The 50,705-nt window shown below is 42.4% G+C and carries 49 protein-coding genes, 4 tRNA genes and 1 rRNA gene (2 of these 54 only partly in view); 34 read left to right on the top strand and 20 right to left on the bottom strand.

The window, feature by feature from the left end:
* From ACOOE0_RS11765 to ACOOE0_RS11755, 3 genes are all read right to left on the bottom strand, one after another.
* Nucleotides 1-72 (bottom strand) — tRNA-Ala (locus ACOOE0_RS11765); it reaches 2 nt to the left of the window's first position.
* A gap of 188 nt (nt 73-260) precedes the next feature.
* Nucleotides 261-334 (bottom strand) — tRNA-Ile (locus tag ACOOE0_RS11760).
* 105 nt (nt 335-439) lie between these two features.
* Nucleotides 440-1,965 (bottom strand): 16S ribosomal RNA (locus tag ACOOE0_RS11755).
* 436 nt (nt 1,966-2,401) lie between these two features.
* Here ACOOE0_RS11755 and thrS point away from each other — a divergent pair.
* From thrS to ACOOE0_RS11730, 5 genes are all read left to right on the top strand, one after another.
* Nucleotides 2,402-4,342 carry a threonine--tRNA ligase gene (thrS, locus tag ACOOE0_RS11750; protein WP_420399105.1) on the top strand — a complete coding sequence of 647 codons (1,941 nt, stop codon included), beginning with the start codon at nt 2,402-2,404 and terminating at the stop codon, nt 4,340-4,342.
* A gap of 90 nt (nt 4,343-4,432) precedes the next feature.
* Nucleotides 4,433-4,927 carry a translation initiation factor IF-3 gene (gene infC, locus ACOOE0_RS11745; protein ID WP_420402216.1) on the top strand — a complete coding sequence of 165 codons (495 nt, stop codon included), beginning with the start codon at nt 4,433-4,435 and terminating at the stop codon, nt 4,925-4,927.
* A gap of 49 nt (nt 4,928-4,976) precedes the next feature.
* Entirely contained in the window at nt 4,977-5,174 is a 198-nt protein-coding gene (gene rpmI / locus ACOOE0_RS11740) for a 50S ribosomal protein L35 (protein WP_046744547.1), read from the top strand.
* Nucleotides 5,175-5,322: 148 nt separating this feature from the next.
* Nucleotides 5,323-5,667: a 50S ribosomal protein L20 gene (gene rplT / locus ACOOE0_RS11735; RefSeq protein WP_420399104.1), complete on the top strand. Its 345-nt coding sequence runs from the start codon at nt 5,323-5,325 to the stop codon at nt 5,665-5,667.
* A gap of 69 nt (nt 5,668-5,736) precedes the next feature.
* Nucleotides 5,737-6,420: an SGNH/GDSL hydrolase family protein gene (locus ACOOE0_RS11730; RefSeq protein WP_420399103.1), complete on the top strand. Its 684-nt coding sequence runs from the start codon at nt 5,737-5,739 to the stop codon at nt 6,418-6,420.
* Here ACOOE0_RS11730 and ACOOE0_RS11725 read toward each other — a convergent pair.
* Nucleotides 6,401-6,823: a secondary thiamine-phosphate synthase enzyme YjbQ gene (locus ACOOE0_RS11725; protein WP_420399102.1), complete on the bottom strand. Its 423-nt coding sequence runs from the start codon at nt 6,821-6,823 to the stop codon at nt 6,401-6,403. The two genes, ACOOE0_RS11730 and ACOOE0_RS11725, sit on opposite strands and share 20 nt — an antisense overlap.
* A gap of 74 nt (nt 6,824-6,897) precedes the next feature.
* Here ACOOE0_RS11725 and ACOOE0_RS11720 point away from each other — a divergent pair, with 74 nt between their 5' ends.
* The 4 genes from ACOOE0_RS11720 (at nt 6,898) to ACOOE0_RS11705 (ending at nt 10,023) form a co-directional block, all read left to right on the top strand.
* A complete protein-coding gene (locus tag ACOOE0_RS11720; protein WP_420399101.1) occupies nt 6,898-7,689 on the top strand; it encodes an HAD family hydrolase in 792 nt (263 codons plus the stop codon).
* Complete coding sequence (locus tag ACOOE0_RS11715) at nt 7,686-8,189, top strand: cupin domain-containing protein (RefSeq protein ID WP_420399100.1); 504 nt, start codon at nt 7,686-7,688, stop codon at nt 8,187-8,189. Before ACOOE0_RS11720 ends, ACOOE0_RS11715 begins: the two co-directional genes overlap by 4 nt.
* Before the next feature lie 198 nt (nt 8,190-8,387).
* Nucleotides 8,388-9,299: an NAD-dependent epimerase/dehydratase family protein gene (locus tag ACOOE0_RS11710; protein ID WP_420399099.1), complete on the top strand. Its 912-nt coding sequence runs from the start codon at nt 8,388-8,390 to the stop codon at nt 9,297-9,299.
* Nucleotides 9,289-10,023, top strand: a complete 735-nt coding sequence (locus tag ACOOE0_RS11705) for a DUF4760 domain-containing protein (RefSeq protein WP_420399098.1) — start codon at nt 9,289-9,291, stop codon at nt 10,021-10,023. The genes ACOOE0_RS11710 and ACOOE0_RS11705 overlap by 11 nt, the downstream gene beginning before the upstream one ends.
* A 1-nt stretch (nt 10,024) precedes the next feature.
* Here the strand turns inward: ACOOE0_RS11705 and ACOOE0_RS11700 are convergent, their stop codons facing one another.
* From ACOOE0_RS11700 to tgt, 5 genes are all read right to left on the bottom strand, one after another.
* A complete protein-coding gene (locus tag ACOOE0_RS11700) occupies nt 10,025-11,329 on the bottom strand; it encodes an asparagine synthetase B (RefSeq protein WP_420399097.1) in 1,305 nt (434 codons plus the stop codon).
* The gene (gene dnaB / locus ACOOE0_RS11695; RefSeq protein ID WP_420399096.1) at nt 11,313-12,857 is read right to left on the bottom strand and encodes a replicative DNA helicase; all 1,545 of its coding nucleotides are present in this window, start codon (nt 12,855-12,857) and stop codon (nt 11,313-11,315) included. The genes ACOOE0_RS11700 and dnaB overlap by 17 nt, the downstream gene beginning before the upstream one ends.
* A gap of 167 nt (nt 12,858-13,024) precedes the next feature.
* Nucleotides 13,025-13,978 carry an acetyl-CoA carboxylase carboxyltransferase subunit alpha gene (locus ACOOE0_RS11690; protein ID WP_420399095.1) on the bottom strand — a complete coding sequence of 318 codons (954 nt, stop codon included), beginning with the start codon at nt 13,976-13,978 and terminating at the stop codon, nt 13,025-13,027.
* 107 nt (nt 13,979-14,085) lie between these two features.
* Nucleotides 14,086-15,168, bottom strand: a complete 1,083-nt coding sequence (locus tag ACOOE0_RS11685; protein ID WP_420399094.1) for an LptF/LptG family permease — start codon at nt 15,166-15,168, stop codon at nt 14,086-14,088.
* Entirely contained in the window at nt 15,168-16,298 is a 1,131-nt protein-coding gene (tgt, locus tag ACOOE0_RS11680; RefSeq protein ID WP_420399093.1) for a tRNA guanosine(34) transglycosylase Tgt, read from the bottom strand. Before tgt ends, ACOOE0_RS11685 begins: the two co-directional genes overlap by 1 nt.
* Nucleotides 16,299-16,454: 156 nt before the next feature.
* Between tgt and ACOOE0_RS11675 the strand changes: the two genes are divergently transcribed.
* The 3 genes from ACOOE0_RS11675 to ACOOE0_RS11665 are packed head-to-tail and all read left to right on the top strand — an operon-like array spanning nt 16,455 to nt 18,935.
* The gene (locus ACOOE0_RS11675; protein ID WP_420399092.1) at nt 16,455-17,300 is read left to right on the top strand and encodes a transketolase; all 846 of its coding nucleotides are present in this window, start codon (nt 16,455-16,457) and stop codon (nt 17,298-17,300) included.
* A 16-nt stretch (nt 17,301-17,316) separates the two neighbouring features.
* Nucleotides 17,317-18,270 carry a transketolase family protein gene (locus ACOOE0_RS11670; protein ID WP_420399091.1) on the top strand — a complete coding sequence of 318 codons (954 nt, stop codon included), beginning with the start codon at nt 17,317-17,319 and terminating at the stop codon, nt 18,268-18,270.
* Nucleotides 18,271-18,323: 53 nt separating this feature from the next.
* Nucleotides 18,324-18,935, top strand: a complete 612-nt coding sequence (locus tag ACOOE0_RS11665; RefSeq protein ID WP_420399090.1) for an outer membrane beta-barrel protein — start codon at nt 18,324-18,326, stop codon at nt 18,933-18,935.
* A 50-nt stretch (nt 18,936-18,985) separates the two neighbouring features.
* On the opposite strand, the gene ACOOE0_RS11660 is transcribed toward ACOOE0_RS11665, so the two are convergent.
* Nucleotides 18,986-19,984 carry an FKBP-type peptidyl-prolyl cis-trans isomerase gene (locus tag ACOOE0_RS11660; RefSeq protein WP_420399089.1) on the bottom strand — a complete coding sequence of 333 codons (999 nt, stop codon included), beginning with the start codon at nt 19,982-19,984 and terminating at the stop codon, nt 18,986-18,988.
* 78 nt (nt 19,985-20,062) lie between these two features.
* Here ACOOE0_RS11660 and ACOOE0_RS11655 point away from each other — a divergent pair, with 78 nt between their 5' ends.
* Both ACOOE0_RS11655 and ACOOE0_RS11650 read left to right on the top strand, forming a co-directional pair.
* Nucleotides 20,063-20,434 carry an RNA-binding S4 domain-containing protein gene (locus ACOOE0_RS11655; RefSeq protein ID WP_420399088.1) on the top strand — a complete coding sequence of 124 codons (372 nt, stop codon included), beginning with the start codon at nt 20,063-20,065 and terminating at the stop codon, nt 20,432-20,434.
* A 36-nt stretch (nt 20,435-20,470) separates the two neighbouring features.
* Complete coding sequence (locus ACOOE0_RS11650; RefSeq protein WP_420399087.1) at nt 20,471-20,968, top strand: phosphoribosyltransferase family protein; 498 nt, start codon at nt 20,471-20,473, stop codon at nt 20,966-20,968.
* Here the strand turns inward: ACOOE0_RS11650 and ACOOE0_RS11645 are convergent.
* The gene (locus ACOOE0_RS11645; RefSeq protein WP_420399086.1) at nt 20,960-21,475 is read right to left on the bottom strand and encodes a shikimate kinase; all 516 of its coding nucleotides are present in this window, start codon (nt 21,473-21,475) and stop codon (nt 20,960-20,962) included. The two genes, ACOOE0_RS11650 and ACOOE0_RS11645, sit on opposite strands and share 9 nt — an antisense overlap.
* A gap of 123 nt (nt 21,476-21,598) precedes the next feature.
* On the opposite strand from ACOOE0_RS11645, the gene ACOOE0_RS11640 reads away from it, so the two are divergent.
* The 5 genes from ACOOE0_RS11640 (at nt 21,599) to ACOOE0_RS11620 (ending at nt 25,321) form a co-directional block, all read left to right on the top strand.
* Nucleotides 21,599-21,671 (top strand) — tRNA-Lys (locus tag ACOOE0_RS11640).
* 272 nt (nt 21,672-21,943) lie between these two features.
* A complete protein-coding gene (locus ACOOE0_RS11635) occupies nt 21,944-22,717 on the top strand; it encodes an SDR family NAD(P)-dependent oxidoreductase (protein WP_420399085.1) in 774 nt (257 codons plus the stop codon).
* 86 nt (nt 22,718-22,803) lie between these two features.
* Nucleotides 22,804-23,592: an SDR family oxidoreductase gene (locus ACOOE0_RS11630; RefSeq protein WP_420399084.1), complete on the top strand. Its 789-nt coding sequence runs from the start codon at nt 22,804-22,806 to the stop codon at nt 23,590-23,592.
* 36 nt (nt 23,593-23,628) lie between these two features.
* Nucleotides 23,629-24,975: an L-fucose:H+ symporter permease gene (gene fucP / locus ACOOE0_RS11625; RefSeq protein ID WP_420399083.1), complete on the top strand. Its 1,347-nt coding sequence runs from the start codon at nt 23,629-23,631 to the stop codon at nt 24,973-24,975.
* 10 nt (nt 24,976-24,985) lie between these two features.
* The gene (locus tag ACOOE0_RS11620; protein WP_420399082.1) at nt 24,986-25,321 is read left to right on the top strand and encodes an L-rhamnose mutarotase; all 336 of its coding nucleotides are present in this window, start codon (nt 24,986-24,988) and stop codon (nt 25,319-25,321) included.
* A gap of 27 nt (nt 25,322-25,348) precedes the next feature.
* On the opposite strand, the gene ACOOE0_RS11615 is transcribed toward ACOOE0_RS11620, so the two are convergent.
* From ACOOE0_RS11615 to ACOOE0_RS11580, 8 genes are all read right to left on the bottom strand, one after another.
* Nucleotides 25,349-26,869: a sulfatase-like hydrolase/transferase gene (locus ACOOE0_RS11615; protein ID WP_420399081.1), complete on the bottom strand. Its 1,521-nt coding sequence runs from the start codon at nt 26,867-26,869 to the stop codon at nt 25,349-25,351.
* A 1-nt stretch (nt 26,870) separates the two neighbouring features.
* A complete protein-coding gene (locus ACOOE0_RS11610) occupies nt 26,871-28,379 on the bottom strand; it encodes a sulfatase (RefSeq protein WP_420399080.1) in 1,509 nt (502 codons plus the stop codon).
* A 234-nt stretch (nt 28,380-28,613) separates the two neighbouring features.
* On the bottom strand, nt 28,614-30,062 hold the full coding sequence (locus ACOOE0_RS11605; protein ID WP_420399079.1) for a sulfatase: 1,449 nt from the start codon (nt 30,060-30,062) through the stop codon (nt 28,614-28,616).
* Between the two features lie 64 nt (nt 30,063-30,126).
* Nucleotides 30,127-31,431, bottom strand: coding sequence for a sulfatase-like hydrolase/transferase (locus ACOOE0_RS11600; protein WP_420399078.1), 1,305 nt, complete (start codon nt 31,429-31,431; stop codon nt 30,127-30,129).
* 7 nt (nt 31,432-31,438) lie between these two features.
* Nucleotides 31,439-32,890, bottom strand: coding sequence for a sulfatase (locus ACOOE0_RS11595; RefSeq protein WP_420399077.1), 1,452 nt, complete (start codon nt 32,888-32,890; stop codon nt 31,439-31,441).
* Between the two features lie 30 nt (nt 32,891-32,920).
* Complete coding sequence (locus tag ACOOE0_RS11590) at nt 32,921-33,763, bottom strand: fumarylacetoacetate hydrolase family protein (protein ID WP_420399076.1); 843 nt, start codon at nt 33,761-33,763, stop codon at nt 32,921-32,923.
* 22 nt (nt 33,764-33,785) lie between these two features.
* On the bottom strand, nt 33,786-36,158 hold the full coding sequence (locus ACOOE0_RS11585) for a glycosyl hydrolase family 95 catalytic domain-containing protein (RefSeq protein ID WP_420399075.1): 2,373 nt from the start codon (nt 36,156-36,158) through the stop codon (nt 33,786-33,788).
* Nucleotides 36,159-36,468: 310 nt separating this feature from the next.
* Complete coding sequence (locus ACOOE0_RS11580) at nt 36,469-37,530, bottom strand: SMP-30/gluconolactonase/LRE family protein (protein ID WP_420399074.1); 1,062 nt, start codon at nt 37,528-37,530, stop codon at nt 36,469-36,471.
* Nucleotides 37,531-37,729: 199 nt separating this feature from the next.
* Here ACOOE0_RS11580 and ACOOE0_RS11575 point away from each other — a divergent pair, with 199 nt between their 5' ends.
* Nucleotides 37,730-38,917 (top strand): aldose epimerase family protein, encoded by a 1,188-nt coding sequence (locus ACOOE0_RS11575; RefSeq protein ID WP_420399073.1) that lies wholly within the window; start codon nt 37,730-37,732, stop codon nt 38,915-38,917.
* 31 nt (nt 38,918-38,948) lie between these two features.
* Here ACOOE0_RS11575 and ACOOE0_RS11570 read toward each other — a convergent pair whose 3' ends face one another.
* Nucleotides 38,949-39,380 (bottom strand): RrF2 family transcriptional regulator, encoded by a 432-nt coding sequence (locus ACOOE0_RS11570; RefSeq protein WP_420399072.1) that lies wholly within the window; start codon nt 39,378-39,380, stop codon nt 38,949-38,951.
* Between the two features lie 124 nt (nt 39,381-39,504).
* Between ACOOE0_RS11570 and ACOOE0_RS11565 the strand changes: the two genes are divergently transcribed.
* The 14 genes from ACOOE0_RS11565 to ACOOE0_RS11500 all read left to right on the top strand — a co-directional run.
* Nucleotides 39,505-40,008, top strand: coding sequence for a c-type cytochrome (locus ACOOE0_RS11565; protein WP_420399071.1), 504 nt, complete (start codon nt 39,505-39,507; stop codon nt 40,006-40,008).
* A gap of 8 nt (nt 40,009-40,016) precedes the next feature.
* Nucleotides 40,017-40,598 (top strand): fasciclin domain-containing protein, encoded by a 582-nt coding sequence (locus ACOOE0_RS11560; protein WP_420399070.1) that lies wholly within the window; start codon nt 40,017-40,019, stop codon nt 40,596-40,598.
* A gap of 31 nt (nt 40,599-40,629) precedes the next feature.
* Nucleotides 40,630-42,588, top strand: coding sequence for a Sec-dependent nitrous-oxide reductase (gene nosZ / locus ACOOE0_RS11555; RefSeq protein ID WP_420399069.1), 1,959 nt, complete (start codon nt 40,630-40,632; stop codon nt 42,586-42,588).
* A gap of 77 nt (nt 42,589-42,665) precedes the next feature.
* A complete protein-coding gene (locus ACOOE0_RS11550; RefSeq protein ID WP_420399068.1) occupies nt 42,666-43,268 on the top strand; it encodes a hypothetical protein in 603 nt (200 codons plus the stop codon).
* Nucleotide 43,269: 1 nt separating this feature from the next.
* Nucleotides 43,270-43,716 carry a nitrous oxide reductase accessory protein NosL gene (locus ACOOE0_RS11545; protein ID WP_420399067.1) on the top strand — a complete coding sequence of 149 codons (447 nt, stop codon included), beginning with the start codon at nt 43,270-43,272 and terminating at the stop codon, nt 43,714-43,716.
* Between the two features lie 8 nt (nt 43,717-43,724).
* Nucleotides 43,725-44,018, top strand: a complete 294-nt coding sequence (locus ACOOE0_RS11540) for a hypothetical protein (protein ID WP_420399066.1) — start codon at nt 43,725-43,727, stop codon at nt 44,016-44,018.
* Nucleotides 44,019-44,061: 43 nt separating this feature from the next.
* Complete coding sequence (locus ACOOE0_RS11535) at nt 44,062-45,264, top strand: nitrous oxide reductase family maturation protein NosD (RefSeq protein ID WP_420399065.1); 1,203 nt, start codon at nt 44,062-44,064, stop codon at nt 45,262-45,264.
* A complete protein-coding gene (locus ACOOE0_RS11530) occupies nt 45,261-45,971 on the top strand; it encodes an ABC transporter ATP-binding protein (protein WP_420399064.1) in 711 nt (236 codons plus the stop codon). Before ACOOE0_RS11535 ends, ACOOE0_RS11530 begins: the two co-directional genes overlap by 4 nt.
* Nucleotides 45,964-46,746, top strand: coding sequence for an ABC transporter permease (locus tag ACOOE0_RS11525; protein ID WP_420399063.1), 783 nt, complete (start codon nt 45,964-45,966; stop codon nt 46,744-46,746). Before ACOOE0_RS11530 ends, ACOOE0_RS11525 begins: the two co-directional genes overlap by 8 nt.
* Nucleotides 46,747-46,859: 113 nt before the next feature.
* The gene (locus ACOOE0_RS11520; protein ID WP_420399062.1) at nt 46,860-48,578 is read left to right on the top strand and encodes a GMC family oxidoreductase; all 1,719 of its coding nucleotides are present in this window, start codon (nt 46,860-46,862) and stop codon (nt 48,576-48,578) included.
* 2 nt (nt 48,579-48,580) lie between these two features.
* Nucleotides 48,581-49,294: a gluconate 2-dehydrogenase subunit 3 family protein gene (locus ACOOE0_RS11515; RefSeq protein ID WP_420399061.1), complete on the top strand. Its 714-nt coding sequence runs from the start codon at nt 48,581-48,583 to the stop codon at nt 49,292-49,294.
* 80 nt (nt 49,295-49,374) lie between these two features.
* Nucleotides 49,375-49,458: transfer RNA gene (locus ACOOE0_RS11510), tRNA-Leu, on the top strand.
* Nucleotides 49,459-49,613: 155 nt separating this feature from the next.
* Nucleotides 49,614-50,513, top strand: a complete 900-nt coding sequence (locus tag ACOOE0_RS11505) for a MerR family transcriptional regulator (protein ID WP_420399060.1) — start codon at nt 49,614-49,616, stop codon at nt 50,511-50,513.
* Nucleotides 50,514-50,524: 11 nt separating this feature from the next.
* Nucleotides 50,525-50,705, top strand: the 5' portion of a protein-coding gene (locus ACOOE0_RS11500) for a phytoene desaturase family protein (protein ID WP_420399059.1). It continues 1,274 nt past the right edge of the window; only the first 181 of its 1,455 coding nucleotides appear in the window; its start codon is at nt 50,525-50,527; the stop codon falls past the right edge of the window.

Genomic DNA, 50,705 nt, shown 5'->3' with positions numbered 1-50,705 from the left:
GAGAATACCGGAGTCGAACCGGTGACCTCCTGCGTGCAAGGCAGGCGCTCTAGCCAGCTGAGCTAATTCCCCATATACTAGTCGTTAGTACATAGTAGTTAGTAGTTAGTCCATAACTACCGCCCAACTTCCAGAATTTCCTATTCAATACTCAATGAACTTCGTACTTCCGGCTTACGCCTTCGTACCTTCAGTAGTCTCAGGCAGACTTGCTTCGACTGCGCTCAGCACAGGCTCCTCGTCCCTCTTCGACAACTTTGTAGTCTCAGGCAGACTCGAACTGCCGACCTCTACATTATCAGTGTAGCGCTCTAACCAGCTGAGCTATGAGACTGTTTGGCCTAAATCCGCCAGTATGATGGCATATCGCAAGACAGCTTAAAGAAAAACAAGGAAAACACCCGATGCCGGACCTGGACCTCCGGTCGTCTTTCTCTAGAAAGGAGGTGTTCCAGCCGCACCTTCCGGTACGGCTACCTTGTTACGACTTAGCCCTAGTTACCGATTTTGCCCTAGGCCGCTCCTCTCGGTGACGGACTTCAGGCACTCCCGGCTTCCATGGCTTGACGGGCGGTGTGTACAAGGCCCGGGAACGTATTCACCGGATCATGGCTGATATCCGATTACTAGCGATTCCAGCTTCACGGGGTCGAGTTGCAGACCCCGATCCGAACTGTGACCGGCTTTGTAGATCCGCGCCCCCTTACGGGGTGGCTTCCCTCTGTACCGGCCATTGTAGCACGTGTGTGGCCCAGGACGTAAGGGCCGTGATGATTTGACGTCGTCCCCACCTTCCTCACGGTTTGCACCGGCAGTCCCGTTAGAGTCCCCGACTTGAATCGCTGGCAACTAACGGTAGGGGTTGCGCTCGTTATAGGACTTAACCTGACACCTCACGGCACGAGCTGACGACAACCATGCAGCACCTTGTAACGAGTCCGAAGAAAAGCCTATCTCTAAGCCTGTCCCGTTACATTTAAGCCCTGGTAAGGTTCCTCGCGTATCATCGAATTAAACCACATGCTCCACCGCTTGTGCGGGCCCCCGTCAATTCCTTTGAGTTTCATTCTTGCGAACGTACTCCCCAGGTGGGATACTTATCACTTTCGCTTGGCCGCCGAGTCCGAAGACCCGACAGCTAGTATCCATCGTTTACGGCGTGGACTACCGGGGTATCTAATCCCGTTCGCTACCCACGCTTTCGTCCATCAGCGTCAGTACGTTGTTGGTTACCTGCCTTCGCGATCGGTGTTCTATGTGATATCTATGCATTTCACCGCTACACCACATGTTCCGGCAACCCCACAACGACTCAAGACCGCCAGTATCAAAGGCAGTTCTACGGTTGAGCCGCAGACTTTCACCCCTGACTTAACGGCCCGCCTACGGACCCTTTAAACCCAATGATTCCGGATAACGCTCGGACCCTCCGTATTACCGCGGCTGCTGGCACGGAGTTAGCCGGTCCTTATTCTCATGGTACCGTCAGCTATCTACACGTAGATAGGTTTCTTCCCATGTAAAAGCAGTTTACAACCCATAGGGCAGTCATCCTGCACGCGGCATGGCTGGATCAGTCTTCCGACCATTGTCCAATATTCCTCACTGCTGCCTCCCGTAGGAGTCTGGTCCGTGTCTCAGTACCAGTGTGGGGGATCCCCCTCTCAGGGCCCCTAACCATCGTTGCCTTGGTAAGCCGTTACCTCACCAACAAGCTAATGGTACGCATGGCCATCCCTGTCCGATAAATCTTTAATCAAAGTATCATGCGATACCTCGATACCATGGGGCATTAATCCAAATTTCTCTGGGCTATTCCCCTGACAGGGGCAGGTTCCATACGCGTTCCGCACCCGTGCGCCGGTCGTCAGCAAAAAAGCAAGCTTCTTCCTGTTACCCCTCGACTTGCATGTGTTAGGCCTGCCGCTAGCGTTCATCCTGAGCCAGGATCAAACTCTTCATTGTAAAAAGTTAAATAATGTAAACTCCCAAACAATCCAAGTAACTGACATCAAAATGGTTCCTCGTTATTCTTTAATTACGCTGTCTTTACAATATGTCCAATGAACTTCAAAAATCAAGGGCAAAAAAACAGGCCCGAAGACCCTTTCCAAAACCCTGAAAACAACCTAGCCTTATCAGCTAAGCGGGTGCAAATATAGAGAGGTTTATTTTATCCCACCAAACAATTTTCAAAAAAAAATCAAAAAAAATACAAGATGTTGATAACTAGATATTTACAATTAAAAAATCAACCTGAACTCTTCAATTCCATAAGCTGTTCGAAAATCACTATTGGTAAAGAACTGAAAGCAAGCTTTCTACCATTCCTTTGTATACGCTATTGTAAGCATCATATCAAGATAGTATCTTTGCGCACCATCCAAAACAAGGATAACAAATGATAGAGATTACATTGCCCGATGGCGCAGTAAAAAAAGTTCCCCAAGGAACTACTCCAATGGAAGTTGCAAAAAGTATAAGCGAGGGCCTTGCCCGGAACGTTATTTCAGCAAAATTTAACGATACGGTGGTAGAAACCGTGACCCCTCTTACCCAGGATGGTACACTTACCTTATATACATGGAACAATGACGAGGGGAAGAAAGCCTTTTGGCATTCCTCATCGCACGTGTTGGCCCAGGCCTTGGAAGAACTTTACCCAGGTATCAAGCTCACCATTGGTCCTGCCATTGAAAATGGATTCTATTATGATGTGGATTTTGGTGAACATACCATTTCCGAAAAAGATTTTCCTACCATAGAAAAGATGGCCTTGGAAATTGCCAGGGGAAAACACGACTATAAAATGCGAAGTGTTTCCAAAGCTGACGCCCTTTCCTATTATAAAGGACAAAACAATGAGTATAAACTTGAGCTCATTGAAAACCTGGAGGATGGAACCATATCTTTCTGTGACCATAGCACATTTACAGACCTATGTCGTGGGGGGCATATCCCCAATACAGGCATCATCAAAGCCATTAAGATATTGAGCGTTGCCGGAGCTTATTGGAGAGGTGATGAGAACAATAAACAATTGACAAGGGTTTACGGAATCTCTTTTCCAAAACAAAAAGAACTCACCGAGTATCTGCAACTATTGGAGGAGGCCAAAAAACGTGACCACAGAAAACTTGGTAAAGAATTGGGACTGTTCACCTTTTCCCAAAAAGTGGGACAGGGACTCCCCCTATGGTTACCCAAGGGAGCAGCATTACGTGAACGTTTGGAACAATTTCTAAAGAAGGCACAAAAGAAAGCTGGGTACGAAATGGTGGTAACCCCGCATATAGGTCAAAAAGAACTATATGTAACTTCTGGGCATTATGCCAAATATGGAGAAGACAGTTTTCAACCCATTAATACCCCAAAGGAAGACGAAGAGTTCTTGCTGAAACCTATGAACTGTCCGCATCATTGTGAAATCTATAATAGTAGCCCTTTTAGCTATAAGGACTTACCTATACGTTATGCAGAATTTGGGACGGTTTATAGATATGAACAGAGTGGTGAACTCCATGGCTTGACACGCGTACGTGGATTTACCCAAGATGATGCCCATATTTTCTGTACACCGGACCAATTGAATGATGAGTTCAAAAATGTGATTGACCTTTCGCTATATGTACTGAATTCCCTTGGGTTTGAAAATTTCACAGCCCAAGTTTCGGTTAGGGATTTGGATAAGCCAGAAAAGTACATTGGTGAGCCAGAAAATTGGGAAAAAGCGGAGCAAGCCATCATCAATGCCGCAGAAGAAAAAGGATTGAATTTTGTCATCGAGGCTGGGGAAGCAGCTTTTTATGGACCAAAATTGGATTTTATGGTAAAAGATGCCCTTGGAAGACAATGGCAATTGGGAACCATACAAGTGGATTATAATCTACCTGAGCGATTTGAGCTTACCTATAAAGGAAGTGACAATGAGTTGCATAGGCCCATAATGATCCATAGAGCTCCCTTTGGAAGCATGGAACGTTTTGTTGCCTTACTCTTGGAACACACTGGCGGAAACTTCCCATTGTGGCTCATTCCTGACCAGGCTATCGTATTGCCCGTCAGTGAGAAACACGAAAAATATGCGGAAAAAGTTTTGAATTCGTTGGAAAATCACGAAATTCGCGCGCTCATTGATAATAGGAACGAGACGGTAGGGAAGAAAATCCGTGAGGCCGAGCTGAAGAAAATCCCATATATGCTCATCGTTGGTGAGCAAGAAGAAGGGTCCGAAACCATATCGGTTAGAAGACACGGGGGAGAAGATTTTGGAAGTATCAGCATCAATGAATTTTCCGACTTGGTAGCTACTGAAATAAATAGTACCTTAAAGTCGTTCTAGAAATTTTAGTTTAATTAAAAAGTATACGTCATAGCAATACGAAGAAGATTTAGACCCCAACCAAGGAGGGAAAATAAAAACCCTCATAATATCAATGACAAAATCACGGCCCCTGAGGTTAGACTTGTTGGGGATAATGTAGAAGTAGGAGTATATCCTATTTCCAAAGCAATGGCCAAGGCCAATGAATTGGAGCTTGATTTGGTGGAGATTTCTCCCAAAGCAAACCCTCCGGTTTGTAAAATTATAGATTACAAAAAGTTCCTTTACGAACAGAAGAAAAGGGAAAAGGCCATGAAGGCCAAGGCCACTAAAGTTGTTGTGAAGGAGATTAGGTTTGGACCCCAAACGGACGATCATGACTACGCCTTTAAAAAGCGGCATGCAGAAAAGTTCTTGAAAGATGGTGCCAAATTGAAGGCCTATGTCTTTTTTAAGGGACGGTCCATTGTTTACAAGGATCAAGGCGAGATTTTATTATTACGATTGGCACAGGAGCTGGAAGAGCTTGGAAAGGTAGAACAGATGCCAAAGTTGGAGGGGAAGCGAATGACCATGTTCATTGCACCCAAGACCAAAAAATAGGAAGCGGGATACCGAAGCTTATTCGGTATAATTTTATAAAGAGGAGAAAATGCCTAAAATGAAAACAAAATCCAGTGCCAAAAAGCGATTTAAGCTTACCGGAACTGGTAAAATCAAAAGAAAGCACGCTTTTAAGAGTCATATTTTGACTAAGAAATCGAAAAAGCGTAAGCTTAAGTTGACACACTCTACTTTGGTACACGAGTCCGATGTCAACAGTATTAAAGAACAATTGCGTTTAAAATAATTGTTCAATCCGGTACATTAATTATTAACCATGGAGTTGGGCCTATACAAGTGTTAAGTTTTCAGTAATAAGTTTTAAGTGATAAATTTTCAACTCAACATTTAAAACTTAAAATTCTTGACCGCCTGCTACAAAAAAATGAAACATTATGCCAAGATCAGTAAATTCAGTTGCTTCCAGAGCTAGAAGAAAAAAAGTGATGAAGCAAGCCAAAGGTTACTTTGGAAGACGTAAAAACGTTTGGACAGTAGCCAAAAATGCGGTAGAAAAAGCAATGCTATATGCTTACCGCGATAGAAGAAACAAAAAACGTAATTTCCGCGCACTTTGGATTACCCGTATCAACGCTGGAGCTAGAATGCACGGAATGTCTTACTCTCAATTTATGGGGAAAGTTAAATCCAAAGGTATAGAATTGAACAGAAAAGTTCTTGCCGATTTGGCCATGAACCACCCTGATGCCTTTAAAGCCATCGTTGAAAGAGTAAAATAAGAGTTAATATAAACTTACCCCGCTTATCAAGAACCCACTCATTTGAGTGGGTTTTTGTATTTTATATGAATGTTATACATCCGCAATCGTATTCTTGGGTTTTTTATCCTTCTTGCTCTAGGTTATTCCTTTTGTTGTACTGCACAAAACGATAGTATCTCCTTTTTGGCACTTGGGGACAGCTACACCGAAGGCACTTCAGAATTAAGGATCAATAGCTGGCCTTTTCAACTGAGTGCCCAACTTAGGAAAAAGAAAATCCCCTTAAAAGACCCGAAAGTAATTGCCCGAGTAGGTTGGACTACTTCAGACTTATTGGAGGCCATAGCTTCCGAAAATCCAAAACCCAACTATGATTTGGTCTCTCTGTGCATAGGGGTCAACAATCAGTTTAGGGGACAATCCTTTGAAAAATTTCAGCAAGAGTTCTCTATACTATTGGAGAAAAGCATCAGTCTGGCCCAAGGGAATCCCAAAAATGTGATTGTGCTGTCCATTCCTGATTACAGTGTTACTCCTTATGCAAGATTTAAAGACACTTCTCGAATTGCAAAGGAACTCGAAGCCTACAACAGTTATATTAAAAAAGAGGCCGCAACTAAGAAAGTCTCGTTTATTGAAATCACGAAAATTTCCAGAAATGCAAGGGTCAATCCCTATCTGCTGACCCAGGATAGTCTTCATCCATCCAAGAAAATGTACAAAGCATGGGTAAAGAAAATCAGTAAGGAATTTAAATTCCAAAAGCCGTAAGAACCAACCTTCTTCCAGAGGCGCGATCCCGATGCTCACAAAGATAAATTCCCTGCCAAATACCTAAGTTGAGTTTTCCATTAGTTATAGGTATCTGAACAGAAGCTCCCAATAGGGAAGCTTTCAAATGCGCTGGCATGTCGTCCGGGCCTTCGTAAGTGTGTATGTAATAAGGTGCATTTTCAGGAACCATTTGATTAAAATGGCTCTCAAAGTCCAAACGAACGGTAGGGTCGGCATTCTCATTAATGGTCAAACTTGCCGAAGTATGTTTGATAAAGACCTGCAGCTGCCCTGATTCTATATTCTTAATTTCCGGTAAGGCATCCAACACCCGCTCTGTTATTAGGTGAAATCCCCTACGGTAGGATTTAAGTTTTATTTCTGATTGATAAACTTTCATATGGTAGCGAAAATAATATAAACTTTACTTCATTCTGTCCACATCCTATACCTTTGCAGCTTAAATTGATATCAATGGATTTTTCCCAAATTAAAATGGTGGTCACGGACATGGATGGCACCTTGTTAAATTCCAAGCATCAGGTAAGTCCCCGATTTTTTGAAATTTTTGCGGCTCTTCAACAAAAAAACATCCAGTTTGTAGCTGCAAGCGGTAGGCAATATCACAGTATCGTGGACAAGCTAAATCCCATCAAAGAGGATATCCTGGTTATTGCAGAAAATGGGGCCTTGGTCAAGGAGAAGGAGCATGAGCTTCTGGTTACCCCCATACAACAACACCTTAAGGACGAGCTTTTGGAGATTATTGAGGAAATTGAAGGAGCACATGCTATGCTTTGCGGGAAATACAACGCTTATTTTGATGAGAAATCCGCTTCTTTTCTTGGAGACTTAAAAGAGTACTACTCCAACTATGAAATCCATAAAAACTTAAGGGATGTGACGGATCAAATCATTAAGATAGCTGTTTACCATAACCAAAATGCGGAAGCCCATATATATCCAGCTTTAAAGGATTTGGAGCACCTGCTCAAGGTAAAGGTCTCTGGTTTATATTGGGTAGATTTAAACCACTCCAATGCACATAAGGGATTTGCCCTGGACAAGCTAATGAAAGACCACGGACTTGCATCGCATGAGGTGATGGTTTTTGGGGATTACAACAACGATCTAGAGATGTTGGAATTATCCGATTACAGTTTTGCCATGGCCAACGCACATCCAAACGTGAAAAAGGTGGCCAAATACGAAACCGCTAGTAATGATGATTATGGGGTAGAACGGATTTTGGAGCAATTGGTATGAAGCAGGTAGAACAATTGATCAAAAAATTTGACCTAATCCCCCATCCCGAAGGTGGTTATTTTAAAGAAATCTATAGGAGTCAAGGAGTAGTCTTTCCTGAGTCATTACCAAAAGAATATCAAGGTTCTAGAAACTATGCCACCTCCATTTATTTTTTATTGACTTCGGATACCTTTTCTGCCTTCCATAAAATCAAACAGGATGAAATTTGGCATTTTTACTCTGGTTCTCCTTTGATGCTTTATGTGATATCTGAAGAAGGAGAACTCTCCGAGCACTGTATTGGAAATGATTTTGGGAAAGGTCAAATTCCCCAATTTGTGGTTCCAGGTAATCATTGGTTTGCAGCTAAAACCATAAATCCCGATGATTATTCCTTTGTGGGTTGCACGGTTTCACCAGGTTTTGATTTTAAGGATTTTGTCCTACCAGAAAGAAAGGAACTCTTGGACAAATTTCCGCAGCACAGTATACTTATACACTCTTTAACTCGTAACTAAAAAAGTAATCCGGCTTCCGACGCGCTGTCCTTTTGCAAGACTTAACTTTTGTATACGGTTAATATGACTCCTTTTCTAGTATAATATTTGCTCCCCTTGCCAGGTGTTTCCTCTCCATATATGATACAATCCTTTGATTTTTAAATGTATATTTAAAACTTCGCTTTTATTCTGAAATTTATTTCCAATCCACGCTATATGAATTGCTTTGTTACTGGAGGACTAGGTTTTTTGGGCTCTCACATTTCAATGGAACTGGCACGACAAGGGCATAATGTTACTATTTATGACATTGAACCAGAAATTCCTAAACACCTCAGTTTTTGTCGAGTAATAAATGGTGACGTTCGCAACTATAATGGACTGGTAAAAGGTTTGGAAGGTATGGACATGGTATTTCATTTTTCAGGTCTTTTAGGGACCTCCGAATTATTTGAAAACCCACATGAAGCCATAGATACAAATATAAAAGGTGCATTAAACGTGATTCTTGCATGTCGAGAGATAGGGATTAAGAAAGTCTTATTTCCCACCAAGCCAAATGAATGGCATAACGTTTATTCAGTCACCTCACAAGCAGTGGAAAAACTAGGTTTAAGCTATAATGAGTTTGAAAATTTTGACATCAGAATATTGAAATTCTGGAATATTTATGGTCCATTTCAAAAAGCATCTCCTGTGCGAAAGGCTATCCCAACATTTATTTTGCAAGCATTGAACAACAAACCAGTTGAAATATTCGGCTCTGGTCTTCAACCAGTCGAGTTAATTTATGTAGACGATTTTTCAAAAATTGTCACTGATTTTATAAATGAAGAGAGGATATTTCCAAATGAAATCGTCGAACTAGTTTCACACATTCAAATGACCGTTAACGAAGTTGCTAAGCTTATTGTCGATTTAACGAGATCAAGGTCAGAAATTGTACACTTGGACATGCGAGACGGTGAAATGCAAGCTTCCAAATTCGCCCGTTGTCGTTCCCAAATCAAAACTCTTGAATCACACCATAAAACAAACTTGGCAGAAGGTATGTCTAAGACTATATCGTTTTACAAGGAAATACCAGAATTTGAAAGGGAAATAATTCTAAGAACTTATGGAAGATAAAATTTGGTTTTTGGTCAATCTATTCAAGATGGTGAAAGTTGCCATTTTGGTTTTTCTCATTATTATGTTCGTCACTTTTGTGGTAGCAGGTATATTAAGCTATCCTGATTTAAGTGAAACTACTTTGAAACATTTTTTTGACAGTTCGCAATGGGTAGAAATCTTTATAGGGACTCTTACTTTAGCCATCACTACGTTAGGTATATACTCAATTGTTCAAATCAAAGAACAAACCAAAATTTCAAAGCATGAGATAGAATCAAAAGTTTATAGACCTTTAATTTCGGATAGGTTTCAATCAATAAAGCGCTTTATACATTCAAACGAAGTTCAATTGGAGTTTAAAAAGTTAAATGTTAAAATAAGAGCGTTGGAAATTAAAATGACAAAATCTGAATTAACTGAATCAGAAAAGCAAAATTGCTTTAAGCAAGAACTTAACGCTCTTCGTGAAAAAATATACTACTTAGGCTATAATTTCAATTTTCCACTTTTAGATAAAAAGCCTTCATTAGATCATATTGAATCATTACTTAACGAATACAATTATATTTCTTTATTACTTAATCAAGGCGTAATAAACCCAAGATTTGGCACAGATTTAAGCATCAAAAACTTTACTACCATTTACTTAAAAACAAAACCATTCATAGAATTACGAAAGCGTATTTCCAAAAATTATGCTTCTCATTTTATAAAGTTTGTTGAAACCGAGAAAAAGTAGATTAAGTTTTCTGCTTTTTCTTCCGGGCGGCGGGAAATAAAACGTTGTTCAAAATCAGCCTATAGCCCGGGGAGGTAGGATGTAGTTCCAGCTCCGTTTTGGGATCCCCTACCCTATGCTGATAGTCTTCCGGGTCGTGACCGCCATAAAAGGTAAAGAATCCTTTCCCTTTAATTCCATGAATGTATCGCGCTTCTCCGTTGAGTTTGCTTTCACCGAGAACCATAACCGTGGGTTTCACCTGATTCCGTGTAAAAGAGGTAGTCTGTCCCATAAAACCTTTCACCAAAGTGGTGTGGTTTTGGGTCAACATAGTAGGCACTGGATCCCATTTGGCGGAAAACTCCATCAAAGAAAAATAATCTGATTCTTTGGGGATGTCCCGCCGCTTGTTGGTCATATCAATAGATGAAAACTCGTAACGAAGCGGGTTACGTTCCAAGATAAAATTAGTAAAGGCAAAAGTATTTCCGAAGTTCAATTTCCCTTGATAATTGGCGTCGGATGGATCCCCGTCAAACATAGGCTCACAAATGTCAACGCTCTCTGCAGCCAGGGCAATATCGAAACTATCCGTAGCAGAGCACATGGCAAACATAAATCCACCACCGATCACATAGTTTCTTATTTTAAGTGAAACAGCTCTTTTTGCTTCCGAGACTTTATTGAACCCCAATTTTTGGGCCAATTCCTCTGCCTCTTTTTTTCCTTCTATATACCAAGGCGCCGCACGGTAGGCTCCATAGAACTTTCCGAACTGGCCCGTAAAATCTTCATGATGCAGGTGCAGCCAATCGTACAAAACCAGTTTGTTGTCCAAAACTTCCTCATCGTAAACTGTTACATAAGGAATTTCGGCATAGGTCAAAACCATGGTCACCGCATCGTCCCAAGGCTGGTTTCCTTTAGGAGAGTAGACCGCGATTTTGGGTGCTTTCTCCAAAATAACGGCTTCTTGGTTTTGGGACGGACTACTAATTCCATCTAGTATGGACTCTGCTTGTGCATCCGATAAAACTTCAAAGGATACACCTCTAATCTGGCATTCCTTTCGAATAACCTCCCCATCTGGTAACAGGAATGAACCCCCTCTATAATTGAGTAACCACCGCACTTTTTGCTGTTTGGTCAACACCCAATAGGTAATGCCATAGGCTTTTAAATGATTCTCCTGGCTCTCAGCATCCATGGGAATAAGGATAACGGAAGCAACTGCGTTGAGATAAAAGAAAAAAGAAAAAAGAAAAAAGACCCCTCTCGGCCGTGGTCGAAATGACAAAGTTGGAATTTTAAAAAGGTACGTCATTATCCGGATCATCGTCACTGTTCATTGCACTGCCAAAAGCCTCATCTGTACTGGGCAGATTGGGTGTTGCAAAGGGATTCTCTTCATCCGCATTCATCTTCGACTGAAATTCAAATGGGGAATCAAAGTCATCCAAGTTATCAAATTTACCGAGGGCTCCAATGAACTTTAACCTAATATTATCCAATCCACCATTTCTGTGCTTGGCCACAATGAATTCGGCCTGGCCTTGGGTAGGGGTACGTTCCTCGTCATCCCACTCATCAATTTTATAGTACTCAGGCCTATAGATAAAGGAAACAATATCTGCATCCTGCTCAATGGCTCCCGATTCCCTCAAATCCGACAGAATAGGTCTTTTACTACCACCACGGGTCTCCACGGCTCGGGAAAGCTGGGATAGGGCAATAACCGGCACATCCAATTCTTTGGCCAACGCCTTTAAATTTCTTGAGATAGTGGATATTTCCTGTTCCCTATTTCCACCTTTTTGGCTTCCTCCAGCGGTCATCAACTGTAGGTAATCTATAATGATCAACCTTATTTTATGCTGCGAAGCCAATCGTCTGGCTTTTGCCCGTAAATCAAAAATAGAGAGCGATGGGGTATCATCAATAAATAGTGGGGCTTTCTCCAATGCTTTTACTTTAACGTTCAGTTGCTCCCACTCGTGTTTTTCTAATCGACCCGTTCTCAGTTTTTCTGAAGACAGTCCGGTTTCCGAAGAAATCAAACGGGTAATTAACTGCACCGACGACATTTCCAAAGAGAAAAAGGCCACTGGAATTTCCGAGTTAACCGCAATATTTCTAGCCATGGAAAGCGTTAGTGCCGTTTTACCCATACCAGGTCTTGCGGCCACAATAACCAAGTCCGAAGGTTGCCAACCCGAAGTCAGTTTGTCCAGTTTGTCAAATCCAGAAGGAATACCACTCAACCCCTCCTTATTGGAAATCTCCTCGATTTTCTTTTTAGCCTGAATCACCAAATTTTGGGCCGTCTCGGCGGAGCGTTTCAAGTTGCCTTGGGTTACCTCATATAATTTGGCTTCAGCGTTGTCCAAAAGGTCAAAAACGTCTGTGGAATCGCTATAGGCGTCCTCAATGATTTCGTTGGAAATTTTTATCAAACTTCTCTGAATGTACTTTTGAAGTATAATTCGGGCATGAAACTCAATATGGGCCGAAGAAGCCACTTTTTGGGTCAGTTTTATGAGGTAAAAGTCCCCTCCCACTGCTTCCAAGTGCCCGTCCTTCTTCAATTGGGACGAAACGGTTAATAAATCCACAGGCTCGGACGATTCGAACAATTTGAAGATGGCTTCGTATATGAATCTATGGGCGTCCTTATAGAAGACTTCTGGATGTAAGATATCTATTACCTCATCCACACCTTTTTTGTCAATCATCATAGCTCCAAGCACAACTTCCTCTAAATCAACAGCTTGCGGCGGAATTTTTCCACGCTCTAAGTTGATAATGGTCGACTTTTCGATTTTATGGCCGATAATTGGGCTGGGCTTGTCCATAGCTACGAAAGTAGTTATTTAACCTTTAGTTAACTTTAAATTCTCCCACTGGGATGTCCACAGGTCATTAACAAAGTTAATGTTGATAACTTGGAAAAAATGTTAATAACCGTAAAATGTTTGAAGAAAAAATCTGAAAAATTTAAGCAGTCGCCAGAAACTCTAGGCTAGCCGTTAAATACACCCATGGAAGCATATTTTTCCATCCGTGCTTTTACCAATTCTTTTGGTGATAACTTTTTGAGTTCCTCAAATTGCGCCGAAATTTTGTTTTTTACCGTTTCAAAAGTCTTGTCCCGATTGGCATGTGCACCACCCAGTGGTTCTTTGACAATTTCGTCCACCAGCTTCTGTTTTTTCATATCGGTAGCCGTAAGCTTAAGTGCATCGGCAGCCTGCTCTTTGAATTCCCAACTACGCCATAGAATGGATGAACACGATTCAGGTGAAATAACTGAATACCAGGTGTTTTCCAGCATCAGTACTTTGTCTCCCACACCTATTCCCAGCGCTCCACCAGAAGCTCCTTCACCGATAATCACCACAATAATGGGAACCTTCAAACGGGTCATTTCCAAAATATTTCTGGCAATGGCCTCTCCTTGTCCCCTTTCTTCGGCCTCAATTCCTGGATAGGCTCCGGGGGTATCTATAAAACAGACCACTGGAATGCCAAATTTCTCTGCTGACTTCATCAGGCGTAATGCCTTTCTGTAGCCTTCTGGATTGGCCATCCCAAAATTTCGGTATTGTCTTGTCTTGGTATTGTATCCCTTTTGCTGACCAATAAACATATAGCTCTGATCTCCAATCTTGCCCAGTCCACCGATCATGGCCTTGTCATCTTTAACAGTCCTATCCCCGTGCAATTCCAAAAATGTATCCCCGCATATAGCGTTGACGTAATCCATGGTATAGGGTCTGTTGGGGTGTCTTGAAAGTTGCACCCTTTGCCAAGCCGTCAAGTTTTTGTAGATATCCTTTCGGGTCTCTTCCAGCTTTTTTTCAATCTGCTGACAGGTCTCGCTCACATCAACATCGCTCTCTTCCCCAATGATCATACATTTTTGAAGTTGTTCTTCAAGTTCCTTAATGGGAAGTTCAAAATCTAGATACTCCATGAAAAGTTGGTTTCAACAAAATATTGGGGTCAAATATATAACATTCTGGGGATACCCCTACCCCTACTTTTTGCGATTTCTTTCTTAAAAATGGAGAAGGAAATGGCTTACCTCTTGGCCTTCATCAACATATAGACCGCAAAGGCACCAAACAACAGATTGGGAATCAATACGGCCAATAGTGGCGAAAATCCAGATTGTTCCGCAAGGGTTCCAAAAACCTTGTCAAAAAAGATATAGACAAAGGCCACCCCAATACCAAAAGCAAGATTGAGTCCCATCCCTCCTCGTCTTTTTACCGAGGAAACAGCCACAGCAATAATGGTAAGAATAAATGCGGCTATGGGTAAGGCCCAACGTTTATACTTCACCAAAACATAAGCGTTGATGTTGGAAGCTCCTTTGCTCTTTTGGTCATTTATGAACTCGTTCAGCTCAAATAAATTCTTTGTTTCCGCAACATAGGAAACCGGGGTAAGGTCTTCTATCTTAAAAGTAAAAAGTGTATCCAGCCTTCGTTGGGTTTCCATCACCTCTATCCCGTCTCTCAACTTGCGTTTGACATAATTGGTCAACCTGTAAATACTATCTTTCTCCACCCATCTAATATTGGATGCAGAGATTTTATAATCCAATTTTTTGCTGGCATCAAAGTGTTCAAAGGTAAAGTTGTAGCCCACCTTTCGGCTAGGCTCAAATCGGCTTACATATATATAATCGGTTTCATTGAGCTGATTGAAAATGTTGGATGTTTCCTGAACCTTTCTTCCTTTTTTAAAATACTCGTACTCAAATTCATTAAAACCGATACTGGCATTGGGAACAATGAACATCCCCATCATAAAAATGAGAATGGCCACCAGGGTCGCCCCAATAAAATAAGGACGCAAAAACCGCCAATAGGAAACCCCCGAGCTTAAAATGGCCACAATCTCCGTATTACTTGCCAATTTGGAGGTAAAGAAAATGATGGACAGAAAAAGAAATATGGGTAACAACAAATTACCAATGACCAGGGTAAAATTCCCATAGTACACGATGACTTCGCTTAAGGGAGCCTCATTGTCAATGATTTTGCCCACTTTTTCGGCCAGGTTGGCCATGATGCCTATTGGAATAAACAATAACAGCATCCCCAAGAAGGTTACCAGATAACGTTTCAGTATGTACCTATCCAGTATAGTGAGCATTACAATCTTTTATCCATTTGTTGCACCATTTTGGTTTTCCATTCCTGAAAATCCCCCACTAAAATACGTTCTCTGGCCGTTCGCACCAACCACAGATAAAATCCAAGGTTGTGAATGGTGGCAATTTGTTTGCCCAAATATTCATTGGCTGCGAACAAATGCCTTAAGTATGCTTTGGAATACTCGGTGTCAACAAAAGTTATTCCCATTTCGTCAATGGGAGAAAAGTCCGCTTCCCATTTTTTGTTTTTTATATTGATAGTACCATGGGCCGTGAATAGCATTCCATTCCTGGCGTTTCTTGTAGGCATTACACAATCAAACATATCCACTCCCAATGCAATGTTCTCCAAAATATTGATTGGCGTCCCAACTCCCATAAGATATCGGGGCTTGTCTTCAGGTAGAATATCGCAGACCAACTCCGCCATTTCGTACATCTCCTCAGCTGGCTCCCCTACAGAAAGTCCGCCAATGGCATTCCCTTCAGCTCCAACAGAAGCAATATATTCTGCGGATTGCTTCCTTAAATCCTTAAAGGTGGATCCCTGAACAATGGGAAAAAAGCTTTGGGAATATCCATATTTAAAGGGCAATCTATCCAAGTGCGCAATACAGCGGTCCAACCATCTATGGGTCAAATGCATAGATCGTTTGGCATAATTGTAGTCACATGGATATGGCGTACACTCGTCAAAGGCCATGATAATATCAGCTCCTATAGTGCGCTGTATTTCCATCACATTTTCTGGAGTGAACGTATGTAGGGAGCCATCAATATGTGATTTGAATTTAACCCCTTCCTCCTTGATTTTTCTGTTATTGGACAGGGAATACACTTGATACCCCCCACTATCTGTCAAGATGTTCCTGTCCCACCCCATAAACTTGTGAAGGCCACCCGCTTGTTCCAAAATCCCTGTTTTAGGACGGAGGTACAAGTGATAGGTGTTTCCCAATATAATATCCGGGTTGATGTCATTGACCAGTTCCCGCTGGTGCACTCCTTTAACGGAGGCCACAGTACCCACGGGCATGAATATTGGGGTTTGGATGGTTCCGTGATCCGTCTTTAGTTCTCCGGCACGGGCCTTGCTTTGTCCATCCTTCTTAAGTAGGGTAAAATCCAAAAGTCACAATTAAGACCGCAAATATAGCTATCTCAGCTCCAGAAAGCCTTAACAAAAAAATAAAGTTTTGCTCCGCAAACCGTTTCGTAAAATAATGCCCAAGTGCTTGTATAACAAAGTGAATGCCGTTACTTTTGAAGGCTTAAAATCAATACAATGCCAAACACACAAGAATTACAGGATTTAGTGACCCAGGTGCGGAGGGATATTCTGCGTATGGTCCATAAGGTAAATTCCGGACATCCAGGGGGATCTTTGGGCTGTACCGAGTTTTTTGTTGCGCTCTACAATGAAGTGATGGAACTTAAGGATGGTTTTGATATGGATGGAATTGGTGAAGACCTTTTCTTCCTTTCCAATGGTCATATCTCACCGGTATTTTATAGTGTTCTGGCAAGAAAGGGATATTTCCCAATTGATGAATTAAACACCTTTAGACTGATTGATTCCCGGCTTCAGGGACACCCAACCACCCATGAGGGACTTCCAGGGGTACGTATCGCTTCCGGTTCTTTGGGACAAGGAATGTCGGTAGCCATTGGAGCGGCCCAAGCCAAAAAATTGAATGGCGATTCCCATTTGGTTTATAGCCTACATGGTGATGGAGAGCTTCAGGAAGGCCAGAATTGGGAAGCCATCATGTATGCTGCGGGGAATAAAGTGGACAACCTGATTGCTACTGTGGATAGAAACGGGCAGCAGATTGATGGTGGCACCGAAGATGTTTTACCCTTGGGAGATGTGGCCGAAAAGTTTCGTGTTTTTGGTTGGGATGTTTTGGAAATCGAAAATGGGAATGATTTGGATCAGGTCATTGCCGGATTGAAGGAGGCCAAGAACAAAACTGGAAAAGGGAGGCCGGTTTGTGTGGTAATGACCACTGAAATGGGTAATGGTGTCGATTTTATGATGCATACCCACGCATGGCATGGAAAAGCTCCAAGTGACGAACAATTGGAAACGGCCCTAGCGCAAAATCCAGAAACTTTAGGTGATTACTAATTCTTAAGACAAAGACATGACTAAATATACAGATCAAGGAAAGCAAGATACCCGAAGTGGATTTGGAGCTGGAATGACCGAATTGGGTAGAACCAATCCTAATGTTGTTGCACTTTGTGCAGATTTGGTAGGCTCATTAAAAATCCAAACGTTTATAGACGAAAATCCAGAGCGATTTTTCCAAGTAGGTATTGCGGAGGCAAATATGATGGGAATAGCTGCTGGTTTGACCATTGGTGGAAAAATCCCATTTACGGGGACTTTTGCCAACTTCTCAACAGGTAGGGTTTATGACCAAATTCGCCAGTCCATTGCCTACTCTGACAAGAACGTGAAAATCTGTGCTTCCCATGCCGGTATTACCTTGGGAGAGGACGGTGCCACACACCAAATATTGGAAGATATCGGGTTGATGAAAATGCTTCCGGGCATGACCGTTATCAACCCCTGCGATTTTAACCAAACCAAGGCTGCTACGCTTGCCATTGCAGAGCACCATGGTCCTGTTTACCTTCGATTTGGAAGACCCAAAGTGGCGAACTTTACTCCAGTAAATCAAAAGTTTGAAATAGGAAAAGCCCTTATGCTCAATGAAGGCACCGATGTGACCATTATTGCTACGGGTCACTTGGTTTGGCAAGCTTTAATTGCTGCTGAAAATTTGGAGAACCAAGGTATTTCTGCCGAAGTAATCAATATACATACCATTAAGCCACTTGACGATGCGGCTATTTTAGCTTCCGTGAAGAAAACCGGATGTGTGGTTACCGCTGAAGAACACAATTATTTAGGAGGCCTAGGGGAAAGTGTTTCCCGTGTTCTGGCAACACATCATCCTACACCTCAGGAGTTTGTTGCTACCCAAGATACTTTTGGCGAAAGTGGAACACCAGACCAATTAATGGATAAATATGGCTTAAACAATAAAGCCATTGAGGCTGCCGTTTTAAAAGTGTTGAAACGAAAATAGTTTTCGGTATCATCTTTGATACATTTTCAACCAATTAAAAAACGAAGCACATTATGAAAAAAACACTTTTCATTGCAGTGTTTGCCTTGATGGGTATCACTGCATTTGGCCAAAGCGGTTCTGGCTTTGGTATTAAAGCAGGTTTAAGTTATAACAAGAATGGTGACCTAGTGGGAACCATTGGTGATGCCGCCCAAAACATTACGGAGGGCGCTGAAGGCAAAACCGGATACCATTTTGGTTTTTGGGGAAAATTGGATTTTCCAAAACTCTATTTGAGACCTGAGGTTGTCTATACCAGAACCAAAAGTACCTATAGCGTCAATGGGGATTCCAACGATTATGATGTTTCCAAAATTGACGTTCCCGTTTTATTGGGCTATAAATTGGTGGGGCCCTTGCATGTTTTTGCAGGTCCGGCCTTTCAGTATACCCTGAGCAATGATTTGGGAGATTTGGAAATTGAGGACGTTGAAAATGATTTTACCGTTGGTCTCAATGCCGGTTTGGGAGTTAATCTGGGAAAACTTGGATTGGACGTCCGATACGAAAGAGGCTTCTCTGAAAATGAAGCCCAATTAATTGGCGATAACATAGCCGACATTTCTGGGCGGGTAGATTCTAGACCTTCGCAGGTGATTTTTTCCGCATCGCTTAAGCTGTAGGAAACAAATAACGTAATAAAAAAAGGCCTCGAAATTCGAGGCCTTTTTTGTTAGTTCACATCTGGGTCCAAATAATTGGGTGTCCCATCATTATTATCATCCGGATAAGGGAAAATGATGTTCCCATTTTCATCCGATATTTCGTCTCTTGTAGTTGTACCATCACCGTCATCATCCGCATCCTGGAAATTGGCAAAGGAAACTGTTGCAGGTTCGCTATCCGCATCTGTATTGTCGTCATAAAGATAGCCATTGCCGTTAACATCCTCATCTATGGAAGGTATACCGTCCCCATCATGATCAGTTTGGTTCAGCGTAAATAAATCAATAGTAAACATGAGCGGGCTATACTGTGGTATACCCCCACTGACCCGATTGAAATTACCCAAACCTGAAGGAAAAATAATCAGGCCAACCCCGTAATCCTCAACAGTGACTGTTCCGTCTCCATTATCACTGATGTTATCCCCAATGATAAAGTTTGGGATACCTTCAGCGAATCCTCTAAAACCCTGGGTCAAATCCTGAAGTCGGGCCAAATCAAACCAAATGGCATTGTTTAAGGCACTATCAAAGGAAGTACCATCCAACAGTTTACCCTCATATCTCACAAAAACCGAGTCGGCTACAGATGGGAAGCACTCTGGGCAGTCCACACGCTCTTGATCAAGCTCCTCAAAAGAATGCCTTGCAGAGAGATAGTAGTATTTATGTGGAATGTCATCCTCCCCTTGATCCAATAAGAACTCGAAATCAGAAATATTGACGGTCGCCTCCCTGACAAAATCAATCATCGGGGTTTTATCCGCATTGACACCCGCGATGGTATCAATTTTTATTCTAAAGTTAAAATTGGCCGAAGGGGAAGCAAAATCCTCGTAATTATAAAAATGAGTCTGCAAAAACTCTCGGATTTCCGTATCATTCTCTGCTGATACTTCTGCCAGCAGACGGGGTGGGACGATCTCAACATCTGGCCCTCCATCATCATTGCTACAGGAAGAAAACAAAACAAGAGTAAACAAAAAAACTAAAAATCCGTGCTTCATCAAGTACATTATTTAGCTGCGCAAGATACAATTTTCCACTATTTTTGTTACTGGCATTAACAAAGATTTGCAGAGTTTATGCGCATTGATAAATATCTCTGGTGTACTAGATACTATAAAACCCGAAACGTTGCTGCAAATGCTGTTAAAAAAGGGCAGGTCAAAATCAATGGTGATGTGGTAAAGCCTTCAAGGGAAGTATACCCCATGGATGAAATAAGGGTGCGCAAGAACCAAATAGATTATCAGTTTACAGTATTGGATATCCCAGAAAGCCGAGTAGGTGCCAAATTGGTGGATATCTACCGAAAGGACACCACCCCAAAAGAGGCCTTTGCCAACGATGAACTATTGAAATTTGCCAAGGACCACTATAGAAAAAAAGGAACAGGTAGGCCAACCAAAAAAGACCGTAGGGACATTGATGGGTATTTGGACGATTCTGAATGATCTGTTTTTTATCTTTGAACGTACAAAACCCACTCCATGGTGAACCGAATCCTTTCCCACGACCAAATTCAGCATAAGATTAAGCGAATAGCTTACCAAATTTATGAGGCCAATGTAAACGAAAAGGAAATCATTGTAGCTGGTATTGTTGGCGGAGGTCTTAATCTGGCCAAGAAAATTGCAAACGTCCTTAAAAAGATCACGGATGCGGAAATTGTGCTTTGTCAACTTGAAATGGACAAAAAGAACCCGTTAAAAAGTGGTGTAAACACCTCAATTCCGGAAGAAGCTTACCAAAATAAATCCATTGTAGTGGTGGATGATGTGTTGAACTCCGGAACCACCTTGATTTACGGGGTACATCATTTTCTAAAGACACCTATTAAGCAGCTTAAAACCGCAGTCTTGGTCAATAGGAACCATAAAAAGTATCCAGTTAAGGCCGATTATAAGGGCATTTCACTTTCAACCTCCTTGAATGAACATATTAAGGTAGAGTTTCAAGGCAAAAACGATACCGTGTATCTAGAGTAGCTCCTGTTTTATTTCCTCCACCAATGTTGCAACGGATTTATCATGACAATCCAAAACATAAGTGGATTGGGCGTAGAACTGCCTGCGTTCAAAAAGGTGTTTTCCCACAAATTCAGCTAGTTCGTCATCAGAGAGTCCGCTAACCAAAGGTCTTTCCTCCTTTTCCTTGGCAATACGCTCCACCAAAGAAGAAACAGGTAATTGCAGGTATATGGAATGGTCAGCATGGTTTAGAATGGTATCCATGTTGGTGCCGTAGCAAGGAGTGCCCCCTCCAGTGGATAAAACTATGGCTTCATTTTCTGCTAACACCTTGAGCAGCATTTTGTGTTCCAGCTTTCTAAAGAAAATCTCTCCTTTTTCCCTAAAAATCTCTGTGATCGTCATTTGCTGTTGTTCCTCAATATAGTGATCAAGGTCTATAAATTCCAGACCCATTTCCGCGGCAAGTGGCTTGCCTACAGATGACTTTCCACTTGCCATATAACCCACCAAAACTACTTTCATACTTCAGAAATAATTGCGAATTCAAAAAAACGAAAATTTATCATTAAATCAACTTGTAAAATAGATTATTGATATTATATTTGCACCCGCTTAGCGCAACACTTTTGTCGCAATTTTAAGCAAGACCTGATAGCTCAGTTGGTAGAGCATCTCCCTTTTAAGGAGAGGGTCCTGGGTTCGAGCCCCAGTCAGGTCACAAGGAAAAATTCCACACCACATAAAAACCCTGTCCTTTTTACATAATCGGCAGGGTTTTCTCTTTTTAATTTCCCCTATACTTTCCTCCATTTTTCTGATTTTGTTTAAAAGACTTATTTGACGTTTAGGGCGTTTATATTAACACTTATGCAAAAAAAGTATCAGCATGGGCAATTTTGATAGTTGCCACTTCCCATGGTAAAATTTAATTTTCCACTTTTTGAATTTGTTTCTTTTTTCTTTCAGAAGAGATAAACTTAAATTGTATCGATGAAGTTTTCTTTAAATGGTAAAGTGGTTCTTATCACAGGTGGAGGTAGCGGCATAGGGAAAGCCATTTCCAAGACACTGGCAGAATATGGGGCCTTTGTAAACATTTTGGAATTGAGCTTGGAAAGCGCCCAAAAAACTGTGGATGAAATTCGCAGTCAAGGTGGAAAAGCCGCAGGCCACCAATGTGATGTTTCCAACCAAGGGGATGTGGCCCAATTAGCCAATAGCATTGCCCAATCCGGCACCATAGACATCCTAATCAACAATGCGGGAATTGCCCATGTTGGTAATATTGAAGAAACTGCTGAAAACGATTTGGACAATTTGTACAACGTAAACATCAAAGGCGTTTACAACTGCATCCATTCCTGTATAAAACATATGAAGAAAAAGGGTGGGGTAATCATCAACATGGCCTCCATTGCCAGTACGGTGGCAGTCGCTGACCGGTTTGCCTATTCCATGACCAAGGGAGCGGTACTGACCATGACCTATTCCGTGGCCAAAGATTATTTGGAATATGGCATACGATGCAATAGTATTTCCCCAGCAAGAATACACACTCCCTTTGTGGATGGTTTTTTAAAGAAAAACTATCCCGATAATGTGGATGAGATGTTTGAAAAGCTCTCCAAAACCCAACCTATAGGTCGGATGGGGTTGCCAGAAGAAGTGGCTAATTTGGCATTGTATCTATGCTCAGACGAAGCCTCTTTTATCACAGGGACTGATTTCCCAATTGACGGAGGATTTATCAAACTCAACGGATAGTCTACAATGCGAATTCGCTGTTCACTTTTAACAATGCTAAATAGCTATCCAAAATATTTGCGATGTTGCACTAATGAATTGAAATAATGGATTTAGGTTTAAAGGATAAGGTAATCATTGTTACCGGTGGTTCAAAGGGTATAGGGAACGGTATTAGCCGTGAGCTGGCCAAGGAAGGTGCTATTCCTGTAATAGTGGGAAGAAACAAGGAAAACGTACTTGATGCGGTAAAGAAAATAGAGGAAGATGGAGGAAAAGCTTTTCACGCCTTTGCAGAACTCACCGATCCTGGACAATGCAAGGCTGCGGTAGAGGCTGTTATAAACACCTATGGAAGAATTGATGGCTTGGTCAATAATGCAGGGGTAAATGATGGCATTGGTCTTGAAAACGGTAGTTATGAGGGTTTTCTGGAATCCATCAACCGAAATTTAACCCATTATTACATGATGGCACATTATGCCCTACCCCAACTTAAAGAAAGCAAAGGTGCCATTGTCAACATTGGTTCCAAAACCGCCGAAACTGGTCAAGGGGGGACATCTGGATATGCAGCTGCCAATGGTGGAAGAAATGCCCTTACCCGGGAATGGGCAATAGAACTTTTACCCTATCAAATTCGAGTAAACGCTGTTATTGTGGCTGAATGCTACACGCCCTTATACGATCGATGGATAAAGACTTTTCCCGAACCTCAGAAAAAATTGGAAGAAATCACAAATCGTATTCCTCTGGAAAACAGAATGACCACTTCAGAGGAAATTGCCAGTATGGTAACCTTTCTACTATCAAACAAATCTAGTCACACAACGGGTCAACTTATTTATGTGGATGGGGGCTATACCCATTTAGACCGCGCTTTACTTAATCAATAACCAATCAATAAACTAAAAAACCAATAACCTATAATTATGGAGCAAAAACAAAGAATCCCGGTAGTTGCCAAAGCGTTTCTTTTACCATTTATTCTTGTAACCAGTCTATTTTTCCTTTGGGGTTTTCCAAATGATCTTACCAATCCCATGGTGGAAGTTTTTAAGAACGTGCTTAATATTTCCAATGTAAAGGCTTCCTATGTGCAGCTTGCTTTTTATGGTGGATATGGTACCATGGCCATACCTGCAGCACTTTTCATTAGGAAGTACAGTTACAAATCCGGGATTGTTTTAGGGCTTATCCTGTTCTCGGCAGGAGCCCTCATGTTCTATCCATCGGCACTTTTGGCCAGTTATAACTTTTTCTTGATTTCCTTTTATATCCTCACCTTCGGATTGGCTTTTTTGGAAACCACTGCCAATCCAATGATTTTGGAATTGGGAGATCCCAGGACTGCCACGCAACGCCTTAATCTGTCCCAAGCTTTCAATCCAATGGGAGCCCTATCGGGACAATTGGTGGCGCGACTTTATGTGGTTGACAGGCTGGACACGAAAATTGGGGCAGATACCTCATCCTTGGTATCCTCCGCCCTATCCCCTGAACAACAGCAGCAAATGGTTGAGCACGATCTATCCGTAATTAGCGCCCCATACATCGTTTTGGGTTTTGTGGTTCTAGCCATATTATTGGTTTTCCTTTTCGTAAAAATTGACAACGGAAGCAAAACTGTTGAGAAATTAGACCTAAAAGAGACTTTTTCAAGGCTCTTTTCTAATAAATCCTATTATGAAGGCGTATTGGCCCAATTCTTCTATGTAGCCGCACAGATTATGGTGTGGACTTTTATTTATCAATATGTCACAAACCTTAATGCTTCTAGAGGAGCAGACGAACAATTGAATGCCGTGGTCTATGCTGCCGCCTCAACTATTTTGTTCCTGACGGCCAGGTGGATATGTACGTTCCTGTTCAGATATATATCATCAGCTAAGCTAATGCTCATCTTTGCCATACTTGGAAGTGTGCTCTGCACGGGAGCCATCGTCCTTAGCGGAATGGTGGGCTTGTACTGCTTGGTAGGGGTTTCCTTTGCTATGTCGCTGATGTTCCCGACCATCTATGGCATTGCGCTTAAAGGAATGGGGGATGAGGCCAAAATTGGTTCTGCCGGATTGATCTTGGGAATTGTAGGAGGTGCTTTGATGCCACCCCTACAAGGAAGGATCATTGACATGGGAGGAACCGGTCTCAGCGATGTCAAATTGTTCGGATTCATTCCAGAGGTCAACTTTTCGTTCATCTTGCCTTTGACCTGTTTGATTTTGGTAGCAATATATAGCTATCGCTCTATGAAGAGACAACGTTTGGAAACCGCATAAAAAGAAAATCATGAGTTCACAAAGGTTTGCTTTGGCCTTGGATTTAAAGGATGACCCAAAATTAATTGCAGAATACAAAGCCTATCATAAAAAAATCTGGCCCGAAATAGAGGCCAGCATCAGGGATGCTGGAATTGATTCCATGCAGATTTACCTAGCAGGTAATAGACTTTTTATGATCATTGAGGCTGATGATTCCTTTTCTTTCGAACGAAAATCCAAAATGGACGAAAGCAATACCAAAGTCCAGGAATGGGAAGATTTGATGTGGAATTATCAGCAAGCCCTTCCCATGGCCAAACCAGGGGAAAAATGGATGTTGATGGAAAAGATATTCGAACTCTAAAAAGCCCTATACACAGCTCACCGTATTTTATAAAGTTTGATGTAGTTCATTCAAATCCAATGGGTCATTCATTTTCTTTTGCAAGGCCATCAAATCAGTGAACAAGCTTTGAACCAGAGCTTTGTTTTCTGGATTCCCAGCCAAATCATGCATCTCAAGGGGATCTTCTTCCAAATTAAACAGAAGAATTTTGTCTATTTTGGGATACACAATGAGCTTGTACCCATCCTTTCTGATCATGCGTTGGGATGATTGTTCAAAAGCTCCATACACCCCATCGGTCAAACTCCCTGTTTGGGTCTCCCCTTTGGCCAAGGGCAACAGGCTATTGAACTCTACATATGCTGGTTTCTCAATTTGGGCCAACTCAAGACTAGTGGCCATAATATCCTGTAGGTAAACATCGGTATTGATTTGCTGTCCTGCGGGAATATCTGGCCCAACCACCATTAATGGTACCCTTATACTATGATCAAACATGCTTTGTTTGCCTAACAATCCATGATGTCCCACTGACAGTCCATGATCCCCGGTAAAAAAGATATACGTATTGTCCAACTTCCCAGTAGCTTCCAAGGCATCCAAAATCATGCCCACTTGCTCATCCAAATGGGTGATAATGGCATAGTATTCCTTTAAATGTGTTTTTATCGCAAAAGGTGTTCTGGGGAATGGACCCAAAGCTTCATCACGCATGGTGAAACTGCTGTTCATGGCATCTCCATAAGGGTATTCAGGAAGCCAGTTTTCCGGTACTGGAATGTCCTCAATATCGTATCGGTCCAAAAATGATTTTGGGGATTGTCTCGGATCATGGGGAGCGTTGAACGCCAAGTACATAAAGAATGGATTGTCTTTTTGGCTTGCATCTTCCAGAAAATCAAGCGCATCATCCTTAATTACCTCACTCCAGTGTTTACCTCCGTCCCAAAAACCTTTGAACTTAGGGTCTGATGGTGACCATAGGGTATCATTTTCATCAACAGGTCTAAAATATGCCGGAGGCATTAAGGGTTTTACATCTTTTCCTTCCTTATAAGCCTTATGAATTTCCTTCCAATTGGCTTCACTCCTCAAATCATCCGGCATCCCAGGGCGAATGTGACGAGCCGTATCAAAGACATAATCGGCGGGTGCGTTTACATGCCATTTTCCCGTCATATAGGTAGAATAACCTTTGGAAGCCATTAGTCGCCCCCAGGTATTATTAAGAGCAGTGGAGTCCTGCTCCTTCCATTTTGATGTGATATCATGTGCATTCCAAATGGAAGTTCCTGAAATGATCATAGATCTAGAGGCCACACAAATAGCACCGTTCCACCCTCCCATATTATAGGCATGCGTAAAGGTGGTCCCTTGATTGACCAGCCGATCCAGGTTTGGCGTTTCAATCACGTCATTTCCCAGGGCATGAAGAGCCTCATAGGTATAGTCATCTGCAAAAAGGAACAGGATATTCGGCGTTCCATTGTCCTCTTTGGGTAGCTCTTGGCAAGCTCCCAATAAAAATGCAATCACCAATACACTAACAATTTTTTTGAACATCATTTTATCGGTTTTTGGTTATTTCGATAGGGTATTCTACAAGTTTTTCCGTGGATTTATCCCATGGCATCTGCGCCTCAACCTGAGCCAGGTAATTGGAAAGTAACTGAACCAATTCTTCCTTTTTTGCTGAACTGGCCGCGGCCATGTTTTCTGTTTCACCAATATCTTTTTCAAGATTAAAGAGCTCAATTTTTCTATCAATATGATGATAAATCAGTTTCCATGCACCTTTTCGCACCGCACTATAGGGCGGTTGATCATAGGTGTTGGGAAAATGCCAATAAATCGGGCGTTCCGCAGGATAAGAACCATTTCCTGAAAGCAATGGCACTATACTCATCCCATCCACACTTTTTTGGGCTTCCTCTTTTAGACCTGCTATTTCCAAAAAAGTGGGAAAGATATCTTCTATAATAAAATATTGGTCGTTTACCGATGCTGCCTTGGTCGTTCCTGGCCATTTTACCAGCATGGGCACTCTTACCCCTCCCTCGTAAGGAGTTAGTTTATGTCCTCTCAAGGGAAGATTCTGGGCAGTTTGTTTTGGAGATCCATTGTCCGACATAAAAACAATGATCGTGTTATCCGCAACGCCCAATCGTTCCAGGTTTGCCCTAATATTTCCCAAAGATTTGTCCATTCCCTCAATCATAGCAGCATAGGTAGCATCAAATTCGTTAAGGCCTGCATCGATATATTTTTGGTAATAACGATCGTCCTTTTCCCAAGGAGCATGTATGGCATAGTGGGACATATAGAGATAAAATGGTTTTTTCTCCGCTACCGCTTTGTCAATGGCCTTATTGGCTTCTATCGTCAAGGCCTCTGTTAAAAATATGTCCTCCCCATGATACTTTTCCAATCCAGGAACATCCCAAACTGGCATAGCGTTTCTCCATGCGCCACTGAAGTTGTATTTCCCTAAATAACTACCTGGACCACCGGCAGCATGACCTGCAATATTTACATCGAACCCAAGATTCAGTGGATTTTCCCCTGGAGTTTCCTTGGCTCCAAAATGGGCCTTTCCAACATGAATGGTTTTGTAACCTGCAGTTTTCAATAATTGTGGAAGCGTTTGTGCATGGACTGTTTTATTAATTCCAGCTTGGGCACTTAGACCGTTGACATTCCACTCCGGGGCCACGACCTTGTCATTCTCAGAATCTGTGGATTTATCGGGAAACAAAGTCCAATTGGTCACTCGGTGCCTTGCAGCATTCAGACCCGTCATTAGGCTAACACGTGATGGTGAACATACGGCCGAAGCATAGGCTTGGGTGAATTTCATCCCCTCATTGGCCAATTGTTCCATGTTTGGAGTATGGTACATTTTGTTCAGTTGGGTCAACTCCGTATGAAACGGGACCGAAGTGTCTTGCCAACCCATGTCATCCACAAAAAAGAAAACAATATTGGGTGGTTTTTGCACTTCTGATTTGGATTGACATGATGCCAAAAGAGTCAAAACGCCTAAGACAACAAATGAAATTTTTTTAGGAAGATCCATAAACTATTTATTGGCGTACCATAGATTTTGGAGATATAAAGTCGACAAAAAACTTCCTTGCCTGACTTAGTCATGGTAATTCCATCAAATTTATCGTTACAGACGGGCCAATTCCACCTAATACTTCACCAAAAGGTGTACTTTATTTGCAGTTCCTGTGCAAAATCCCAACTTTTCAGGTCAATTTCTCTCAATAAACAGTTGGCACCTAACTAGCGCTTCGTGTATTCCAAATCAGTAATCTGCATTGTTGGCACTGGCTTCTTGGGATGCCTTCCAAATATTCCATTCCTCCACCATCTTCTGTAGTTGACTGGGGTTGGATTCAGCTAAATTTTCAGTTTCCGATGGGTCTTCAGAAATGTTATACAGCTCAAAGGTATTTCCGTCGTCATTGCTGTATATTTTGAAGTCTTCACCGATTAAGGCTGCTTGCTTGTTGAACCTAAACGCTAGGTTCTTTTCTCTAATATTCACCGTTCCTTGAATCAAGGGCATTAAATCCACGCCATCATAAGGACGATTGTATTTTTTCAAATCTATGTTCAGCACATTAGCAATGGTTGGAAAGTAATCCGAGGTAAAGCAAGGGGATTCCAGTTTTTTACCAGCAGGAATGGTACCAGGCCATTCAACAATGCCGGGCACCCTGATTCCACCTTCATGAAGACTTCTCTTTCTGCCCTTGAGTCCCTTAGTTAGTCCCTGTGTCCTGCCCCCTTCTTCCCTACCTTCGGGACCATTGTCGCTTGTAAAGAACAAGATAGTATTATCGGCCACACCAAGCTCCTTCAGCTTGTTTCTTAACCTACCCACCTGCTCATCCATAGCGGTCAGTGTCCCATAATAATGTTGTTGATCTTCAGATAAATCGGCATACTGTTTTCTGTAAGCTTCCCCAGTCAAGACTGGAAGATGCGGGGTATGGAACCAAATAACGCTCAAAAAGGGTTGTTTCCTATCCACTGCACTTTCAATAAAAGGGACTACCCTATCCATAATTACCCGGGAATCATCACCTTCCAGGTTTTCAGTTTCAACTGCTCCCGGTGCTGTCCAGTACCGTGTATTGAAGGATTTTCCAGTTTCCAGTGCTGCCGAGACATCACCGGCTGTCTTTGGTGGTGTGATCATGGGGTCCCAAGTGGGCACTTTTGATTCCGTAACAAAGTAGGTATCAAAGCCATGATCTATAGGCGGAGCATAATGTGAATCATGCTGTGGTCTTCCTCCACGGTTGGCATCAATAGTATCCCGAGTGAGCGTTCCCAAATGCCATTTACCAAAATGTCCTGTGGTGTAACCTTCTTCTTTGACCAACTCAGCAAGGGTAATTTCTTCGGATTTTATATGCCCACAGTTGGCCGTACAGATGCCGTAACGTAGCGGATGACGTCCAGTCAACACACTTCCTCGAGTAGGAGAACACACCGCTGAAGCAGCATAAAACCGATTAAACACTACCCCATTAGCTGCCATCTTATCCAGGTTGGGTGTCTTCAAATAGGGATGTCCATTATAGCCAGTATCACCCCATCCCTGATCATCCGTCATTATCAAAATAATATTGGGTTTTTCAGGGGAGTGCGCTTCCTTTCTGTTGTTATCTTTTATATCTCTACAACCAACTATTGCAAATCCAACAATTAGTAGAAGAATAAAAAGTGGTGGTATGTGCTTCAAACTTTATGTTTTAAAAGTGGTTTAGGTTGATTGCATAAAGGATTTGCTATTCCTTTTATTTCCTTTATTGATATTCCTTCAAAACTTTCTGGAATTGATGCACCAGCTGCTTAACCTCAGATGGCTGTTCTTCCGCGTTTAGTGGATTTTGCTCACTTGGATCATTCGTTAGATGGTAGAGTTCCCCGTTTTCATAGAACTTCCAAGTTTTATTCTGTACATATCTTTTGGGTTCAAATTTTCCCCAGTTGGGATCATAGTGGCAAAATACCCAGTCTCGTGGAGTATAATCGGCCCCGGTCAATTGTGGGTAGAAACTAAGGCCGTCAGATTCGGTTTTATCCAGTTTCTTTTGGGTGGCCGCTTCCATAATGCTGGGTAGAAAATCTGTAAAGTCAATTAGGTTTGGGTTTACAGTTCCTTTTTTAATATGTCCCTTCCAATTGGCAATAAAAGGGACATGTGTTCCTGCATCCGTTGTGTATCCCTTTTCACCCGTTAAGGGTTCATTATTGATTATGGATGTTACATCCCTATCGGTTCCATTATCCCCGATAAACAAGATCAATGTGTTTTCACTAATCCCCAGAGATTCAGTTTCATTGACTATCCGCCCCACTAATTTGTCCATATAGCCCACCATTTCGCCAAAATATTTTGGGTCATTTGTCTTTGACTGGGGGTCAAACCCTCCAAATTCTTGATTGTCAGGTGATGGAACAAAGGGATCATGGGTAAGTACCATAGGATAATACACAAAAAATGGGTTGTCCTTGTTCTTGCTCATAAAAGCATTGATATAGTCCACGAACACATCTGGCCCAAATCCACCCTTGAATTCCTTTGCGCCCTCGCCTTTAATAGTTAACAATGGGTCTTTATATCGAGACCCCCTTTGATCCACTTGCCATAAACAGAAATCATCAAAACCTGCATTTTCTGGAAGAGATCCCACTTTGTTCCCCGCCAAGGCTTGTTGATGCTCATTGCCCAACAATTGCCATTTTCCGGCAACCAAGGTTTTATAGCCTGCTTCCTGCATATAATGTCCAAAGGTTTTCTCCTTGGGATCTAGCAATCCGAACCCTATATAGTTTCTGAAATTGTATTTCCCTGTCATCAGCTGTACTCTGGATGGGGTACACAAGGGAGTGGAATAACAATGGTCAAACCGCATTCCTTCAACCGCAAGTTGGTCCAAATTGGGGGTTTTGTAGCTGTTGCTTCCATAAACGCCCAAGGTCTCATAACCCAAATCATCCGCCATAATCAGGATAATGTTGGGGCTTTGGTTATTGTTTTTATCGGTTCTATCAGATTTGCATGACCAAACAAGAACTATCAAGCATATATAGAGAAGTTTTTTCATTTTGATCTTACTTTTTTGAATAATCTATACCCAAGTCATTCGTTCTTACCTCCAACAACTTCTGCCTTAATTTTTCCTGAAAGTAGCTTACGTTCTCTTGATATTCGGAAAGGGTGGCCAGATTGGTATACTGCCCAGGATCCTGCTGCATATCAAATAGCTCTATACCCAATGAAGCATCCTCTCCATATTGAATGTAGGCCCACTTATTAGTTCGCAATAAAAAAGTCTCTCCATTCTGGGTCACCGAAAAAGCCATATCGCGCACCGTATGTTCCGGGTCATCCAAAGTTTTGACCAAACTTTTTCCCTGGATATGTTCCGAATATGAAAGTCCTGCCAATTCTGATACGGTGGGATATAAATCCAACAATTCTACAAAAGAGTTACATACGGCAGGTTCTTTCCCTGGAACTTTTATTATCAATGGGACTTTGGCAGATTCTTCTTTAACACTGACCTTCATCCAAAATTCATGTTCTCCCAGATGAAAACCATGATCAGAAGTGAAAATAACTATGGTATTGTCCTCCAAGCCCTCATCCTTTAAGGTTTGGAGAACCTTTCCCACCTGCCTGTCCATGTATGCTACGGAGGCGTAATAGGCTGCAATGGCTTTTTGTTTTTGCACCTGGGTCATTTGGGCATTCTTGCTGGTTACATAGTTAATACCCTTTTGGGGAATGTCGTCCCAGTCACCCTCAAAGTTGTTGGGCAGCTCAATATCCGCATGCGGATATGGCTTAAAGTCATCCCGTGGGGCCACGAACGGAACATGAGGTCTTACAAAACCTACAGCCAGAAAAAAAGGTTCGTCCTTGTGCTGTCGAATCAATTCTGAAGCTTTGGCAGCGGTTTTCCCATCGGAATGGACCATATCATCCCCGTCCGCTTTGACAATCGTCATTACATTGCCTCCTTTAATGGGTTTGGAACCATCAGGATTTCCTTGAACCAACTCTCCATCGCCCAAGGCCGTCCACTCGGGTCCCTGGCTATTAAATCGCTCGGTCCAGGATGCCTCGTCGTCCTTTCCATCAGATCCCAATTCAATGTCTATGGGAACCCCCATATGATAAATCTTGCTCACCCGAGCTGTGTAATACCCGTTGTTCTTGAACAATTGGGGCCATGTGACCCTTTCATCCCCAATGTTTTCCCTACCACTGACATAGCCAAAGGTCTGTGTTGCATTGGGGTAATATCCTGTTAGAAAAGAAGCCCTTGAAGGGCCACAAACCGGATATTGACAATAGGCTCGTGTATATCGGACTCCTTCTGCAGCCAAACCATCTATGTTTGGGGTCCGGGATATCTTGTTCCCATAAGTGGAAACCGCAGTTGTAGTAAGGTCATCAGCTATGATAAAGAGTACGTTTGGTTTTCTTTGTTCCTTCCCATCACTTTGACATGATAGGAACAAGATGCCGGATAGTAGGAGAATCAACTTGGTCTTCATAAAGCTTCCGTCAGTTTGTAAACTTTGTTTCTATTCCTTTTTGCCTACATGGTTGACGAGTTTTCCAATACCATCAATGGTAATTGAAATCTTGTCCCCCACTTCCAAGGTAAAATCGTCTGGTGGTACCAAACAAGTTCCTGTCATTAGAAAAACACCTTGGGGAAAATCACATTCCCTAAACAAAAAGGACACCAGCTCCCCGAAATCACGTTTTATCTTGGAAATGGCCACATCTTCCTTGAACATCGTCTTTCCATCCCTTTCAATGGTAATATGAATTCTTGTTGTAGTTGGAATTGGGCTTCTTGGAACAAAAATGCACGGCCCTAAGGCAGCACATTTCTCATAAACCTTGGCTTGAGGAAGATACAAGGGATTTTCACCCTCTATACTTCTTGAACTCATATCGTTGCCAATGGTATAGCCTTCAATAGACCCATTTGAGTTTATTAGCAAAGTTAATTCCGGTTCTGGAACGTTCCAGGTGGAATCTTTCCTTATATACACCTCATCGCCAGAGCCCACACATCTCTGGGCCGTAGCCTTAAAAAATAACTCTGGTCGCTCCGCATCGTATACCATGTCATAAAAAACAGAGCCGCCAGATTCCTTGGCTTCATCCATACGGGCAGTCTTACTTCTTTCATAGGTAACCCCTGCTGCCCAAATTTCCTGATTATCTATAGGGGGATCAAAACGATCTTGGTCCAAAAAGGATCCATCGGTCTCCTCCCAATCCGCAATCTCCTTTTTCAAGAATTCATGAAGTCCATCACGATTAATAAATGTTGTCCAATCTGCAATTTCTCTTTTCCGATAGCTCCCTTCGTTGTCGATAAATGCAGTTGTTCCTTTTCGGTAAATCTTCATCTTTTCAAATTATTTCAATCCATTAATCGTTGGTTGAATCCGAACCTAGGTTCAGTTCCATATCATAACCCACAGTAAAAGTCTCTCCTTTTAACAAGCCCAACCTGAGGGTCTTATCCCGATATTTTACGTAGCAGGAGTTTCCGCTCTTTGATGTTATGTTGGCCTCCACCAATTTTCCATCTTTCCATGTAATATCTACTTCAAAATTTCCACGGGCTTTTAATCCTTTCACGCTTCCCGATTTCCAAGCGTCTGGAAGTGCTGGCAACAAAGTAATTCGGCCATCGTGGGATTGAACCAACATTTCCGCAATCCCCGCGGTTGCTCCCATGTTTCCATCCAGTTGAAATGGTGGGTGCGCACAGAGCATATTGCTATAGGTGCCACCCCCCGTGAGCATTTCAAAACCTTCATCCGTGGTGGTCTTCAACAACCTGCGGATAAGTTTGTGTGCTCTGTTTCCTTCGCGCAATCTTGACCAAAAATTGATTTTCCACCCCAAAGACCATCCAGTACCTTGATCACCCCTTGCATTCAAAGATTTCTTTGCCGCTTGCGCCAAGTCCGGTGTACCATCCAAGGTAATCTGTTTTCCCGGGTGTAGGGCAAACAAATGGGATATATGTCTGTGTTTATTCTCTGGGTCGTCCACGTCCTCTTTCCATTCCTGTAATTGCCCCCATCTTCCAATTTGAGGAGGAAACAAACGACTTTTGGAAGCCATCACCTCTTGTTTAAAATCGTCTTCTATACCCAATACTTCACAGGCTTCAATACAGTTGGTGAACAAATCCCAGACGATTTGCAAATCCATGGATGCGCCTTCCGAAATACCACCATGCTCCGGGGAATATGACGGTGCAGAAACCAAATACCCTTGTCCATCATCCATAAGATAATCCAACCAAAATAGGGCAGCTTCCTTCATTATGGGAAAACCTTGTTCCTTAAGATACTCCTTATTTTGGGTGAACTCATAATGTTCCCATGCATGTTGACTTAGCCAACCCGCCCCTCCTGGAAAAAATCCCCATGGAAAATCCCAGCCTGGAGCCGTGAATCCGAATGGGTTGTTCATGGTATTTACAATCCATCCGTCCGCATCAAAAAAACTGGCTGCACTCTTCTGACCTGGTGCTATCAAGCTCTCCATGTAATCGATTAGCGGCTGGTGGCACTCACTTAAGTTGGTAAGTTCAGCCGGCCAGTAAATCATTTGTTCATTGATATTCATGTGATAATCCGATGCCCAAGGAGGCGCGGTCTTATCATTCCATTTTCCCTGCAAATTGGCAGGCATGGTTCCTGGTCTGGAGCTACTGATCAACAAATACCTACCATATTGAAAGTACAGTGCTTCCAATGAAGGGTCCTCCTGCCCTTTTTCATAAGCTTTCAAACGCTCATCAGTTGGTAAGGATGCTATATGGGTGGCCTCCAATGACAAATCTACCCTCTGGAAAAGTTCGTGGTAATCTGAAAGATGTTCCTCCAACAATTCTTGAAAGGACATCTCTTTGGCTTTCTTCATGGCAGCCAAGTTTTCCGCCTTGTAATCCTTCCCTTTGTAAATGGGATAGTTGTTCAAATAATCCGTACCAGCCACCAATTTCAACGTAATGGCATTGGATGCCGTAACTTTGATCTTATTCTCATCAAATCCAATGTCGCCCCCTTTGGTTTCCAAATGTAGACGGGCGCCAAATGCCATTCCATTGTTCTCCAATACGCCATTCAAAATCAGTTCACTCCCGCTTGGGGAATAGCTCACTTTTTTATGTGGAGTGGTCAATTCAATGGTGTAATCTTGTCCTTGGGGTGCATCATTTTCCAGTTTAAACACCAATACTTTACTTGGATAATTGGCGAAGTACGTTCTTTTATGATGAATATCCCCATCGGCATAGGTAACCCGTGCAATCGCGTCAGAAATATCCAGTTCTCTTTGATACTCGGAGATATCAGCAGTATTTTCCACAGCAATATAAATATCACCAAAGGCTTGGAACGCACCAAAACCTTCCCAGAACTCATGATTGTTATTTCTTTTGATTATACCTGTAAGTTCTTTGTTCGCCAAAGCATGGGCCTTCTCCAGTTCACCCTTGGATAAAAGATTCCGTACTTGTGGCAAATATTTGTGGGCATCTTCACGATTTCCCCCGTTATACGCTTCCCACTCTCCGGGCCCGCCTACCCAGAGCGATTCTTCATTGAATTGGATACGCTCTCTTTCCACCCCACCAAAAACCATGGCTCCCATGTAACCGTTTCCAATGGGGAGGGCTTCCCGCATCCACGATTTTGCCTCTTTTTTGTACCAGATTTTCAAATTATCGGCTGAACTTTCATCTTGAGGAGCTTGACAAGCGGACAGTACAACAACTGCCATTGCAATCAAGCTTAATTGACGGACCAATCGGGGCCATTTTAAGTGCTTTAAAATCACTGGAATCTATGTGTTTTGTAAAAAATCTAAATGTAGTACGGTCAGGTACCACTCTCCACTAGAAAATAAACATAAACCTATACTCTTTTTGCCCTTATGAACTTAAGCAAGGTCGCAAAGTGAATGTTTTAAACTGAAAAGAATTTGCTCAGTAAGCAAATGGACATTGACTTCCCCGCGTTTTCTTATTCTTTCCTTATGGAAAGTTGCCAGCAATACTTAATACTGCGCATCGAAGCAGCAATGAACTCTATTATTTTAGATTGACCTTTAGCAAATAATCGTCCGCAGTAAGGAAAAGTTGTTTTTCATCGGTGCTAAGCGCACAATTCGAAGTTCGTTGCCCAGTATAAACCCTTGCCAAGGTTTTTCCAGTTGGGTCAAATACCCACAGCCCCCCTGGCCCGGTAGCCAGCACATATCCCTCACTGTGCACTTTTAATCCGTCAGGTGCCCCTTGTTGTCCTTCTTTCCCCATTAAATGGGTGGCGTCATGAAACAATGTTTTGTTTTCCACTACTCCGGGTTCCTTTACATCGTATTGGTACCACACGGCGTGCTTGGAATCGGAAACAGCAACATAAAGTTTGTCTTGATCTGGGGACAGGCAAATACCGTTAGGCCTTGTCAACTTATCCAACAACACCAGTTCCCCAGAACTCTTTAAGCAGTACACGCCTTGAAAATCCAGCTCCTTTTCGGGGTCATCCATAGCCTTGGGAAGACCATAAGGTGGATCGGTAAAATAGAAATTGCCCTGCTTGTCAAAATAACCATCATTGGGGCTATTGAATCGTTTGCCTTCATAGTTGTCCACCAAGGGTTCAAACTCGGATTTGGGGTTACTTAATGGAGCAGTCATGCGGGCAACTCTTCGTTCCCCATGCTGCATTAAGACCAACTGCCCATTGCCATCCAAAGTGAGGCCATTGGAACCTGGCTCCTTAAAGTCATCCCCTACCTCTCCCAAAAATCCAGAAGGATGCAGATAGGTAGTCGTATCCTTGGTCTGGGAATCCCATTTAAACACCTTATTGTTGGGAATATCGGAAAAGAGCAAATATTCTCCGTCGTCAATCCAGAGGGGGCCTTCAGACCATTTGAATCCGCTTGCCAATACCTCAATGGAAGCAGTGGAATCTATAATTTTTAATGCTTCTTCGTCCAAAATTTCAATGGCAAAAGCCTGGGAAATATCTAAAACCTCCTTTGAAATAGGTTCTTGCTTTTCAGGTGTTGCTTTTGGAGTTTGTTTGCACGAGGCCACGCTTAAAACGACAAGGCATCCTGCTATAAGGTTATTTTTGATATTCATAGGTCGGTCGAATTTTACTTTGCACAAGGTACTTGAAAAATACCGATAATTGGAATAAAGCATTCTCTGGGATAGGGAAATTGAGGCTTGCAAAATCAAGGATTCCTTATGCTGCTCTTCTTTCGCAAGGCATAACAATATTCATCAAATGTGTTCTCCCAAATTTAATTACATTTAAAGCTTGCAAATCCAAATAACTATGTCGGTTAAAAATCTGAATTATCTTTTTTTAGCTTTTCTGTTCGCCATTTCGGCTTGTAAAAGAACGGAACAAAAACCTGCATCCGATAGCAACCAAACCCAACAGCAAACCAGTATGGCCAACAAAATTGACCCTAAAAAATTTGAAAAGGTAGTTGAAGGCGACTCCATTCACATGCATGTTCTTAAAAATAAGTCCGGAATAGAGGCATACTTTACCAACTACGGGCAACGATTGGTGGCTTTGTACGTACCAGACAAGCAGGGCAATTTTGGAGATATTGTATTGGGATGCAACACTTTGGAAGGTTATTACCAACCAGGAACCGATTACTTTGGGTCGACCATTGGCCGCTACGGCAACCGTATAGCCAAAGGCAAGTTTACCTTGGATGGAAAAACGTACACCTTGGCCACCAACAATGGCCCTAATCATCTACATGGAGGCGACAAAGGTTATGACGAAGTCGTTTGGGCAGTGGACCATGCTTCATCAAATGAAATACAATATTCCAGAACCTCCCCTGATGGCGAAGAAGGGTATCCCGGAAACCTCAAGGTAACTGTGCGTTATGTCTTGACCGATGACAACCAACTTCAAATTTTTTATGAAGCAGATACGGATCAAAAGACCATCGTGAACCTTACCCATCATTCTTTCTTTAATCTAAAAGGTGAAGGGCAAGGAACCATTTTGGACCACATCATAGAAATCAATGCTGACCACTATACACCAGTGGATTCTACCTTAATACCCCTTGGAACCATTGACCCCGTAGCTGGAACGCCGCTTGATTTCACCACTGCCAAACCGATTGGGCAGGATGTAGATGCAGATGTGGAACAATTAAAGCATGGGGGTGGATTTGACCATAACTACGTACTCAACCCCTCTCCGAAAAATGAGGATGGACTTACTTTTGCTGCCAGGGTAACCGAACCAGAAACCGGGAGGGTTATGGAGGTTTATACCAACGAACCTGGAATGCAATTTTATAGTGGAAATTTTATGGATGGTACGGTAGATGGAAAAAAAGGTGAACCCTATGTTTATCGTGGAGCCATTTGTTTGGAAACTCAACACTACCCAAACTCACCCAATCAGCCCAATTTCCCAAGTACGGTGCTGGAACCAGGACAGACGTATGCATCTGCTTGCGTTTACAAGTTCAGTGTGGTGAAGTAGATTTCACCCAAAGTTTCAACAAATCAAATAATTAAAGCGGTAATACCGATTTACCCGATTTTACATCCCCTATTAGTTGCTTAATAGTGGTTTCCTCAAGATTTTTGATAAAAAAACTGTTGGCATTACCAACAAGGTCATGGAGTGCGCAGGGGTTTTCACTGTCACATTCGTGTATACTTAGCATGCATGAACGGAGTCGCTGCTCCCCGTCAATCACCTCTACCACACGAATCAAGGGTAAGTCAATATTTTGGTCACTCGCATAAAATCCACCCTTTGGTCCCCTTGAGGAGGAAATAATACCATTTTTGGAAAGTTTCTGCATCAGTTTGGCCAAGTAGGATTGAGGCACATTGATTCTGGAATAAATGTCCTTCACCATTAATTTATTATCCTCATTGGTGTGCAAGGCCAAATAAAGCACAGCTTTTAACGCATATTTGGCCGAATTTGAAAGCATGCTCCCCTGTCTTTAGTTCATTATACAAAGTAAAAAAGATGTTTTTATCCGAAATGTGATTTTTATCATATTCTGCGCGAAATTCTGCCCATACATTTGCCCCAAATCCAACAATTGATATCACATGAAAATTATTGTAAAAGGCAGTTCGCTACTACTCTTGACCCTACTAATCGCCTGCGGAGGCAAACAAGAAAAAAAACAAGACGGCTTCCAGGTTGAAAGGCAAAAAACTACACAAAAAACCGAGCAAAAGGTGGAAACGGAAACTACCAAAGCATCGGAAAGAATAGACTTGGAAAGTAAAGGTGTTGGTCCTGTGACCTCAGTAACCCTTAACGATGCCATTGATCAAGCCATGGCTGATGAAGGTAAAGCGGTTTATGATCAAATGTGTCTTGCTTGCCACAGAATAGGCAAAAAGTTCATCGGACCTGCCCCAGATGGCATTTTAGAAAGAAGATCCCCTGAGTGGGTCATGAACATGATTCTAAATCCTGAAGGCATGGTAAAGGATGACCCCCTAGCCAAGGATCTATTTATGGAATTTAACGGATCTCCCATGGCCAATCAAGGGCTGACAGAAGAACAAGCCCGGGCCGTGCTTGAATACTTTAGAACCTTATAAATATTTGTATGAAACTAGCAACCAGCATTAAACTTTTCATTGGTCTGTTCCTAGCCGGGTCCCTCTTGACCGGTTGCAAGAACGAGACCAAAACCCAGAGCCCGTCCACCAATGAGGTGGCGTCACAGCAAGAAAGCAAAAAACAGGGCCAAGCATTCCTAAAGGATGATGAAGCCACACCCAATGTCCTTGACATTGCCATTGGCTCCAAGGACCATTCCACCTTGGTAGCTGCGGTACAGGCAGCCGAGTTGGAAAATGCCTTGGTCAATGCAGGCCCCCTTATGGTCTTTGCACCTACCAACGCGGCCTTTGAAGCTTTACCTGAAGGAACGGTTGAAAATTTGCTCAAACCTGAAAACAAAGCCGCCCTGGCCAACATTTTACAATACCATGTAACCCCAGGAAAATACAGTAAGGATTTCCTTAAGAAATTCAAGAAACTGGGACAAGCCAATAACCAGAGTGTACCCGTGGAAGTCCAAGGGGATGACGTATTTATTGGTGGGGCCAAAATTTTAGCCAGTGTACCTGCCGGTAACGGTATTGTGCATGTAGTGGACAAGGTAATGCTTCCACCGGAAGAATAGAAAATCAACAATTAAAATAAAAACAACTACGATGAATAAATTTCGCTTTTTAATGCTTGCCCTAATAGCTTCAACCATGTTCCTGGTGAGCTGTAATCAAGGGGGCAACAGCTCCAACGGAGCACTGTCGTCCAGTGCTGCGGAGAAAGTTTATGTGGCACCCGGGGAACACGATGAGTTCTACGCCTTTGTCTCTGGAGGTTTTAGTGGACAACTTTCCGTCTACGGACTTCCATCGGGAAGGTTGTTCAAAGTCATTCCGGTGTTTTCACAAGATGCAGAAAAAGCATGGGGTTACAATGAAGAAACCAAGCCCATGCTCAACACTTCCCACGGATTTGTTCCTTGGGATGATGCCCACCACCCAGATATTTCCCAAACCAATGGGGAATTGGATGGTAGATTTGTATTTATCAACGGTAACAACACACCAAGGATAGCCAAAGTGGATCTTAGCGTGTTTGAAACCACAGAAATCATTGAGATTCCAAACAGTGCTGGTAACCACAGTTCCGCTTTTGTTACTGAAAACACGGAGTATGTGGTAGCAGGAACCCGATTTTCTGTTCCTATTCCGCAAAGGGATATGCCCATCAACGAATACAAGGGCAATTTCCAAGGCTCACTTTCCTTTATTAGTGTAGACCCCGAAGACGGAGGAATGGATCTTTCGTTCCAGGTGCTTATGCCAGGTTTCGATTATGACTTGGCCCACCCTGGAAGGGGAGCTTCCCACGGATGGATGTTCTTCTCCACCTATAACTCTGAGGAGTCACATTCACTAATGGAAGTGAACGCCTCTCAAAATGATAAGGATTTTATCGCCGCAGTAAACTGGAAAAAAGCTGAGGAATATATCAAAGAAGGTAAATTCCAGACTATGCCGGCCAATTACGCTCATAACGTGTATGATGAAGGGACCCACACAGCTACTTCTACCATGAAGAAAGAAGTGCGGGTTTTGGATGCCTCGGAATTACCAGGCTTGGTTTACTTGCTTCCAACTCCAAAATCACCTCACGGTTGTGATGTGGATCCTACGGGTGAGTATATTGTAGGGAACGGAAAACTGTCTTCAGATTTGACCGTACACTCCTTTAGCAAAATGATTCAGGCCATTGAAAATGAAAAATTTGATGGCGAAGCCTATGGTATCCCAATCCTAAGCTTTGAAGATGTGCTTGCAGGTAGTGTGAAACAAGCTGGATTAGGTCCCCTGCACACTGAGTTTGATGGTAAAGGAAACGGATATACCACCTTCTTTATTTCATCCGAAGTGGTAAAATGGAAAGTAGGTACCTGGGAGGTAGTGGACAGACAACCTTGTTACTATTCAGTAGGGCACTTGATGATTCCAGGCGGAAACTCAAGAAAACCCTTTGGTAAATATGTGCTCGCTATGAACAAGATTACCAAGGATAGATATCTGCCAACTGGGCCTGAAGTGACTCAGTCAGCGCAGCTGTATGATATTTCTGGTGAAAAAATGGAACTTCTGCTTGATTTCCCTACGGTTGGAGAACCGCACTATGCTGCTGGTATAGCCGCCGATTTGGTGAAGGAAAGATCCAAGAAAATATATAGTTTGGAAGAGAACAAGCATAAATATGCTACTACTTCCGATGCCAATGTAAGGGTAGAACGAGACGGAAATGAGGTACATGTGTATATGACCATGATCCGAAGCCACTTTAATCCTGACAATATTGAGGGAATCAAGGTTGGTGACAAGGTCTACTTCCACGTCACCAATTTAGAACAGGATTATGACGTACCCCACGGAGTAAGTATGATCGGTGCCAATACTTCAGAACTTCTGATTATGCCAGGACAGACTGAAACCTTTGTTTGGGAACCCAAGCAAGTAGGGGTATGGCCGTTCTACTGTACGGATTTCTGTTCAGCCCTACACCAAGAAATGCAGGGTTATGTAAGAGTTTCCCCTGCCAGTTCCAACATTGAGTTGAGCTGGTCACTGGGTGAAGATTAGTTTTAGTGCAAAGTTGAATTGTAACGAATCAGCGGGAGGGCTTCCCTCCCGCTTTTTCAAACTTAATTATCCCATCCATGAAAAAGAAAGCTAGAATCTTGATGTTAGTTGGAGCCTTGCTACCCTTGTTGCTGTTTGTTTTCCCTTTATGGAAAATAACCTTGGAAGCGCCTCAATATCCAACGCCGTTGGGTATGTTCATCCATATCAACGACTTTTCGGATGCCAACCCTCACGATATCAAAAACATCAATTTGATGAACCACTACGTGGGTATGAAATATATTCCGGAAGCTATTCCAGAGTTCAAAATATTCCCAGCTGGAATCTTGATCACTACGTTTATAGGACTCCTAATTGCCTGGAAAGCCAATCACAAATGGTACTTATATTGGTTTATTCTGATGGTAGTGCTCAGCAGCGCCGGGCTTTATGATTTTTACCTCTGGGAACACGATTACGGACATGACCTAGATCCCAAGGCCATCATGAAATTTACCAATCCAGATGGATCTGTAATGGGATTTCAACCGCCACTTTTTGGATCCAAGGACATTCTCAACTTTACAGCCCACTCCTATCCCCAGTTAGGTGCAGTAAGCCTTGGTATTGGTATGGGGCTATCATTGCTGGCCTATCTTTTTGTAAGACGGGAAAACAAAAAACTTAAAATCAGTTAATATGAAAATCCATCGCGTATCCAAGGTATTTTTGTTTCTATTGGCTGTGGCGGCATTGCTGAGTTGTAATGCTAAGCCCCAAGAAATCACCTATGGTACAGATGGGTGTCACTTTTGCAGGATGACCATTGTTGATGCCCAACATGCAGCACAATTGGTCACCAAAAAAGGGAAGGCCTTCAAGTTTGATGCTGTTGAATGCATGGTCAATTATCTAAAGGAAGTGGACTCCAATACAGTCGCCCTTTATTTATGCAACCACTATACCGAACCCAAGGAACTGATTGACGCCACCCAATCCACGTTTTTAATCAGCAAATCCATTCCTAGCCCCATGGGCGCCTATCTAACAGCCTTTGAAACAAAGAATGAAGCAATGGCCACCCAAGAAAAATCAATGGGAGAATTATATACCTGGGACGAATTGCTTGTCCATCTCCACAATTAGGTCAAATCATGTACAAAATTGATAACCATATCAGAACAGAAGGATTCGATGGCCTTAAAGTGCATCGGTTAACCCAAACGGAATCCTTGGAAGTATTGTTGATTTCCCTGGAAAAAGATGCTATATTCCCAGAACACAGTTCTCCTAAAGATGCTCATTTGTTGGTTCTGGAAGGGGATATTGACTTTCGGATCAACAAGCATAATTACAGGCTTATGGAACAGCAATATTTCAATTTTCCAAAGGATGAGATTCACTGGGTAAAGGCCCATAAAAATTCCAAATTCCTAATCATCAGATAAACAGGTTGTGAACGTTTGGAATAAACTTCTTTTAATACTTTTTATGGTGTGTGGAGCAGCTTCCCATGGGTCAACCTTGGAAATCTGTTCCGCATGCCCTATTAAATCCATCAAAGAAGGAATTGGCCAAGCCCAAGCCTATGACACCCTGCTAATCAAGAAGGGTACTTATTTAGAATTCGATATCATCGTGGACAGGCCCTTGACCATCATAGGTAAAGATTACCCTGTTGTTGATGGCGAGGACCAAGGGGAAATATTCACGGTTACTTCAGACGACGTTACCATTGATGGATTGTTCATCATCAACGTTGGCACCAGCTATACATCAGATTATGCAGCCATACGAGTGGTTAAAAGCAAAAACTTCCTCATACAAAATGTAGTCTTGGAAAAGCTTTTTTTTGGCATTTATCTGGAAAAATCCACTGACGGCCGAGTGTACCACAACAAAATTATTGGAGATGCCGTGGAAGAATTTAACTCCGGGAACGGCATACAGCTCTGGTATTGCAACAATGTATCCGTTGAGCAGAATATTGTGCAGCATGTAAGGGATGGAATCTATTTGGAGTTTTCCGATCAGATAGTCATCAAGAACAATATCAGTACCAACAATGTACGTTACGGCCTTCATTTTATGTTCTCCAATGATGATTTATACCAAGACAATACCTTTGAAAATAATGGTGCCGGAGTTGCCGTAATGTTTTCCAAGAAGATAAAAATGTACAATAACACCTTCAAGAAAAATTGGGGTGCCGCCTCTTTCGGAATGCTTTTAAAGGAAATTAACGACTCCGAGATTATTGGCAATACATTTGAAGAAAACACGGTGGGTATCAGCATTGAAGGTTCCAATCGTATTGACTATAAGGAAAATGATTTTGTGAACAATGGATGGGCATTGAAAGTCCGAGGGGCCTGCTACGGCAATATTTTTTCATCCAATAATTTCCTGTACAACTCTTTTGATGTTTCCTATAACAGCAAATTGAACGACAACTCTTTCAGTGGTAACTACTGGAGCAATTATACGGGTTATGATTTGGATAAGAACGGGGTTGGCGATGTGCCGTACAGACCTGTAAAACTCTTTTCGTACATTGTCAATAGAACTCCTGAAACCATTGTTTTGCTGCGAAGCCTTTTTATGGATATCATCGATTTTTCCGAAAAAGTTTCTCCAGTTTTCACTCCGGATAATTTAAGGGACAATAGTCCATTAATGAAAAAACTGCAATGATCCAAGTAGCTAATCTTCATAAAAAATTTGGTAAAACCCAAGTACTGGACAACCTTGATCTAGACATTGACGGGGGCGGTATTTTTGCCATTCTCGGGCCCAACGGTTCAGGAAAAACCACCTTGATCAAAAGTATTCTGGGCATGGTGATCATGGATAAGGGAAGCATTTCAGTACTGGGCAGCGCCATCAAAACCAATTGGAACTATCGCAAGGAAATCAACTACCTCCCACAGATTGCCAATTTCCCAGGCAATCTCAAAGTAAGGGAACTGATCAAGATGATCGTAGATCTTAGGCAAAAGCCCAACAGGGCGGATGAACTCATTGAGCTGTTTAAGCTAGAGGACTTCCTGGATAAAAAATTGACCACTCTTTCCGGTGGCACCAAACAAAAAGTAAATATTGTCTTATCCTTTATGTTTGATTCCCCACTGCTTATCCTGGATGAACCCACCACTGGATTGGATCCTTTAGCCTTGATCAATCTCAAAAAATTGATTCAGGAAGAAAAGAACAAGGGCAAAACCATTTTGATTACCTCCCATATCCTCCAATTTGTGGAGGAGGTGGCTGACGAAATCATTTATCTACTAGAAGGGAAAATATATTTTAAAGGCAGCCTAGCCCAATTAAAGAGTAAAACACAACAAACAGACATTGAACACGCCATTGCGGCCATTGCAACCCAGCCTCAACATGCTTAAAATTCTAAAATATAGTTTTTACGACCTCATGCGCAGCCGTTGGAGCTATGTGTACTTTATTTTTTATCTATTGCTGGGTTTCGTCCTGCTTTTTTTGAACAATGATGTAAGCAAAGCGGTAATAACCTTAATGAACATTATCATTGTGTTGGTGCCTTTGATTGCTACCATTTTCGGTGTTATGTATTACTACAATTCCAAGGAATTCACCGAACTCCTGTTGGCACAACCCATCAAAAGAACTTCCATTTTTTTAGGGCAATATCTGGGGGTTTCGGGCTCCTTGGCAATGAGCTTGGTGTTGGGATTGGGCATTCCCTTTACGCTCTACGGTTTATTGAAGAGCAATGCTATTTGGGATTTCTCACTCCTTTTGGTGACAGGGGCATTTCTCACCTTCATCTTTACGGCATTGGCCTTTAACATTGCGTTATCCAATGAAAATAAAATTAAAGGGTTTGGGTATGCCGTGCTGTTGTGGTTGTTCTTGGCGGTCATCTATGATGGTATTTTTCTGATTTCGCTGATCATTTTTGAAGAATATCCCTTGGATACTTTTTCCTTGGTATCCACCATGTTAAATCCTATTGACCTTTCCCGTACCTTGATTCTTCTAAAACTGGACATTTCAGCATTATTGGGATATACGGGAGCCGTTTTCAAGAAGTTCTTTGGGACTAATTTTGGATTTTTTGTCTCCATGGGTGTCTTGATGATCTGGACCATACTTCCGGTTTGGAGAATGGTTCACAAGGCAAAAAGAAAAGATTTTTAGCACCCTACTTCCGTCTTTTTTTGTCACTAATTTTAGTTTAGTTGTCAAAAAGCGAAAAAATCGTAGCCTCTTCAGCTTATTTTTATACTTTGTTGGATAAATACTTCCAACCTATGCAAATAATTGAAAATTCCACGGTCTATGATGTAATTATTGTAGGCTCGGGTGCCGGCGGCGGAATGGCTACAAAAATACTTTCCGAAGCAGGATTAAAAGTAGCCGTAGTTGAAGCAGGCCCTTACTTTGATCCAGCCGATCCAGAACAAATGACCCAATTGAAATGGCCACATGAATCACCCAGACGTGGAGCCAGTACCATTAGGCCCTTTGGGGATTTTGATTCTGCCTATGGCGGATGGGAAATTGAAGGGGAACCCTATGTCAAAGAAGAAGGCACAGATTTCAAGTGGTTCCGTTCACGGATGCTGGGAGGGAGAACCAACCACTGGGGTAGAATTTCCTTGCGTTTTGGCCCTAAGGATTTTAAAAGAAAGAATATTGATGGGCTTGGAGACAATTGGCCCATTGGCTACGATGATGTTAAGCCTTACTACGATAAAGTAGATAAGCTAATTGGGGTTTTTGGCACCAATGAGGGTTTGCCTAATGACCCTGATGGTTTTTTTCTTCCACCTCCAAAACCAAGGTTGCACGAACTTTTCTACATTAAAGGAGCAAGAAAATCCAACATTCCGGTATATCCGTCCAGGATGTCCATGCTAACCAAAAAAATAAATAACGATAGAGGTGTATGTTTCTATTGCGGACAATGCTCTAGGGCATGCCAGGTGTACGCGGATTTCTCTTCTGGAACTTGCCTCATATTTCCAGCCCAAAAAAATGGCGGGCAAATAGATTTATTTGTCAATTGCATGGTCAGGGAAGTCACCACGAATGAAGAAGGAAAAGCTACTGGTGTTTCCTATATCAATAAAGAGGATCGCAAGGAGTATAAGCTTAAAGGAAAAATAGTGGTTTTGGCTGCCTCAGCCTGTAGTTCCGCTAGAATACTGCTCAATTCCAAAAGTACCCAGCATCCCAACGGTTTGGGGAATAGTAGCGATATCGTGGGCAAATATTTGCACGATTCAACAGGAACCAATAGAATGGCATTTGTTCCCGACTTGATGAACCGTGAAACCTATAACGAAGATGGTGTGGGCGGAATGCATGTGTACACCCCCTGGTGGTTGGAAAATGAAAAACTGGATTTCCCTAGGGGATACCACATTGAAATGTGGGGTGGTTTGGGCATGCCCAGCTACGGATTTGGATTCAATGTGAACGATTTTAATTCCTTCTTTGGATTACCTGTGGGTGGATATGGAAACGGACTGCGGAAGGATATCAAAAAATACTACGGCTCCGTAATTGGAATGGCGGGCAGAGGTGAGTCCGTTGCCCAAAAAGACAACTATTGCGAGATTGACCCTACCAAAGTGGATGAATTTGGTGTTCCCATCCTCAAATTCAATTATAAATGGACGGACCATGAGATCAAGCAGGTAAAACACATGCACGATACGTTTGAGGAAATAATGCATAACATGGGAGGCGAACCTTTGGGCGGAAAACCGGGCAAGGATACCAATTATGGTATTTTGGTACCAGGTGAAATTATTCACGAGGTAGGTACAACCCGAATGGGAGACGATAAGAAAACCTCGGTGGTCAACAGCCACCAACAGCTGCATGATGTGGATAATGTTTTTATTGTTGATGCAGGCCCGTTTGTATCCCAAGCAGATAAAAATCCAACCTGGACCATTTTGGCCCTCTCCTGGAGAACATCAGATTATATAGTAGAGCAACTTAAACAACAAAATATTTAACCATGGATAGAAGAAAAAGTCTAAAGTCTATACTCCTTGGAGGTGTGGCCAGTGGATTGGCCGTCCATGGATGTAACCCTAAACCGGAGGCAACTGCGGAAGAAACTTTGGCCGTTAAGAAATATGCCTATGGGAGAACGCCCAAGGAACAGGAAGCTATTGAGGAACTTTTGTCCGAAACTTTTTTCAATGCACACGAAATGACCACCATTGCTGCCCTTTGCAACCTGATCCTGCCCGCAGAAGATGGGCTCAAAGGAGCATTGGATGCCGAAGTTCCTGATTTTATTGAGTTCATGGTCAAGGATATTCCAGACTACCAACCTACCCTTCGTGGGGGCTTGATGTGGCTTGATCATAAATGCAATACAGAATTCAATATGGAATTCATTGCGGCTTCAGAAGAGCAACAAAAGAGCATCTTGGATACCATTGCGTTTCCGGACATCACTGTTCCTGAAGCTGAAAGGCCTTTGGAGATTCAATTCTTCTCCTTGATGCGAAACCTGACCCTCACCGGATATTACACTACCAAGATTGGAATAGACGAACTGGGTTATAAAGGGAATTCGCCAAACGTTTGGGATGGAGTACCCGAGCATGTGCTTCAACATCACGGGGTTTCGTATGATGAAGACTGGCTGGCCAAATGTGTAGACCAAAGCAAGCGTGGCACCTTGGCCGAATGGGATGAAAATGGAAATTTGTTGACCTAATCAAAAAAGAACCCAAGCTTGCATGGCAAGCTAATTTTTACCGATATTTGCGCTCACATTTTTCAGTGCAATTCCTGAACGCCCACGTGGTGGAATTGGTAGACACGCTACCTTGAGGGGGTAGTGTTCGAAAGGACGTGCTGGTTCGACTCCAGTCGTGGGCACAAAACCGCATTTTATGCGGTTTTTTTGTTTCCAGCACCTACTATACAATGCTCAAAACCCATATTCAATCCCTAAATTACTCCTAAAATTTCCGCTCATTTATTAGGATGGCTCCATTTTAATTGTAAATTTGTTTAACCTTTACTTGAAAAAGATGAACAATGTAAAAAAATCTTTCAGCATTCGAGACATGGAAAATTTGTCTGGAATTAAGGCTCACACCATCCGAATCTGGGAAAAGAGATACAATTTGTTTACTCCTGAACGGACAAGTACCAACATTAGGACGTATAGTTTAGGCAGCTTGCAAAAGCTGTTGAATGTTACCCTTTTATACAATAATGGATATAAAATTTCAAAAATTGCCAAACTGGAAGAATCCAAAATTCCAGTTTTAGTCCGTGAAATTGTTTCCAATACCAGTGAAAAGGACCATGCGGTCAATGCATTTAAGCTGGCTATGGTCAATTTTGACCAAGTCCTTTTTCTAAATACATACAACAGCCTTTTGGCGGATCGTTCCTTTAAGGACATTTTCAGTGAAGTGTTAATTCCCTTGTTGAACGAATTGGGACTCCTTTGGCAAACGGACACCATTAGCCCGGCTCATGAGCATTTTATTTCCCACTTGATCAAACAAAAAATCCATATCAATACGGAAAAACTGCAGATGCTGGAACCTACCAAAAAGGATAAGGTTTTTGCCCTGTTTCTTCCCGAGAACGAAATTCATGAAATTGGATTGCTCTATCTCAATTATGAAATCAATTTGAGGGGTTACAAGTCTATTTATTTGGGCCAGACCATGCCTATTGAAAATTTGGTGGACTTGCTCAAGTATTACGACAATGTCCATTTTGTAAGCTATTTCACGGTCTCCCCAACCAAGGATGATCTATCTGCCTATTTTAAAGAGTTTTCAGAGACCTTGGGCTTGTCGGGTAATTCCAAACTTTGGGTATTGGGACATCAAATAAGGTACATTACCGATGAAGAACTTCCCCAACATATAAGGACCTTCAATTCCATTGACCAGTTAATGGAATCCATCTAAAAACCAGTCCTATGAAGGTCATTGTCATTGGTTCTGGTTTCTCTTCCCTATCCGCTGCCTGTTATCTGGCTAAAGCTGGTCTGGAAGTGGAAATTCTGGAGAAAAACGCCACAGTTGGAGGCCGGGCCAGACAATTGATCAAAGAAGGGTTCACTTTCGATATTGGTCCCAGTTGGTATTGGATGCCAGATA

It is taken from the genome of Flagellimonas sp. (genome assembly GCF_965215805.1).
GTDB lineage: Bacteria > Bacteroidota > Bacteroidia > Flavobacteriales > Flavobacteriaceae > Flagellimonas.
The sequence above is the reverse complement of the archived record's forward strand: the minus strand, read 5'-3'. Positions and strand labels throughout refer to the sequence as shown.

What these genes read in the sequence shown, in the direction of transcription:
- thrS (WP_420399105.1), top strand. Translation starts at nt 2,402, where the DNA reads ATGATAGAGATTACATTGCCCGATGGCGCAGTAAAAAAAGTTCCCCAA.
- rpmI (WP_046744547.1), top strand. Translation starts at nt 4,977, where the DNA reads ATGCCTAAAATGAAAACAAAATCCAGTGCCAAAAAGCGATTTAAGCTT.
- rplT (WP_420399104.1), top strand. Translation starts at nt 5,323, where the DNA reads ATGCCAAGATCAGTAAATTCAGTTGCTTCCAGAGCTAGAAGAAAAAAA.
- ACOOE0_RS11730 (WP_420399103.1), top strand. Translation starts at nt 5,737, where the DNA reads ATGTTATACATCCGCAATCGTATTCTTGGGTTTTTTATCCTTCTTGCT.
- ACOOE0_RS11725 (WP_420399102.1), bottom strand. Translation starts at nt 6,823, where the DNA reads ATGAAAGTTTATCAATCAGAAATAAAACTTAAATCCTACCGTAGGGGA.
- ACOOE0_RS11720 (WP_420399101.1), top strand. Translation starts at nt 6,898, where the DNA reads ATGGATTTTTCCCAAATTAAAATGGTGGTCACGGACATGGATGGCACC.
- ACOOE0_RS11715 (WP_420399100.1), top strand. Translation starts at nt 7,686, where the DNA reads ATGAAGCAGGTAGAACAATTGATCAAAAAATTTGACCTAATCCCCCAT.
- ACOOE0_RS11710 (WP_420399099.1), top strand. Translation starts at nt 8,388, where the DNA reads ATGAATTGCTTTGTTACTGGAGGACTAGGTTTTTTGGGCTCTCACATT.
- ACOOE0_RS11705 (WP_420399098.1), top strand. Translation starts at nt 9,289, where the DNA reads ATGGAAGATAAAATTTGGTTTTTGGTCAATCTATTCAAGATGGTGAAA.
- ACOOE0_RS11700 (WP_420399097.1), bottom strand. Translation starts at nt 11,329, where the DNA reads ATGACGTACCTTTTTAAAATTCCAACTTTGTCATTTCGACCACGGCCG.
- dnaB (WP_420399096.1), bottom strand. Translation starts at nt 12,857, where the DNA reads ATGGACAAGCCCAGCCCAATTATCGGCCATAAAATCGAAAAGTCGACC.
- ACOOE0_RS11690 (WP_420399095.1), bottom strand. Translation starts at nt 13,978, where the DNA reads ATGGAGTATCTAGATTTTGAACTTCCCATTAAGGAACTTGAAGAACAA.
- ACOOE0_RS11685 (WP_420399094.1), bottom strand. Translation starts at nt 15,168, where the DNA reads ATGCTCACTATACTGGATAGGTACATACTGAAACGTTATCTGGTAACC.
- ACOOE0_RS11675 (WP_420399092.1), top strand. Translation starts at nt 16,455, where the DNA reads ATGCCAAACACACAAGAATTACAGGATTTAGTGACCCAGGTGCGGAGG.
- ACOOE0_RS11670 (WP_420399091.1), top strand. Translation starts at nt 17,317, where the DNA reads ATGACTAAATATACAGATCAAGGAAAGCAAGATACCCGAAGTGGATTT.
- ACOOE0_RS11665 (WP_420399090.1), top strand. Translation starts at nt 18,324, where the DNA reads ATGAAAAAAACACTTTTCATTGCAGTGTTTGCCTTGATGGGTATCACT.
- ACOOE0_RS11660 (WP_420399089.1), bottom strand. Translation starts at nt 19,984, where the DNA reads ATGAAGCACGGATTTTTAGTTTTTTTGTTTACTCTTGTTTTGTTTTCT.
- ACOOE0_RS11655 (WP_420399088.1), top strand. Translation starts at nt 20,063, where the DNA reads ATGCGCATTGATAAATATCTCTGGTGTACTAGATACTATAAAACCCGA.
- ACOOE0_RS11650 (WP_420399087.1), top strand. Translation starts at nt 20,471, where the DNA reads ATGGTGAACCGAATCCTTTCCCACGACCAAATTCAGCATAAGATTAAG.
- ACOOE0_RS11645 (WP_420399086.1), bottom strand. Translation starts at nt 21,475, where the DNA reads ATGAAAGTAGTTTTGGTGGGTTATATGGCAAGTGGAAAGTCATCTGTA.
- ACOOE0_RS11635 (WP_420399085.1), top strand. Translation starts at nt 21,944, where the DNA reads ATGAAGTTTTCTTTAAATGGTAAAGTGGTTCTTATCACAGGTGGAGGT.
- ACOOE0_RS11630 (WP_420399084.1), top strand. Translation starts at nt 22,804, where the DNA reads ATGGATTTAGGTTTAAAGGATAAGGTAATCATTGTTACCGGTGGTTCA.
- fucP (WP_420399083.1), top strand. Translation starts at nt 23,629, where the DNA reads ATGGAGCAAAAACAAAGAATCCCGGTAGTTGCCAAAGCGTTTCTTTTA.
- ACOOE0_RS11620 (WP_420399082.1), top strand. Translation starts at nt 24,986, where the DNA reads ATGAGTTCACAAAGGTTTGCTTTGGCCTTGGATTTAAAGGATGACCCA.
- ACOOE0_RS11615 (WP_420399081.1), bottom strand. Translation starts at nt 26,869, where the DNA reads ATGATGTTCAAAAAAATTGTTAGTGTATTGGTGATTGCATTTTTATTG.
- ACOOE0_RS11610 (WP_420399080.1), bottom strand. Translation starts at nt 28,379, where the DNA reads ATGGATCTTCCTAAAAAAATTTCATTTGTTGTCTTAGGCGTTTTGACT.
- ACOOE0_RS11600 (WP_420399078.1), bottom strand. Translation starts at nt 31,431, where the DNA reads ATGAAAAAACTTCTCTATATATGCTTGATAGTTCTTGTTTGGTCATGC.
- ACOOE0_RS11595 (WP_420399077.1), bottom strand. Translation starts at nt 32,890, where the DNA reads ATGAAGACCAAGTTGATTCTCCTACTATCCGGCATCTTGTTCCTATCA.
- ACOOE0_RS11590 (WP_420399076.1), bottom strand. Translation starts at nt 33,763, where the DNA reads ATGAAGATTTACCGAAAAGGAACAACTGCATTTATCGACAACGAAGGG.
- ACOOE0_RS11585 (WP_420399075.1), bottom strand. Translation starts at nt 36,158, where the DNA reads ATGGCAGTTGTTGTACTGTCCGCTTGTCAAGCTCCTCAAGATGAAAGT.
- ACOOE0_RS11580 (WP_420399074.1), bottom strand. Translation starts at nt 37,530, where the DNA reads ATGAATATCAAAAATAACCTTATAGCAGGATGCCTTGTCGTTTTAAGC.
- ACOOE0_RS11575 (WP_420399073.1), top strand. Translation starts at nt 37,730, where the DNA reads ATGTCGGTTAAAAATCTGAATTATCTTTTTTTAGCTTTTCTGTTCGCC.
- ACOOE0_RS11570 (WP_420399072.1), bottom strand. Translation starts at nt 39,380, where the DNA reads ATGCTTTCAAATTCGGCCAAATATGCGTTAAAAGCTGTGCTTTATTTG.
- ACOOE0_RS11565 (WP_420399071.1), top strand. Translation starts at nt 39,505, where the DNA reads ATGAAAATTATTGTAAAAGGCAGTTCGCTACTACTCTTGACCCTACTA.
- ACOOE0_RS11560 (WP_420399070.1), top strand. Translation starts at nt 40,017, where the DNA reads ATGAAACTAGCAACCAGCATTAAACTTTTCATTGGTCTGTTCCTAGCC.
- nosZ (WP_420399069.1), top strand. Translation starts at nt 40,630, where the DNA reads ATGAATAAATTTCGCTTTTTAATGCTTGCCCTAATAGCTTCAACCATG.
- ACOOE0_RS11550 (WP_420399068.1), top strand. Translation starts at nt 42,666, where the DNA reads ATGAAAAAGAAAGCTAGAATCTTGATGTTAGTTGGAGCCTTGCTACCC.
- ACOOE0_RS11545 (WP_420399067.1), top strand. Translation starts at nt 43,270, where the DNA reads ATGAAAATCCATCGCGTATCCAAGGTATTTTTGTTTCTATTGGCTGTG.
- ACOOE0_RS11540 (WP_420399066.1), top strand. Translation starts at nt 43,725, where the DNA reads ATGTACAAAATTGATAACCATATCAGAACAGAAGGATTCGATGGCCTT.
- ACOOE0_RS11535 (WP_420399065.1), top strand. Translation starts at nt 44,062, where the DNA reads ATGGTGTGTGGAGCAGCTTCCCATGGGTCAACCTTGGAAATCTGTTCC.
- ACOOE0_RS11530 (WP_420399064.1), top strand. Translation starts at nt 45,261, where the DNA reads ATGATCCAAGTAGCTAATCTTCATAAAAAATTTGGTAAAACCCAAGTA.
- ACOOE0_RS11525 (WP_420399063.1), top strand. Translation starts at nt 45,964, where the DNA reads ATGCTTAAAATTCTAAAATATAGTTTTTACGACCTCATGCGCAGCCGT.
- ACOOE0_RS11520 (WP_420399062.1), top strand. Translation starts at nt 46,860, where the DNA reads ATGCAAATAATTGAAAATTCCACGGTCTATGATGTAATTATTGTAGGC.
- ACOOE0_RS11515 (WP_420399061.1), top strand. Translation starts at nt 48,581, where the DNA reads ATGGATAGAAGAAAAAGTCTAAAGTCTATACTCCTTGGAGGTGTGGCC.
- ACOOE0_RS11505 (WP_420399060.1), top strand. Translation starts at nt 49,614, where the DNA reads ATGAACAATGTAAAAAAATCTTTCAGCATTCGAGACATGGAAAATTTG.